Source organism: Boudabousia liubingyangii (assembly GCF_001907245.1).
Taxonomy (GTDB): domain Bacteria; phylum Actinomycetota; class Actinomycetes; order Actinomycetales; family Actinomycetaceae; genus Boudabousia; species Boudabousia liubingyangii.
The window spans coordinates 57,672-115,342 of sequence record NZ_MQSU01000003.1 but is presented as its reverse complement, the minus strand read 5'-3'; the positions used below and the strand labels follow the sequence as shown (position 1 = coordinate 115,342).

Annotated in this window: 49 protein-coding genes, 1 tRNA gene, 1 other RNA gene, 1 pseudogene and 1 riboswitch (1 of these 53 only partly in view); of the genes and pseudogenes, 21 read left to right on the top strand and 31 right to left on the bottom strand. The window is 56.8% G+C overall.

All coding sequences use genetic code 11. The features are described from left to right. From trpB to purD, 12 genes are all read right to left on the bottom strand, one after another. A protein-coding gene (gene trpB / locus BSR28_RS05175; RefSeq protein ID WP_073713544.1) for a tryptophan synthase subunit beta crosses the window boundary here: on the bottom strand, window positions 1–1,493 show its 5' portion. The gene continues 841 nt to the left of window position 1, outside the view; the window shows 1,493 of its 2,334 coding nt (coding positions 1–1,493); it begins with the start codon at window positions 1,491–1,493; its stop codon lies off the left edge, out of view. Between the two features lie 27 nt (window positions 1,494–1,520). Further along, window positions 1,521–2,546 carry an anthranilate phosphoribosyltransferase gene (gene trpD / locus BSR28_RS05170; protein ID WP_073709610.1) on the bottom strand — a complete coding sequence of 342 codons (1,026 nt, stop codon included), beginning with the start codon at window positions 2,544–2,546 and terminating at the stop codon, window positions 1,521–1,523. Beyond that, the gene (locus BSR28_RS05165; protein ID WP_073713543.1) at window positions 2,543–3,184 is read right to left on the bottom strand and encodes an anthranilate synthase component II; all 642 of its coding nucleotides are present in this window, start codon (window positions 3,182–3,184) and stop codon (window positions 2,543–2,545) included. Before BSR28_RS05165 ends, trpD begins: the two co-directional genes overlap by 4 nt. After that, window positions 3,181–4,827, bottom strand: coding sequence for an anthranilate synthase component 1 (locus BSR28_RS05160; RefSeq protein ID WP_073713542.1), 1,647 nt, complete (start codon window positions 4,825–4,827; stop codon window positions 3,181–3,183). The genes BSR28_RS05165 and BSR28_RS05160 overlap by 4 nt, the downstream gene beginning before the upstream one ends. 382 nt (window positions 4,828–5,209) lie before the next feature. Then, complete coding sequence (locus BSR28_RS05155) at window positions 5,210–5,809, bottom strand: hypothetical protein (RefSeq protein ID WP_073713541.1); 600 nt, start codon at window positions 5,807–5,809, stop codon at window positions 5,210–5,212. Continuing rightward, window positions 5,802–6,788: a hypothetical protein gene (locus BSR28_RS05150; protein ID WP_073709614.1), complete on the bottom strand. Its 987-nt coding sequence runs from the start codon at window positions 6,786–6,788 to the stop codon at window positions 5,802–5,804. Before BSR28_RS05150 ends, BSR28_RS05155 begins: the two co-directional genes overlap by 8 nt. 25 nt (window positions 6,789–6,813) lie before the next feature. After that, a complete protein-coding gene (gene purL / locus BSR28_RS05145) occupies window positions 6,814–9,207 on the bottom strand; it encodes a phosphoribosylformylglycinamidine synthase subunit PurL (protein ID WP_073713540.1) in 2,394 nt (797 codons plus the stop codon). Window positions 9,208–9,818: 611 nt separating this feature from the next. Beyond that, window positions 9,819–10,502, bottom strand: a complete 684-nt coding sequence (gene purQ, locus BSR28_RS05140) for a phosphoribosylformylglycinamidine synthase subunit PurQ (protein ID WP_073709616.1) — start codon at window positions 10,500–10,502, stop codon at window positions 9,819–9,821. A 6-nt stretch (window positions 10,503–10,508) separates the two neighbouring features. After that, window positions 10,509–10,760, bottom strand: coding sequence for a phosphoribosylformylglycinamidine synthase subunit PurS (purS, locus tag BSR28_RS05135; RefSeq protein WP_073709617.1), 252 nt, complete (start codon window positions 10,758–10,760; stop codon window positions 10,509–10,511). An 88-nt stretch (window positions 10,761–10,848) separates the two neighbouring features. Continuing rightward, window positions 10,849–11,769, bottom strand: a complete 921-nt coding sequence (locus tag BSR28_RS05130; RefSeq protein ID WP_073709618.1) for a phosphoribosylaminoimidazolesuccinocarboxamide synthase — start codon at window positions 11,767–11,769, stop codon at window positions 10,849–10,851. Between the two features lie 13 nt (window positions 11,770–11,782). Next, entirely contained in the window at window positions 11,783–12,721 is a 939-nt protein-coding gene (locus tag BSR28_RS05125) for a hypothetical protein (RefSeq protein WP_073713539.1), read from the bottom strand. A gap of 73 nt (window positions 12,722–12,794) precedes the next feature. Further along, window positions 12,795–14,057: a phosphoribosylamine--glycine ligase gene (purD, locus tag BSR28_RS05120; RefSeq protein WP_073709620.1), complete on the bottom strand. Its 1,263-nt coding sequence runs from the start codon at window positions 14,055–14,057 to the stop codon at window positions 12,795–12,797. A gap of 146 nt (window positions 14,058–14,203) precedes the next feature. Between purD and BSR28_RS05115 the strand changes: the two genes are divergently transcribed. Together BSR28_RS05115 and BSR28_RS05110 are read left to right on the top strand one after the other, a co-directional pair. Continuing rightward, window positions 14,204–14,755 carry a (deoxy)nucleoside triphosphate pyrophosphohydrolase gene (locus BSR28_RS05115; RefSeq protein WP_180372230.1) on the top strand — a complete coding sequence of 184 codons (552 nt, stop codon included), beginning with the start codon at window positions 14,204–14,206 and terminating at the stop codon, window positions 14,753–14,755. Window positions 14,756–14,909: 154 nt separating this feature from the next. Beyond that, window positions 14,910–15,611: a TetR/AcrR family transcriptional regulator gene (locus tag BSR28_RS05110; RefSeq protein WP_073709622.1), complete on the top strand. Its 702-nt coding sequence runs from the start codon at window positions 14,910–14,912 to the stop codon at window positions 15,609–15,611. Between the two features lie 86 nt (window positions 15,612–15,697). Here the strand turns inward: BSR28_RS05110 and BSR28_RS05105 are convergent, their stop codons facing one another. Together BSR28_RS05105 and trxA are read right to left on the bottom strand one after the other, a co-directional pair. Continuing rightward, a complete protein-coding gene (locus tag BSR28_RS05105) occupies window positions 15,698–16,477 on the bottom strand; it encodes a type I 3-dehydroquinate dehydratase (RefSeq protein WP_073713538.1) in 780 nt (259 codons plus the stop codon). Window positions 16,478–16,493: 16 nt separating this feature from the next. Further along, window positions 16,494–16,868, bottom strand: a pseudogene (trxA, locus tag BSR28_RS05100) (thioredoxin); the annotation flags it as partial. Between the two features lie 270 nt (window positions 16,869–17,138). On the opposite strand from trxA, the gene BSR28_RS05095 reads away from it, so the two are divergent. Together BSR28_RS05095 and BSR28_RS05090 are read left to right on the top strand one after the other, a co-directional pair. Beyond that, entirely contained in the window at window positions 17,139–18,041 is a 903-nt protein-coding gene (locus BSR28_RS05095) for an ABC transporter ATP-binding protein (RefSeq protein WP_073713537.1), read from the top strand. Next, entirely contained in the window at window positions 18,034–19,212 is a 1,179-nt protein-coding gene (locus BSR28_RS05090; RefSeq protein ID WP_073713536.1) for an ABC transporter permease, read from the top strand. Before BSR28_RS05095 ends, BSR28_RS05090 begins: the two co-directional genes overlap by 8 nt. Before the next feature lie 159 nt (window positions 19,213–19,371). Here BSR28_RS05090 and recR read toward each other — a convergent pair whose 3' ends face one another. The 5 genes from recR to ffs all read right to left on the bottom strand — a co-directional run bounded on the left by recR (window position 19,372) and on the right by ffs (window position 25,278). Next, window positions 19,372–19,974, bottom strand: a complete 603-nt coding sequence (gene recR / locus BSR28_RS05085; protein ID WP_073709627.1) for a recombination mediator RecR — start codon at window positions 19,972–19,974, stop codon at window positions 19,372–19,374. Then, complete coding sequence (locus tag BSR28_RS05080) at window positions 19,971–22,982, bottom strand: DNA polymerase III subunit gamma and tau (protein ID WP_073713535.1); 3,012 nt, start codon at window positions 22,980–22,982, stop codon at window positions 19,971–19,973. Before BSR28_RS05080 ends, recR begins: the two co-directional genes overlap by 4 nt. Before the next feature lie 9 nt (window positions 22,983–22,991). After that, window positions 22,992–23,600, bottom strand: a complete 609-nt coding sequence (locus tag BSR28_RS05075) for an SGNH/GDSL hydrolase family protein (protein ID WP_073713534.1) — start codon at window positions 23,598–23,600, stop codon at window positions 22,992–22,994. A 17-nt stretch (window positions 23,601–23,617) separates the two neighbouring features. Beyond that, entirely contained in the window at window positions 23,618–25,075 is a 1,458-nt protein-coding gene (locus BSR28_RS05070; protein WP_073713533.1) for an alanine/glycine:cation symporter family protein, read from the bottom strand. Window positions 25,076–25,182: 107 nt separating this feature from the next. Continuing rightward, window positions 25,183–25,278, bottom strand: an RNA gene (gene ffs / locus BSR28_RS05065) — signal recognition particle sRNA small type. Between the two features lie 192 nt (window positions 25,279–25,470). Here ffs and BSR28_RS05060 point away from each other — a divergent pair. Together BSR28_RS05060 and BSR28_RS05055 are read left to right on the top strand one after the other, a co-directional pair. After that, window positions 25,471–25,555, top strand: a tRNA-Ser gene (locus BSR28_RS05060). Between the two features lie 182 nt (window positions 25,556–25,737). Next, window positions 25,738–26,196 carry a hypothetical protein gene (locus BSR28_RS05055; RefSeq protein WP_073713532.1) on the top strand — a complete coding sequence of 153 codons (459 nt, stop codon included), beginning with the start codon at window positions 25,738–25,740 and terminating at the stop codon, window positions 26,194–26,196. A gap of 105 nt (window positions 26,197–26,301) precedes the next feature. On the opposite strand, the gene BSR28_RS05050 is transcribed toward BSR28_RS05055, so the two are convergent. The 7 genes from BSR28_RS05050 to BSR28_RS05020 all read right to left on the bottom strand — a co-directional run bounded on the left by BSR28_RS05050 (window position 26,302) and on the right by BSR28_RS05020 (window position 32,914). Further along, window positions 26,302–27,000: a hypothetical protein gene (locus BSR28_RS05050; RefSeq protein ID WP_073713531.1), complete on the bottom strand. Its 699-nt coding sequence runs from the start codon at window positions 26,998–27,000 to the stop codon at window positions 26,302–26,304. 208 nt (window positions 27,001–27,208) lie between these two features. Then, window positions 27,209–27,625: a hypothetical protein gene (locus BSR28_RS05045; RefSeq protein WP_073713530.1), complete on the bottom strand. Its 417-nt coding sequence runs from the start codon at window positions 27,623–27,625 to the stop codon at window positions 27,209–27,211. Between the two features lie 209 nt (window positions 27,626–27,834). After that, window positions 27,835–28,293, bottom strand: a complete 459-nt coding sequence (locus tag BSR28_RS05040) for a DUF4429 domain-containing protein (protein ID WP_073713529.1) — start codon at window positions 28,291–28,293, stop codon at window positions 27,835–27,837. 458 nt (window positions 28,294–28,751) lie between these two features. Next, window positions 28,752–29,201, bottom strand: coding sequence for a hypothetical protein (locus BSR28_RS05035; RefSeq protein ID WP_143237591.1), 450 nt, complete (start codon window positions 29,199–29,201; stop codon window positions 28,752–28,754). Window positions 29,202–29,505: 304 nt separating this feature from the next. After that, window positions 29,506–30,459 carry a homoserine kinase gene (gene thrB, locus BSR28_RS05030; protein ID WP_073713527.1) on the bottom strand — a complete coding sequence of 318 codons (954 nt, stop codon included), beginning with the start codon at window positions 30,457–30,459 and terminating at the stop codon, window positions 29,506–29,508. 388 nt (window positions 30,460–30,847) lie between these two features. Next, window positions 30,848–31,240, bottom strand: a complete 393-nt coding sequence (locus tag BSR28_RS05025) for a hypothetical protein (protein ID WP_073709634.1) — start codon at window positions 31,238–31,240, stop codon at window positions 30,848–30,850. Window positions 31,241–31,528: 288 nt separating this feature from the next. Beyond that, entirely contained in the window at window positions 31,529–32,914 is a 1,386-nt protein-coding gene (locus BSR28_RS05020) for a uracil-xanthine permease family protein (RefSeq protein WP_073709635.1), read from the bottom strand. Between the two features lie 315 nt (window positions 32,915–33,229). Here BSR28_RS05020 and BSR28_RS05015 point away from each other — a divergent pair, with 315 nt between their 5' ends. From BSR28_RS05015 to BSR28_RS05005, 3 genes are all read left to right on the top strand, one after another. Continuing rightward, entirely contained in the window at window positions 33,230–33,562 is a 333-nt protein-coding gene (locus BSR28_RS05015) for a YbjQ family protein (protein ID WP_073709636.1), read from the top strand. 147 nt (window positions 33,563–33,709) lie between these two features. After that, window positions 33,710–34,762 (top strand): ABC transporter permease, encoded by a 1,053-nt coding sequence (locus BSR28_RS05010; RefSeq protein ID WP_073713526.1) that lies wholly within the window; start codon window positions 33,710–33,712, stop codon window positions 34,760–34,762. A gap of 10 nt (window positions 34,763–34,772) precedes the next feature. Then, a complete protein-coding gene (locus tag BSR28_RS05005) occupies window positions 34,773–35,720 on the top strand; it encodes an ABC transporter ATP-binding protein (protein ID WP_331203661.1) in 948 nt (315 codons plus the stop codon). 99 nt (window positions 35,721–35,819) lie between these two features. Here BSR28_RS05005 and BSR28_RS05000 read toward each other — a convergent pair whose 3' ends face one another. Next, window positions 35,820–36,719 (bottom strand): Dyp-type peroxidase, encoded by a 900-nt coding sequence (locus BSR28_RS05000; protein WP_073709638.1) that lies wholly within the window; start codon window positions 36,717–36,719, stop codon window positions 35,820–35,822. 111 nt (window positions 36,720–36,830) lie between these two features. Between BSR28_RS05000 and BSR28_RS04995 the strand changes: the two genes are divergently transcribed. The 6 genes from BSR28_RS04995 (at window position 36,831) to BSR28_RS04970 (ending at window position 44,873) form a co-directional block, all read left to right on the top strand. Continuing rightward, the gene (locus BSR28_RS04995) at window positions 36,831–38,546 is read left to right on the top strand and encodes an ATP-binding cassette domain-containing protein (protein ID WP_158020326.1); all 1,716 of its coding nucleotides are present in this window, start codon (window positions 36,831–36,833) and stop codon (window positions 38,544–38,546) included. Window positions 38,547–38,934: 388 nt separating this feature from the next. Beyond that, on the top strand, window positions 38,935–40,317 hold the full coding sequence (locus BSR28_RS04990; protein WP_073709640.1) for an ATP-binding cassette domain-containing protein: 1,383 nt from the start codon (window positions 38,935–38,937) through the stop codon (window positions 40,315–40,317). Between the two features lie 130 nt (window positions 40,318–40,447). Continuing rightward, window positions 40,448–42,052, top strand: a complete 1,605-nt coding sequence (locus tag BSR28_RS04985) for an anchored repeat ABC transporter, substrate-binding protein (protein WP_143237589.1) — start codon at window positions 40,448–40,450, stop codon at window positions 42,050–42,052. A 52-nt stretch (window positions 42,053–42,104) separates the two neighbouring features. Continuing rightward, entirely contained in the window at window positions 42,105–43,232 is a 1,128-nt protein-coding gene (locus BSR28_RS04980; RefSeq protein WP_073713525.1) for a choice-of-anchor M domain-containing protein, read from the top strand. A 37-nt stretch (window positions 43,233–43,269) separates the two neighbouring features. Then, entirely contained in the window at window positions 43,270–44,025 is a 756-nt protein-coding gene (locus BSR28_RS04975) for an anchored repeat-type ABC transporter ATP-binding subunit (protein ID WP_073709642.1), read from the top strand. Continuing rightward, the gene (locus BSR28_RS04970; protein ID WP_073709643.1) at window positions 44,019–44,873 is read left to right on the top strand and encodes an anchored repeat-type ABC transporter permease subunit; all 855 of its coding nucleotides are present in this window, start codon (window positions 44,019–44,021) and stop codon (window positions 44,871–44,873) included. The genes BSR28_RS04975 and BSR28_RS04970 overlap by 7 nt, the downstream gene beginning before the upstream one ends. Here the strand turns inward: BSR28_RS04970 and BSR28_RS04965 are convergent. Genes BSR28_RS04965 through BSR28_RS04950 form a run of 4 tightly spaced genes read right to left on the bottom strand, consistent with a single transcriptional unit; the run spans window position 44,870 to window position 48,185 of the window. Beyond that, the gene (locus tag BSR28_RS04965) at window positions 44,870–45,610 is read right to left on the bottom strand and encodes a phosphatase PAP2 family protein (protein WP_073713524.1); all 741 of its coding nucleotides are present in this window, start codon (window positions 45,608–45,610) and stop codon (window positions 44,870–44,872) included. The two genes, BSR28_RS04970 and BSR28_RS04965, sit on opposite strands and share 4 nt — an antisense overlap. After that, a complete protein-coding gene (gene pheA / locus BSR28_RS08935; RefSeq protein ID WP_073709645.1) occupies window positions 45,607–46,566 on the bottom strand; it encodes a prephenate dehydratase in 960 nt (319 codons plus the stop codon). The genes BSR28_RS04965 and pheA overlap by 4 nt, the downstream gene beginning before the upstream one ends. Window positions 46,567–46,571: 5 nt before the next feature. Then, on the bottom strand, window positions 46,572–47,294 hold the full coding sequence (locus BSR28_RS08930; RefSeq protein WP_073709646.1) for a glycosyltransferase family 2 protein: 723 nt from the start codon (window positions 47,292–47,294) through the stop codon (window positions 46,572–46,574). A gap of 24 nt (window positions 47,295–47,318) precedes the next feature. After that, window positions 47,319–48,185 carry a DUF5926 family protein gene (locus tag BSR28_RS04950; protein ID WP_073713523.1) on the bottom strand — a complete coding sequence of 289 codons (867 nt, stop codon included), beginning with the start codon at window positions 48,183–48,185 and terminating at the stop codon, window positions 47,319–47,321. A 113-nt stretch (window positions 48,186–48,298) separates the two neighbouring features. On the opposite strand from BSR28_RS04950, the gene deoD reads away from it, so the two are divergent. The 6 genes from deoD (at window position 48,299) to metE (ending at window position 57,600) form a co-directional block, all read left to right on the top strand. Further along, entirely contained in the window at window positions 48,299–49,006 is a 708-nt protein-coding gene (gene deoD, locus BSR28_RS04945; RefSeq protein ID WP_073709647.1) for a purine-nucleoside phosphorylase, read from the top strand. Window positions 49,007–49,043: 37 nt separating this feature from the next. Continuing rightward, window positions 49,044–50,663, top strand: coding sequence for a murein biosynthesis integral membrane protein MurJ (murJ, locus tag BSR28_RS04940; protein ID WP_073713522.1), 1,620 nt, complete (start codon window positions 49,044–49,046; stop codon window positions 50,661–50,663). Window positions 50,664–50,668: 5 nt separating this feature from the next. Beyond that, window positions 50,669–52,105, top strand: coding sequence for a hypothetical protein (locus BSR28_RS04935; protein ID WP_073713521.1), 1,437 nt, complete (start codon window positions 50,669–50,671; stop codon window positions 52,103–52,105). A 149-nt stretch (window positions 52,106–52,254) separates the two neighbouring features. Further along, window positions 52,255–53,928, top strand: coding sequence for a phosphoglucomutase (alpha-D-glucose-1,6-bisphosphate-dependent) (pgm, locus tag BSR28_RS04930; RefSeq protein WP_073713520.1), 1,674 nt, complete (start codon window positions 52,255–52,257; stop codon window positions 53,926–53,928). Window positions 53,929–54,065: 137 nt separating this feature from the next. Beyond that, a riboswitch (SAM riboswitch) is annotated at window positions 54,066–54,156 on the top strand. Window positions 54,157–54,161: 5 nt separating this feature from the next. Then, window positions 54,162–55,205 carry a methylenetetrahydrofolate reductase gene (locus tag BSR28_RS04925; RefSeq protein WP_073713519.1) on the top strand — a complete coding sequence of 348 codons (1,044 nt, stop codon included), beginning with the start codon at window positions 54,162–54,164 and terminating at the stop codon, window positions 55,203–55,205. Window positions 55,206–55,275: 70 nt separating this feature from the next. Next, the gene (gene metE, locus BSR28_RS04920) at window positions 55,276–57,600 is read left to right on the top strand and encodes a 5-methyltetrahydropteroyltriglutamate--homocysteine S-methyltransferase (protein WP_073713518.1); all 2,325 of its coding nucleotides are present in this window, start codon (window positions 55,276–55,278) and stop codon (window positions 57,598–57,600) included. Window positions 57,601–57,671: the final 71 nt, after the last annotated feature.

The following is a 57,671-nucleotide window of genomic DNA, read 5'->3' as shown; positions in this document are numbered from 1 at the left end:
TTCGGAGCCTGACGGACAATGTCTTTCGCGCCCATGTAGATGGTGCAGTCCAGTCCCAGCAGCGCACAGACCATCGCGGTGGCGGTGCCGTGCTGTCCGGCTCCGGTTTCCGCAATAATGCGGGTCTTGCCCATGCGCTTGGCCAGTAGGGCCTGCCCCAGCACCTGGTTGCCCTTGTGGGCACCACCGTGGACTAGGTCCTCGCGCTTGAGCAGGATGCGGGCTCCCCCACCTAGCGGCAGGTTGCGGGTTTCCGTGACCGGCGTGGGTCGGCCTAGGTAGCGGTGCAGTAGTTCGCGGACTTCAGCAATGAATTCGGGGTCGTCGACGGCTTCTTTGAAGGCGGCTTCGAGCTGGTCGAGGGCGGGGATCAGTAGTTCAGGCACGTACTGGCCGCCGAATTCCCCGAAGTATGGGGGTAGCTGGGTGGGCGCGTCCGTTTCCGGGGCCGGGTTGGTTTCCGTCCCGGTTGCCGAGGATGCGCCTTCAGTTTCAGGCGAGGTCACCGGTTTTTCAGCAGCGTTTTCCCGCGGCCCGTGCCAGGTCGCACCCGGGTAGTTCTGCAGTTCCTGCCCGCTGAAGGGCTGCCATTCGGGGGTCAGGGCGGTTTCGGCTAACCACGCAGCACCACCGGTGGGCTGGTAGCCGGCTAGTTCGCGGGCGGCCGCGGCTGGGTCTTCTGAGCCGGAAAGTTGCGAACCAACCAGCAGCGCGTCGGTGAGCCCAGCTAGCCGGGCCACATCCTGCGGGTTCTTCACGCCGGATTCACCCACAATAATCACACCCTCAGGGATCTGCGGGGCCAGTTCCTCCGTGCGAGCCAAGTCCGTCTGCAGGGTGCGCAGGTCACGGTTATTAATGCCAATCACGCGGGCGCCTAGGGCTAGGGCGCGCTGTAGCTGGTCGGGAGTATCGACCTCGGTTAGGACGCTCATGCCCAGCTGGTGGGCTAGTGCCGTCAGGTACTGATACTGCTCATCGTCCAGGATGGACAACATCGCCAGGATCGCGTCGGCCCCGTTGGCCCGCGCGGCAATCACCTGGATGGGGTCGATGATGAAGTCTTTAGCCAGGACCGGCTGTTCTACGGCGGCGCGAACCTGCGCTAGGTGCTCGTAGGATCCCCCGAAACTATCCGGTTCGGTCAGCACGGAGATCGCGGCGGCGACGGGCGCGTAGGCGCGCGCCAACTGGGCGGGCTGGTAGCTGCCTCGGATCTCCCCCAGGGTGGGCGAGGCGGACTTGCACTCCATGATTAGTGCCGGTCGGCCTGCCCGTCCGGCCTGCCCGCGAGTGCGTAGAGCGTCCTCGAAAGCACGCTTCGAACGAGGCAGCGTGGCCGGGTTTAGGTGACCGTACTGGGCTTTTAGTTCCGGTAGCCGCAGGCGCCGCTGGGCCACTAGCTGGTCGAGGACGGTACCGCTTTCGCGGAGTTCCTCGGGGACCGGTTTGAAGCCGCGCAGTCCAGTTTGGGGTTCGGGGGTGGTGGTCATGGGGTTCCTTTGGGTTGGCTGGGCTGCTTATTTGGCGCCCTGAGGGCCGGAGACTAGGTCTTCTAGGTAGGACAGGGGTTTACCGGTGGCAAGCTGTTCTAGGGCCATCTGGGTACCTTCTGCGAGGGTTTCTGCCTTGCCGACGGTGAACAGTACGGCACCGGCGTTGACCGCAATGGCATCGCGGTGGGCGGGCTGGCCCTTACCGCCTAGTACTTCCTTGAGTAGTTCAGCGTTTTCGGCCCCGTCGCCACCGCGCAGGTCGGCTACGGTCCAGGTTTGGATGCCCAGTTCTTCGGGGGTGACTCGGTAGCTCTTGACCCCGTCGGGTGTGGCTTCGCGGACGTGCGTGGGGCCGTGGACGGCCAGCTCGTCTAGGCCATCGCCGTGTACGACCAGGGCGCGCTGGCGGCCTAGGCGGACCATGGCGGCCGCGACTAGGTCTAGGTAGTCGGGGTTGGCCACGCCCATGACCTGGTAGTCCAGTGGGGCGGGGTTAATGAGCGGTCCCACCAGGTTGAAAATGGTGGGGGCGGCCAGGGCCTTGCGTACCGGGGCGACGAAGCGCATGGCCGGGTGGTAGGCCTGGGCGAAGAGGAAGGTGAAGCCCTTTTCGGCTAGGGACTGGGAGGCCTCCTGCGGGGTGGCGTTCAGGTTTAGGCCTAGGGCTTCGAGGACGTCTGCGGCCCCGGATTTAGAGGAAACGGAGCGGTTGCCGTGCTTTGCGACGGGCACGCCTAGGGAGGCGGCGACTAGGCCGGCCGCGGTAGAAATGTTGATGGTCAGGGCTCCGTCACCGCCGGTGCCGACGACGTCGACCAGGCCGCGCTGCTGGGTGGGGAATTCGGTGGCCACGGCGCGGAAGGCTGCGGCGGCTCCGGCTAGTTCTTCGGCGCTTTCCCCGCGGGAGTGCAATCCGGCTAGGAGGGCGGCGGTTTGGATTTCGCTGAGCTCCCCGTTAGAGAGGGCGGCGAATAGTTCTTGGGCCTGCTCTTGGCTGAGTTCTTGGCCGTTGATGACCTGGCGGATGAGGGCGGTGACGTCGGTGCTCATTTTGCGTCCTTAGCGTGCTGGGTTTCGGTTTGGCTTAGTTCTTTAAGTAGGTTTTTGATTAGTTGCGGTCCGGCCGGGGTGAGGATCGATTCGGGGTGGAATTGCAGGCCAATCATGGGCTGCTGGTGATGTTTCGCGGCCATCACGATCCCCTCTTCGGTAGCGGCTAGGGAAACTAGCTGCGCGGGTAGCTCAGTAGTGCCCAAGGAGTGGTACCGCGCTACCTCGAAAGTATCATCTAGGTCGCCAAAGGACTCGTTCTGGCGGCCTTCTGTGGTGAGGTTTACGGCCGAGGCCTGCCCGTGTACGGGACCGACCCGGTCAATCACTCCCCCGCAGGATTCGACCATGGCTTGGAACCCAAGGCAGATACCCAGGGTGGGAATCCCGTCGGCTAGGGCTCGCTCCACTAGGTCCATTAGGCAGCCGGCTTCCCGAGGGTGCCCCGGCCCGGGCGACAGGCACAGTAGGGGGCGCTGCCCGGCGGCCTGCTCTTCCGCGGTGGGCTTCAGGGCCTGTAGAACAGTTTCTAGGGCGACGTTGTTTCGGTAGACCTCGATCTTGGCGCCCTGATAGGCGAATAGGTCCACTAGGTTGTAGACGAAAGAATCGCGGTTATCTAGTAGTACGACCCTCATGCTTGAACCTCCTGGGCAAGTGCGGTCTTGGGATTCTGGGCGATTTCTAGTTTCGCGTTCTGGGCGGCCGCGAGGGCGTGCAGGACGGCACTGGCTTTGTGGGTGGTTTCCGCGGCCTCTGACTGGGGGTTCGAGTGCCCCACCACGCCCGCGCCCGCTTGGACTAGAGCCTGCCCGTCCTTCACGAAGGCCGAGCGGATCACGATGCAGGTGTCGAACTCGCCGTCCCCACGCAGGTAGCCGACCGCTCCCCCGTAGGAGCCGCGCCGAACGCCCTCGACCTCCCGGATCAGTTCGGCCGCCCGTAGTTTCGGAGCGCCCGTCAACGTACCCATGGTCATGGATGCGCGGAAGGCATCCAGGGCGTCAAGGTCCGGGGCCAGTTCCCCACTGACCTCGGAGACTAGATGCATGACGCGCGAGTAGCGGTCCACGCGCAAAAGGTTGGTCACCTGCCGGGTTCCCGGGACAGACACGCGCGCCACGTCGTTACGCGCTAGGTCCACCAGCATGAGGTGCTCCGCCAGTTCCTTTTCATCCTTGCGCAGTTGCAGTTCTAGACGAATATCCAGTTCGTGGTCGATGCTGCCATCAGCACGCAAACCACGAGGGCGCGTGCCCGCGATCGGGCGAATCGCCACCTGCCCGGTCTTCACCGAATACAGCAGGGAAGATTCCGGAGAGGCCCCAAAGATCTGGAAATCTTCCGTGGCCAGGTAGAACATGTACGGGCTGGGGTTAGCCGCGCGCAGTACCCGGTAGGCGGCCAGCGCGTCCGGGCACTCCATGGTGTAACCGCGGCTGGGGACCACCTGGAAAATATCGCCCGCCTTAATGTGCTCTTGCAGGTCACGGACGGTCTGCGCGAAGTCTTCATCCGAGGTCGTCGGGTAGGCCGTTAAGGTAGCAGCACCTTCAGGGGTGGCTGCGGGAGTACCTGAGGGCGCGCCCTCGTCCGCGGAAATCTGGTTAATCGCGGCTTCCAGTTCATCCAAACGCGCCTTTATCCCCGCATGATCATAAGAGGCCCCCACCAGCGTGGTGCTCTGATTTTGATGGTCGGTAACTAGGATCGTCGCCGCATCATAAAAAACATAATCAGGGCAGGTATTTGGGCCTTCAGGGACGGCCGGCAGGTCCTCAAAACTGTCTAGGTAATCGAAGGCAAAGGCGCCCGCCAGCAGCGGCAAGTGCGGGTGCGGGACAGGCGCACTTGCCAAAACCCGTAGGGCCGCCGCCGAAGACGTGGCCTTCAGGCGTTCGCGTTCCTCGGTAATACTTTGGTCAACGGGGATATCCAGCTCAAGGTGGCCGGGAGCTACGTCCGTAACGTACTGGGAAAGTTCATTTTGGAGACGAGTAATGGAGCCTTCACTGTCCGGGCCAGAACGGAGTGCGTCAACGGTGACGGTAGTGCCGCGGCAGGTGAGTTTCACGGTCGCATCAAGGATGGCAATGGAGGTCAGTTGGGCTTTGGAGGCGATATCTGCCGAATCTAGCAGGATACAGTCTTTGGGCAGGCCGGCAGCTGATACCGGCAGTAGGCCTTTGCTGGTTAGTTGACGCAGAATCGCGCCGCCGTCAGCCTGATAGTTGACTTGGCGGGTTAGCACCTGCGGGGGTGCGGGTAGTTCTTTACTCATCTGGTCTTCTCCGTTTCTGCTTGGGCACTTGCGGCTGACCAGGTATAAGAAAAGGCCCGCCGTAGCGAGCCTGCGAATGGTATGACTTTTATCGGCTCGCCATTAAGGGAGCCACCACCAGCCATTCCGATTGCTTTGCATGTAAAAAATAATAGTCCACGGTGGTAGCTCACGCAAAACCACCTGACCATTATGACCAGCAGTTTCAGACAGTTTTAACCTGAATTAACTAAATCCCGGACCGGCTTGTCCAACTTGTGAACCAGCGGGCCCGGGAGATAGCTTTCAGATTTAGGGTTTCCCGTACCAGGACCTTAGATGATGACCTTTGCAGATCACCTTAACTGACGACTTTAGATCGTCAGCTCATCTAAAGACGGCATTAAATCATGTGGAAGGATTCGCTAGCTGCCACGGCCACGATCGAGTTCAACAACATCATGTAGGTACGACCCTCGGGCATGATGAGCTGAGCTTTAGTGTCCGATAGGCGACGGTATTCGCACACCAAAAGGGATTGACCGAAGGGAGCCTGACGGAAGATACGGGCACCCTTACTGGTTAGGCTCATGGCATCCCAACCGGGGGTAGAAGGACGCAGGTAGGAAACTAGGCTAATCGGGCCTAGGACTCGCGCCCAGGCAGCCATTTGGGCGTGGTCCCCATTTTGCACAGTGAAAATATGGGTACCACCGACGTGCGATTCTAGGGTTCCCTTCAGCATGAGGGTGAACTCTTCACTGTTACCTTTACGGTCAGGGCTGAAAATTTCCCAGGTAACCAAGGGTTTATGACATGAGAAATTATTGTCCGAAGCAACCTCGGGGTGGTATTGCACTCGCAGGTTGGTCCCATTGGGGAAAGTTACCGTGGAAAGGTTACCCGCTGCTAAGCGCTGACAGATTAGGGTCTCTCGCATGTCGTAATCGGGCCATGCGAAGTCGGAACCATTGGTCAGGAATCTTACGGCATTCTCAAACAAGTTCGGTCTCCTGCAAACATCCTAGTTCGTCAAGGTAAGCCGCTAGCAGCTCACGGAAACGATCTTTACGACTAATAGCCTTCTCAAGTGCTTCATAGTCATCTACATCGCGACGACAGTGAAGGTGGTTAGTAAGCAGCTGTTCGTGCCAAGTGGGTGAAACTAGCAACCAGCCGGGTTCATATTCACCGAAGCATCCCACGTCTTTGGAGAAGCCCAGGAACTCGCCATCTTCCCAGATGCACACGATCTTAAAGGGCACTAGCAGACGGGTTTCTTCCGCGATTTCAAGGAAGTCACGGGGATTGTAGTTAACAATGTGCACGCCCTTGTCCGGGATCGCCGGCGGCGTGATTCGGCCGGCGTCATAATCCTTGCGGCGTTTAGCTAGCAAGCGCATGCATTCATCAGCGACTAGCAGCAGCAGGAAGTTTAGGCGTTGGGGGGTGATGTTATCAGTGCTAACTTCCAGCAGGCCGCCGGTCTCATCGTGAGTGTAACGAGCAAACCAAAGCGTGTCAGCAAAGGGGGCTGCGAACTCTGCCCAAGTGGTGCCATCGAAGTTAATGAAATCAACGACAGACTTGTCGCGAACGGGGTGCACGCTCCAATAGTCTTCATCCTTGTGGATGCAAGAGTGCAGTACCACGTCGCTTTCAGAATGCAGGGCAGAGACCTGTAGATAAATCGGATAGGTTCCGCCATGTAGAAGCTCGGGAACCCACACGCAGTGAGCCTTTAGCAGGGTGGGGTCTTCTGGCTGTTGACCCGGGAAGCGGAAATCGACCTTAATGTCCCCAGAGGTGACCACGAAAGAGATTTTGGTACCGTCAGTGGCTGTCATGACACAACCATCTTCAGTGTCGGTGCGCTCGAAGCGAAGCTGGTCCTCCAGCATGCCACAAGCCCACTGGTTATATTCCTCTTCCGTTCGTTCGACTGCTGCTTCGTCAAGATAGCGTCGTAATAGATGGTCCATAGGAATTCCCTTTGGCGTTTTATATTTAAAAATGCTTCGGCAAAGTTGCTTGGGTCGCTTCTTGCAGTGTCTCAAGATCCAAAGTAATCAGGTCACCCTCTACTTCGGTTTCAGACTCTGGGTCGAAACGATCCGCACCAACAATGGTTAGTAGGTCCCCACCGGTGGTTCCCAGACGATAGAAAGGCACTTCTTCTGCGTTCGCAGCTGCTTCTACTGCCGGGACTAAACCTTCAGGTACCGCAACAATGCATCTTGCTCCTGATTCAGAGAATAGCACTTCTGCGGTCTGTAAGTTATCTGTTCGGGCTACCGAAGAAAGATCAATGGAAGCACCGACGCCGTAGCGTAGGCAAGAGTCCACTAGGGTCTGAGCTAGACCGCCAGTAGAAAGGTCGTGTGCTGCCTTCAGCAGGGAGCCTTCCTCACTGTTCGAGAGGGCCTGCAAGACTCGACCTAGAGCCATTTCTGCCTGCAGATCAACACGCGGCGGCTGACCACCTAGATGCTGGTGGACTTCCCAAGCCCAAGCGGAGCCGTCGAGTTCAGATTCTGTCTTCCCTAGTAGCAAGACCGCTAGGCCTTCTTCCTTCCAGCCGGAGGGGTTGGCGCGGGTGACGTCATCCATGACACCTAGGACACCAACCACCGGGGTGGGGTTGATGGAAGAATCGGGGCGTCCCTTTTCAGTGCCGGAGGAGTTGTAGAGGGAAACGTTACCGCCGGTGACGGGCACCTTCATTTCCTCACAGGCTTCCGCTAGACCTTCAATGGCCTGCACCAGCTGCCACATGGCATCGGGGTCTTCAGGGGAACCGAAGTTTAGGCAGTCAGTCACGGCTAGGGGCTTGGCCCCGACCGTGCAGACGTTTCGGTAGGATTCAGCCAGTGCCTGCTGGGCTCCGGTGAAGGGGTCCAGCTTGGTGAAACGGCCGTTAGCATCGGTAGAGAGTGCCACGCCGCGACCGGTTTCGGGTACTACGCGAATAACACCGGCATCATCAGGCTGAGCTAGCGCGGTATTACCTTGAACGTAGCGGTCGTACTGGTCGGTAACCCAGTTCTTGGCTGCCTGGTTGGGGCTGGTCACCATCTTTAGCAGGTCACGTTCGATCTCTTCTGCACTTAGGGGCAGAGGTAGGTCGGCAGTGGTGTTGGCATTTAGTTCATCCTGCCAAGCGGGGCGGGCGTAGGGACGATCGTATTCCGGACCCTCATGGGCGACGGTCTTAGGATCGACGTCTACAATGCGGTGGCCGTTATGGTCAATGGTTAGGCGTCCGGTTCCGGTGACCTCACCGATGACGGAGTATTCCACGTCCCACTTTTCCACGATCTGCTTGAATGCTTCAAGGTTTTCGGGGGTGACCACACACATCATGCGTTCCTGGGATTCACTCATTAGGATTTCGCCGGCGGTTAGGGTGGGGTCACGTAGTAGTACGGTTTCTAGGTCGACGTGCATACCGCCGTCACCGTTAGAGGCAAGTTCACTGGTGGCACAGGAGATACCGGCAGCGCCGAGGTCCTGGATGCCTTCAACTACGCCAGAGTGGAATAGTTCGAGGCAGCATTCGATTAGGACCTTTTCCATGAAGGGGTCGCCTACCTGGACGGAGGGTCGCTTGGTGGGCATACCGTCAGTGAAGGTTTCTGAAGCTAGGATCGAGGCACCACCAATGCCATCACCACCGGTGCGGGCACCGAAGAGGATGACATGGTTGCCTGCGCCAGAGGCGTTGGCTAGGTGGATATCTTCATGCTTTAGGACGCCGATGCAGAGGGCGTTAACTAGCGGGTTGCCCTGGTAGGAAGCGTCAAATTCGGTTTCGCCACCGATATTCGGTAGGCCTAGGCAGTTGCCGTAGCCACCCACGCCAGAGACCACACCGTGGACCACGCGAGCTGTATCTGAATGTTCCACATCGCCGAAGCGTAGCTGGTCCATGACTGCTACTGGGCGAGCACCCATTGACATAATGTCGCGAACGATACCACCCACGCCGGTGGCGGCACCCTGGTAGGGCTCTACGAAAGAGGGGTGGTTGTGGGATTCAACCTTGAAGGTAACGGCGTAGCCATCACCAATGTCAACGACGCCAGCATTTTCACCCATGCCAACTAGTAGGTGTTCACGCATTTCATCGGTGGTGTGTTGACCGAACTTACGTAGGTGTTTCTTAGAAGATTTGTAGGAGCAGTGTTCTGACCACATGACGGAATACATGGCCAGTTCCGCATTGGTGGGGCGACGACCAAGAAGATTTTTAATCTCTAAATATTCATCTTCTTTGAGCCCTAGCTCTGCATAGGGCATGGGCTGATCTGCGGTAGCGGCAGCATCAGCAATCGTGTCATAGTTTTCGGCGGAATTTTCCGCTTCGGTGCGGGAGGTGTTTTCTTCAGACCGCTGGGTCATGGTTACTCCATGTTTTGGCCCCAAATGGGGTGTCCTACTATGAATAGCTCCAAGTTTTCAACTGGTCTAGCCAGATACGTTTGAAAGCCTAGTGCCCATTATGTTTTGGACAAGAGTCCGCTACGAGGCTAACTCTACCAGTTTCTTGGAGACTGTGGGAAAAAGGTGGATAGATTAATGCTCACAGTGCTTATCACGTGTTAAAAAAGCAGGTTTTTCACAGGGTTTATCCACAGTTTTCCCCAGGCAATGTGGATATCAACATTTCGAGTGTGCATTTCCGGTCTTTTTTCGCATTAAAGCTGCGCACTTTTTGTCACTTCCGGTCACACAAAGGCCTCAACCCGCTTTTATCGTTGAAATTTCAACATTTAAACCATGTCAACCAGATTTTAAAAGCTCAACTAAACCTCAAGTTAAGGTTGAGGTGATCCGACTTTTCGGCTCTATTTCCCAAAAAAGCACGCGACCTACGCCACTTTTTCATAATTGCTCTCAATAGCACCCACAGTTATACACAAAGAAATCCACAGCCCTTTCCACTACTTCCCCAACCCGGGAATGCAACTGTGAATAGAACTGTGGATAACTATGTAGTTTTTAGTGACTAATCAGCCTAGTAATGACTCCAAGACAGACTTGAACAGGCCTAGACCATCAGTACCAGAACCGGACTCTGGCCCGAAGACATCCTCAACGGCATGTTCCGGGTGCGGCATCAAGCCAACGACGTTACCGGCCTCGTTACACAAACCAGCAATCTGGTTCATGGAACCATTGGGGTCGAAGTCTAGGTAGCGGAAGACAACCTGACCTTCGCCCTCAATCCGTTCTAGCTGTTCGGGGGTAGCCTGGAAGTTACCCTCACCGTTCTTTAGCGGAATCACAATCCGCTGACCCTTCTCAAAGGCGCCGGTCCAGGCAGTCTCGGTACGAACTACCTCTAGGGCCTGGTCACGACAGATGAACTTTTGGTGGTGGTTACGGATCAAGGCACCGGGTAGGAGGTGCGATTCGCAAAGAATCTGGAAACCATTGCAAATACCCAGTACGGGAAGGCCCTTCTTAGCGCCCTCGATGACCGCGCCCATTACCGGGCTCTGGGCCGAAATAGCGCCACAGCGCAGGTAGTCACCATAAGAAAACCCACCGGGTAGCACAACCGCGTCAACACCCTTGACGTCAGAGTCCTTGTGCCAGAGTTCTACCGGTTCAGCACCGGCAATTCGCACCGCACGGGCAGCATCACGGTCATCTAGCGTACCCGGGAAGGTTACAATCCCGATCTTGCTCATAGCAGCTCAGTCCTCCAGGGCGCGCACGGAGACGACGTTTTCAATAATGGGGTTAGAAAGCAGTTCTTCTGCAGCTTTCCGAGCCTGTTCCAGGTGTGCTTCGGTAACTGCACCGTCAACGGTCAGTTCGAAACGCTTACCCTGGCGAACACCTACGAAATCAGTGAAACCTAGACGAGGGAAAGCACCCAAAATGGCTTTACCCTGGGGGTCCAAGATTTCCGGCTTCGGCATAACTTCAACAATGATGACACCCATTTATATCTCCTTGAGGGTTTTAGCTGTACGCAATCGACGGGCTTTAATTGCTCTAGCAGGTCTAACAGTAGCGGGTTTTAGGGGGTTTCTACCATTCAAGTGACTGACCAGTTAATTTCTGGTAGGCCTCAAGGTAGCGTTGGCGGGTCGCCTCAACGACCTCGGCAGGTAGTTCCGGCGGGGTCTGGCCGCTGGCTGAATCCCAGTTACTTTCAGGGGATTTCAGCCAGTCACGCACGAACTGCTTATCGTACGAGGGAGTCGGCTTGCCTTCTTCCCATTCCTCGGCAGACCAGAAACGTGAGGAATCAGGCGTTAAGACTTCGTCGGCTAGGACCAGTGCCGGGGAGGGCTGGACCGCTCCCGGCTGGTCTTCTACCTGCCCGAATTCGAACTTGGTGTCCGCCAGAATAATTCCCCGGGCGGCAGCCAGTTCGCGGGCCGCCGAGTAGATAGCCAATGATTGATCGCGCAGGGCGGCAGCGGTTTCTTCACCAACCATGGCACAAACCTTACGGAAGGAAACGTTCTCATCGTGCTCACCCAGTTCCGCCTTCGCGGCGGGAGTGAAGATCGGTTCGGGCAGTGGGGAAGCTTCCACTAGGCCCTCGGGCAGTTTCACGCCGCAGACCTCGCCGGTACGCTGGTAATCCTTCAGGCCGGTCCCGGTGAGGTAGCCGCGCACGACGCATTCAACCGGCAACATGTGCAACTGTTGGCAAACCATAGCTCGTCCGGCTACGGCCTCGGGCACGTCCAAAGAGACTAGGTGATTGGGGCCCAAGTGAGCTAATTTTTCAAACCACCACAGGGTCAGGGCGGTTAGGACACGACCCTTATCAGGAATCAGGGTGGGCAGGATATGGTCAAAAGCGCTGATTCGGTCTGAGGCCACCACCAGCACGTGACGTGCGGGATCGAAATCCCCACCCGGTAACGGCACATAGAGGTCTCTGACTTTTCCGGAATAAACGTGCTGCCAACCTGGCAGGGTGGGGGCTTCGGACATGGTGGCTTCCTTTCTAGGCGCTCAGCGATTCCCACATGGCGGCCGAGGCCGGGGCCCCGTCCAACCAGGCGATCTTCACCGGTAATCTGCGATATTCATGGACTTCAGGGGCTTCCCAAACATGATGTAAGGTCAGCACATCAACGGGGACATCATAGGGTTTACGGGCTAGCCAATCGATGCACTCACCGTAGGGGCGACGGGCATCCCAAGGGGCCCAAGTCATGTGTTCAGGTAGGGCCGCCAGTAGTTTCTGGGCGGCACGATGATGAGCCTCTACCGGGGAGTCAATGATGACTACCACTAGGGCTGCTTCAGGGTGAGCCTCACGGTACTTGGTGAAGTCAGCGCCGGAACGTAACCGTTCACCCTCGCCCGGAAGGACGGTTTTTGCGCCACCTAGCAGGACGGCAGCTTCCCGGCCCGCGTTCTGGGTGCGGGCCACTAGGCGTTCGGCCATGTCGAGGGCGGCGGTGGCTTCCGGGATTTGCGCTAGGCACAGGACCACCTGGCCGGGGGCCGGCAGGATTGCCGGATCAAAAGCATCGGGATCTAAGGGATCAGTTTCCGATTTTTCTGACTGCGCGTGCCCAGACTTCAGGTCAGCAATAGCCTGGCCTTCCCCAGTTGGCTCACCGCTGCCCGCGGTGACCGAGCGGGGGGTCGAGGTAGCGCCGCCAGAAGCTGCCAAGGTACCAGAAACCGAAAGACCTGCCGGGGCATCCTCGGGCTCTAGGGTCGGCCGAGTGATCTGGGTGGGCTGATACGTGCCGGGCGCTACCGGAGTGTGGGGACGTAGGGGCGCGAAAAGGGAATCACTATTGTCACGAATACTGCGCGCCAGCTGGGTGCCATGCTTAAGCTGCTGGCGGGTAGCCTCAAGCAGCTGCGCTAACTCCTCATCGGTGGGGGCGTTTAGCGGTTCGGAAGCGGCCGAATCAGCTGAAGTCATCAGGTGGATATCCTTTTACAGTGCGCGACGTAGTTGGTTACTCAAAGCCTCTACAGTTTAAGCGAAAACTCTGCTAGTTTTGCCCCACTGCTTCAGCCGCAATATCAGTGCGGTGATGCGAACCGGCCAAGTGAATCTGTTCGACGGCCTGGTAGGCACGTTCGCGGGCCTGGGCTAGGTCTTCACCGACCGCGGTTACGGAAAGCACGCGGCCCCCGTTAGAGACCAACTGTCCCTCTTCATCTAGGGCGGTGCCGGCGTGGATCACGTGCACCCCGGGGATCGCATGGGCGGCATCGAGGCCGGTAATGGGGTCACCCTTCGTGGGGGTGCCGGGGTATCCGGCTGCCGAGATTACGACGGTGACGCTAGCGCCCGGTTCCCATTCAAGGGGGCCGAAGTCGGCTAGTTTGCCGCGGGCGCAAGCATCCAATACCTGGGCTAGCGGGGACTTCAGGAGGCTTAGCACGACCTGGGTTTCCGGGTCGCCGAAGCGGGCGTTAAACTCGACAACGCGCACGCCGTTAGAGGTCAGGGCTAGGCCGCAGTAGAGCAGGCCCACGAAGGGCATCTCGCGCTTAGCTAGTTCGGTAACGACCGGCTGGGCGACGCTCTGAACTACCTGGGCGGGTAGGTCAGCCGGGATCCACGGCAGCGGACTGTAAGCACCCATGCCACCGGTATTGGGGCCTTCACCCTGGTCGTAGATTCGTTTAAAGTCTTGAGCCGGCTGTAGCGGGACCACCGTCTGCCCGTCAGAGAGGCAGAAGAGGGAAACTTCGGGACCGTCTAGATATTCCTCAATGAGGACCTGTCCCCCACCTTCTAGGCAGGCCAGGGCGTGTTCTACCGCGGCGTCACGGTCAGAGGTAACAACTACACCCTTGCCGGCGGCTAGGCCATCGGCCTTAACCACGTAGGGTGCGCCGAACTTATCAAGGGCGGCCTGCACGGCGGCCTCGTCAGTGCAGGTGGCGGCATCGGCGGTGGCTACTTCAGCGGCGGCCATGATTTCTTTGGCAAAAGCCTTGGAGCCCTCCAGCTGGGCGGCAGCCTGGTTGGGGCCGAAGACGGCAATACCAGCTTCACGCAGGACGTCAGCGACACCGGCAACCAGTGGCGCTTCGGGGCCGACGACAACCAGATCAGCGTGTTCACGCTGCGCCAGTTCTAGGACCTGTTGGGGGTCATTGGCGTCGATCGCAACATTGTCGCCTAGTTCTTCAGTGCCCGGATTTCCGGGGGCAACTAGCAGACGAGTAACGGACGGGTCAGCTTTTAGGGCGCGGGCCAGAGCGTGCTCTCGGCCTCCGGATCCAAGGAGTAGAACAATCACGGGACAAGCCTACCCTGTTTGGGGGCTAAATAGCTAGCGTTTAGCAGGCAGCTTTAACTTTTTGTGGGCGCTTTGGTGACGGATTTCGGTGTGGGGGAAGCGACCTCGGCAGGTATTTCGGCAGAGAAGGTTTTATGGTGGTGAGCATGAGCAAACTGGTAGTAGCGGCAGCAATCGTTGACGAACTAAGTAATCCGCAGGTTTTATTGTGTGCACAGCGGTCCTATCCGGCAGAGCTGGCGGGCCGTTGGGAGCTGCCGGGCGGGAAGGTTGAACCGGGCGAGGATCCGGCTGCGGCCCTACACCGGGAGTTAGCCGAAGAGCTGGGCGTGCGCGTGGATTTGGGCCAGGTAGTGCCGGCGCGGATTGCGCAGTTGGATGAGGCGACTCGGCAGGCTTGGCGGGAGCTTTATGCGCAGGGTGGCCGCTACCAGGATCAGGTGGATGGTGATTTTTCTGCGAATCGTCCGCAGGATGCGCAGGAGGCCCGGGATTGGCCGCTGGTTGGCGAGTTGCGGATGCGGGTTTGGCCGGCGCAGTTGATTCCGGCGGGGACGCCTGAGTTGGTTCCGGGTGAGGGCCATCAGGAGCTGCGTTGGGTGCCTTGGGATCAGGTTTTTGACTTGGATTGGTTGCCGGCGGACCTGCCGATTATTGCGGCGATTAGGGATACTTTGCGCCCGGATTTAGCGGACTAAGTACCTTCTTCTGGGCTTTCGTTGACGTTTTTTGCCGAGGGCGCAGGTGAGCTTCGTCTTTTTAGTACCCATAACCTGATTTTTGGGTTTATTATGACACCATATTGTCATTTACATTATGACACTGTGTTGTCAACAAGCTTGGAGGGCGACCGTGCCTAAGATTATCGGTTCCAATCTGGAAGAACACCGCGCGCAAACTCGTAATAAACTCTTCGACGCGCTGGCTCAGCTTCTAGATGAGAAGGGTTTCGAAGCGATCACCATGTCAGAGATTGCCGCCACCGCCCAGATTGGCCGGACCGCGATCTACAATCACTTTGCTGACAAGGAATCCCTACTCTTGGGTTACATCACTGAGGTGACCCGCCAGTACGCAAAGCAGATCTCTGAGGCTCTGGCCCCGATCGAGGACCCGATCGAGCGGATTCGCATGTACGTCGAATCGCAGCTGCGCCTAAACGCCACCACCCACCTGACTACCGGTACTTCGCTCCGTTCGGCAGTGACCCCGGAAACCGCCATGGAGCTTTCTGCGCACGCCACCATTGTGGAAGATATGCTGCGCAGTATTTTGCGTGACGCCATGCGTCAGGGCGTGATTGCGGAGGGCCGCACTGAGACCTTGGTTCGCCTAGTGCACGCCACGTTGACTGCCGGGATTGTCAGCCGTGAACCGCACGATTACGCGGGCACCATCATTGAGACTGAAGAGTTTATTCTGCGCGCTCTAGGTGCAGAAGTTCCGCCTACGGATCGGGCACGCTACCAGGCTTTGGTCGAGGCCGCGAAGCAGGACTTGGAGCAGGCTCGCCCGCAGGCGCGGACTTCTTCGATCTGCCCGGTTGTCCACTAGGTTTTAGTTCCTCAGATACGTTTGACCCCCACTTTTTAGTGGGGGTCTTCGTTTTGCCTTAACAGGGCTTAGCTTTAAGCGTGCAACTAGGCGGGTGGGATCAGACCGGCAAGGGAGTCGAGGACGCCCGCTAGTCTTTCCGCGGGCAGTTGCCCGGGGGCGGATCCTTCAGTTCCCGGTAGGGCCGCGAAGGTGGCGCAGTTGCCGAATAGGTGTCCCACTGCGCGACTGACACTGCCTAGGGGACCCATGGCGATCGCTAGGGTTTCCATGGGGCCATTTTGGTTTCGTGCCAGCACCTGTAGGAGCTGCGCGACCTGGGGCAGGTTGTCCGGCATCACCGCGATCTTGGCAATGTTGACGCCGTTGATGCGGGCTTTGTTGAAGAAGCTGTCCACGTCAGCCATGGGCGGCATTTCTTCCCAGTGGTGCACTGAGAGGATGACGGCCGCTCCCCCGTTTTGGATGGCGGTGATCAGGCCTTGCAGGATGGGTTCGGGCATTTCCGAGTCCCATTCTAGGTCCACGAATTCGCAGTACTTGGCTAGTTCCGCGACGGCTTCTGCGTAATCCCAGAAGTCTAGTTCGCAGTTTCCGCCTTGGCCGGCAGTGCGGATGGTCCCGATGATTGGGGTACTGGCTGCTTCCCGGATTTGGTTGAGCCAGGCGAAGTCACCGTTTTTGATGAGTTCGGGTAGTTCCGCTAGTTGGTCTAGGCGTACTTCGACGGCATCGGCTAGGCCGCGCGCTTGGGCGGCTTGGCTTTGTAGTCCGGCACGGTCGGGGGCGTTGAGGGGAATTAGTAGAGCGCACCCGCGCGGGTTTAGTTCCCGCAGGGTGCGCTCTGAATGTCTTTGATCAGCCATTTAGCTTCGACTGGGCTCAGTTATCCTGAGCTTCGATCTGGGCGCGGACTTCGTCCATGTTTAGGTTCTTGACCTGCTCTAGGACGTCCTTTAGGGCGGCTGCCGGTAGGGCACCGGATTGACGGAAGACCGGGATCTGCTCGCGGAAGACCATCACGGTGGGGATGGAGGAGATGCCGGCGGCAGCGGCGATCTGCTGTTCTTCATCAGTGTTGATCTTGCCGAAGACGACGCCTTCTACCTCGTTAGAGGTGGCTTCGAAGATGGGGCCGAACTGACGGCAAGGACCACACCAGGGTGCCCAGAAGTCGAGGATGACAATGTCGTTTTCGGATAGGGTCTGGTCTAGGTTCTGTTCGTTTAGTTCAACGATGGCCATGAGGGTTCCTCCGTATTGTTTATTTCGGTCATCGGGCCTTTCGGCCGATTAGATCTGATACTAAGGTTAACAGGTTCAGGTGGGACTTTATTCCCCATTGACGTTTTCCCGGTGCTTTTCGGGTCGATTCCGGCAAATTTTGGCGAACCGGACGCGATTTTTAGGAAAGATCAGGACGAATTTTGGGGTTAATCATCCACGCGGGTAAATAGTCGTGGTTTTTCTTGGGGAAAACTATCCATGCCACTATTTTCGTGATTATTAGTCTGCTAGGGTTTACCCATGAGTATTAAAGCCCAAGGTTTAACCCGTTCTTTCGGGGAGGTGCGTGCCCTTAACGGAGTCAATTTAGATTTAGCTCCGGGACGGGTCTACGGCCTGGTCGGACCTAATGGTTCCGGTAAGACCACCCTTCTTCTGATTCTGGCGGGACTATTAGCACCCGATTCAGGTTCGGCCCAGATTAATGGCCATGACATCATGACCGATTCAGCCAATGCCCGCGCGCAGCTAGGTTGGATGCCCGATGACTTCGGCATGTGGGACTCCTTGACCTGCACTGAGATTCTAGAAACTTTTGCGCGTTTCTATCACTTGCCTGAGGCGGTTATCCCCCAGCGGGTTCATGAGCTGCTTGAGATGGCGGGCCTGTTAGAGAAGGCCACAATGCCGGTTTCTTCCCTTTCTAGGGGGCAGAAGCAGCGTCTGGGTTTTGCGCGCGTGATTATTCAGAATCCGGCAGTGCTGCTACTTGATGAGCCCACTAACGGGATGGATCCGCGTTCGCGGATGCGTTTGCGTGACCAGCTTCGGGCTTATGCGCGGGCTGGGGCTACCGTGGTGGTTTCCTCTCACGTGCTCTCTGAGTTGGAGGGCATGATTGATGAGCCCGTCATGATTAATCAGGGTCGGAATGTGGATCTGCCTCAGTCGACTGGGGTGCGTTGGATGGTTCGGGCTTCTAACCCGCAGCAGCTAGCCCAGTGGGCACAGAGCATTGGCTTGGCTTTTGAGTTCCAAATGCACAATGGCCGCGAGTATTTCCTCTGCACTTTGCGTTCAGAAGAGGACGCCCCTAGGTTGCTTCAGGATCTAGCTCAGGCCGGCATTTCGGTACTGGAGTTCCAGGCAGCTACTAACCAGCTTGAGGCTGCATTCTTGAACTTGGAGGGTTCCGATGACTGATATTTGGCTAGTTACTAAGCTGGATCTACGCCAGCGTTTTAGGACCACGAAGTTCAAGTGGGTACTGGGCATTTCCCTAGGTCTAGTGGCCTTTATTTCCCTATTCCCGATCATCACCAGCCCGCAGTATTCCCTAAGCGATGATTTCTTTGGCATCACCATTGGGGCAATCTTCGATACGTCCTACTTCATCTCAGTTGGTATGGCCTCACTTTTGGCTGCGATTTGGGGTGCTTCAGCGATTAACGGTGACCGTAATAACCGCACCCTAGCGGTATTGCAGATTACCCCGATTTCTTCTTCGGCCATTATTTGGGGCAAGATTTTCAGCTCTTGGATCGCCGCCATGATGGTCCCGGCGGTTTCTTTGGTCATCATGTTGCCAACCTTATTTTTGGCGAATTTTGGTTTGATCATTCCGCGAATCACAATGCTGCTGGTCAGTTCGATTGTGGTTTTGACGATCTCAGGCCTAGCCGTTTATACCTCTAGTGTTGCTAAACGAACAGCTGGTTCGCTGGGTATTACCTTTGCGGTCCTATTTGGCTTAATGATCGGCCCGTTGATCATTTCGGCCTACGCAACTTTCATGTCACCGCGCTCTGGGGCCGTCATTGAAACCAGCACCTTGAAGCCTGAATACCGTAGGGCTCTGGACGATCCGGCGAATTCCTCGCTTTCTGAGTCTGAAATGCAGGCACTAAAGCAAGGGGCTCCCTACCCCCGGGAATTCTGTAGGTTTGAAGAGCGTCATTCAGTGGCTCCCTCGATTAACCTCTGGTGGTTGAACGGCATTAACCCGATCCTGCTGTCGGTTGGCCCCTTGGGTATCCCCGTTGAGACTGGTAAAGCTTCCTTGGAGCACATTAACCTTAAGGGTTTTTCTTCGCTGCAGATAATGAACACTACCTACCGCTACTCCACTGCTTTCACCAATAACAGCGACCGAATTTCTTCGGGCGTTTACCCTCATGATTGTGGTGGTGATGGCGTTAAGACGCTTGAGGATCTACAGCCGGCCGGCTTCGTGGTCACCGGAAATCTAATCACTTATGACTGGATCGTTGCCTTGTTCATCTATGTGGGCATGCTTTGGGTCTTTGTCTGGCGTGGTAGTGCCCGGTTGAAGCTGCCTTATAAGAAGCTCCAGCCTGGTGTGCGTATCGCCTGACAGTGACGGTGTCACGGCAAGGCTTACCAGCTAGCTGCTAAGGCGTGGAAAACCGCGCTTTAGTAGAGCGGGTACAGCCCCGAAAGCACACAGAGTCGAATTAGATGTGGGGACTACCGGTTTGGTAGTCCCCACATTGCTTTTAGCTGCAGTATCTCCCTACATGATCCGGCGGCCTTCGAAGGCCCGGGAGAGGGTGATTTCGTCCGCGTATTCTAGGTCCCCGCCGACGGGTAGGCCTAGGGCTAGGCGGCTGGTGGGGATGTTCATGGTTTCCAGCATGCGTGCCAGGTAGGTGGCGGTGGCTTCGCCCTCGATATTGGGGTCGGTGGCGATGACGATTTCTTTGACTTCTGAGTTTTGCAGTCGGGCCAGCAACTGGCGGATGCGTAGCTGTTCGGGGCCGATCCCGCGGATGGGGTCAATGGCTCCGCCTAGGACGTGGTACAGGCCGCGGTAGGCGTGGGTGCGTTCGATGGCTTGTACGTCGGGGGCTTGTTCGATGACGCAGATGGTGCTTTGGTCGCGTCGGGGGTCTAGGCAGATGCTGCACTGTTCCCCTTCGGCTAGGTTGCCGCAGGTTTCGCAGTGTTTGACGCGGGTTTTGACGGCGGCTAGGGCGGCGCGGAGTCGTTCTACGTCCTCGGTTTCGGCTTCCATAATGTGGAAGGCGATGCGTTGGGCGGATTTGGGTCCGACTCCGGGTAGTTGGCCTAGTTCGTCGATTAGGTCTTGGATGGCGCCTTCGTACACGCTATTTATCCCTCAATGCTTTCTTTGATCACCGTTGCCCCTAGGACTTCGGCAACTACTTTGACTCCGGCCAGTTCGGTTTCACCGGTGTATTCTTCGTCGAACTCTGAAGGCATGTCAGCGTCGTCGAAGGTGAAGTCTTGGGCTTCTTGCTGTTGGTGAATGGTTTCGATTTGGCGGGCGGTCTGTTCGATCCGTTCCTTCCAGGACAGTTCACTGCCCGCGCTGCCGCTTAGGCTGGCGACGGTCCCGAAGGCGGGGGCGGCAGTGTTGGTGGCGGCCGGGTTGGTAGTGCCTAGGCTGCCCGGGCTGCTGGGTGCCGCCGAGGTGGCGGGTTCGGGGGTTAGCGGTTCTTCGTCCTCGTCATCGTCGAAGTCGCAGTAGGCGTCGGCGTCCTGGGGTTCTTCCGGGTCAGCGGGTTCAGTTCCCGGGGTGGCTGCGGCGGGCGCGACCGCTTCCCAGGCTGTTTCCGAGGCAGTGTCCTGGTTGGCAGCCTTAATAGTTTCGGCTTCTTGTTCGGGTTCCGCTGCTGGGCCGGACTGGGCTTCCGCCGTGGTTTCCGCCGCGGCTGGGCCCTGGCTTTCAGCCTGGTTCTGGGCCGGGGTTTCCGCTTGGTTTTGTGCGGGTTCCGGGTTGGCGTGTAGGCCTTGTCCGGGTACGGCTACGGGTCCCCAACCGTCTAGGAAGGGGTCGTCCTCGGGGATTTCAGGCTGCGGGGGTGTTACGGGCGCAGCGGGTTCTGGGGTGGCTGCGCGAGTTTCGGGGGCCGCGAGCCCCTCAGCTTTTTTTGGTGCTTCGGGGGCTGAAGCCTGGGGTCCCCCTGCCGGAGCAGCAGGTTCCGGGGTGGCTACTTTCGGGGTGGCTGCTTCTGGGGCGGCCATGGCGTCAGAGACTAGCTGGGCGACCTGGTTTTCAGTGGCGACGCGGATCTTGACGGGGTGCTGCAGTTGGTTTTCGATAATCGGCACTAGGTCCGGCAGGTAGCGACGGTTGGCCATCTCGATCTGACCTTCGCTCTGGATGATCAGGTACTGGAAACCGTCGCCGGCTAGCGGGCCGGGGCGTAGGCACTGGTCAATGAACTGCAGTAGTAAGCGGCTCTTGTTTTCGGCGGTGGCGCGGATCTGGTCCCAGGCGGCAGCTAGCTCCTTGCGGCGATCTGCGGGCGTGGGCGGGACCGCCGGGGCGGCGGGCTCTGGCGTTGCCGGGCTGGCAGCCGGCTCATTGCCCTGTTCGGCAGGTTGCTCCGGGGTTTCCGAGGGTGCCGGGCTGGCCGGGGACTCAGCCGAAACGGGGGCCTCAGGGGCGGCAGTGGCAGACGGAGCTTCCACCTCGGGTTCTTCCTGCGCGTCCTTCACGTCGGCCGGGCCGGCGGGGTTCGCTTCAGGGTCAGATTCTAGGGTGACCGGTTCCGCGGCGGTTTCAGATTCGGCCTGCTCTTCCACGATCTCTTCCGGAGTGGCCACGGTGGATTCCTTGGTGGCCTGAGCAATGGCTTCTACCTGCGGGCTGGACGGGGTTTCCTCAGGTTCTTCGATCTTAGTTTCGGAAACCTGCGGGGCCGCACTTTCGGAAGGTTTAGCTTCGGTTGCCGGTTCCTGAGCCGGCGCCGGTGCGGGGGCAGCCGCCTCCGTTTCCTTAGCGGTCTGTTCCTTAGGGGCTTCCTGGGCGCTCATCCGGCCGGTCATGGCCAGTACTTGGTGCATGGCAGAGTTCCCGCCAGTGGCTCCAGCTCCACCAGCCGCGGGGGCAGCTGCAGCCGCATTACCGGGGGCCGAGGTTGCGCCGGCACCCATACCAGCACCACCGGCCGCACTTGGCGCTGACTCACCCGACACCGGAGCACCCACTACCGGAGCCTCAGCAGTACCTGCCGCTTCCCCCTGTCCTAGCTGCACGGCCGGCGAGGGGCTAGCCCCCGTAGCCATAAGAATGCGGGCCAACAGTAGTTCCAACAGCAAGCGAGGGCTGGTAGCCCCGTTCATGGTGGTAAAAGCTTCCGCGGTCAGATCGGCAGCACGGGATAGGCGAGCCCCACCAAAAGCAGCAGCCTGACGCTTCATTAGTTCCAGCTGGTCAGAGGGCAGCGCCGCGAAGATACTGTCAGCACGCTCCCCCGCGACCGCCAGGATCACCAGGTCGCGTAGTCGCTGCAGTAGGTCTTCCACGAATCGACGCGGGTCATGCCCGGAACCAACCAGGGACTCAACGGCCTGGAAAGCCTGCGGTCCGTTACGTTCAGCTAGGGCGTTAATGGTGGCCTCCATGAGGCCCTCGTCGGTGAAACCAAGTAGGGAAACGGCCCGCTGGTAGGTGACGGTACCTTCCTCGGCCCCGGCCATGAGCTGGTCTAGGACGGAGAGGGAGTCACGGACGGACCCGCCACCGGCACGCATAACTAGGGGCAGCACGCCATCCTCGACGTGAATATTTTCAGACTCGCACAGCTGGTTCAGGTACTTGCCCATGGTGTCGGGCGGAACCAGGCGGAAGGGATAGTGGTGGGTACGCGAACGGATGGTCCCCAGGACCTTATCGGGTTCGGTGGTCGCGAAGACGAACTTAATGTGCGGCGGGGGTTCTTCCACCAGTTTCAGTAGGGCGTTGAAGCCCTGCGGGGTGACCATGTGGGCCTCGTCCAGGATGAACACCTTGTAGCGGTCGCGGACGGGCGCGAAGCTGGCGCGTTCACGTAGGTCACGAGCATCATCGACACCATTGTGGCTGGCGGCGTCGATTTCGACGACGTCTAGGGAGCCAGGTCCGCCGGTCGCTAGTTCCACACAAGAGGGGCACTTACCGCAAGGGGTGTCGGTGGGGCCTTCAACGCAGTTTAGGCAGCGGGCCAGGATTCGAGCCGAGGTGGTTTTGCCGCACCCGCGCGGGCCGGAGAACAGGTACGCGTGGTTGATTCGCCCGGATTTTAGGGCGGCCTGGAGGGGCTGCGTTACGTGTTCTTGCCCGATTACTTCTTCGAAGGTTTGGGGCCGGTAGCGTCGGTATAGTGCGGTACTCATGGGATAACTTTAACGGTCTTCAGTGGTGCCTTGCAGGGCGGGCACGTGAAGTTCGCGCACTGCGGCCAAAGCTGCTTGGGCTAGCAGGGCGTGACCGGCTGGGTTGGGGTGGATCCGATCATTGTGGTGGAACTGGGGTAGCCCACCGGTGGCCCCAATTAGGGCCCGGGTGAAGGTCAGTCCTAGTTCTTGGCACTGCTGTTCTAGGTAGTCCACTAGGGCTAGGGATCGCTCCCCTAGTTGGGTTCCCGGGTAGTACATGCTGATCAGGGTGGGCTGGCCGTTTCGGGCCTCAGCGATCTGCGTGAGTTGCTCGTGGACGGCCGCGAAGACCTGCGGGGCGTAATCCCGCATGAGGGGGACGTCGTTGACGCCTAGGCAGACCATCAGCAGGTCCGCTTTGGGGGCCTGTTTGAGCATGTTTTGTTGAATCAGCTCGATGGTGTCAGGCCCGACCGGGGGCTGCGCTAGGTAGCCTAGGCCGTCAATGGCGTAGTTGAGTTCTTGCGCGCCCAGCAGGTTCGCCAGGATGCTACTGAAGCGGGTATCGGGGCTGCCGCCGCGTAGGTAACCGCTAACTATAGAGTCTCCGTAGAAAACTATCTGGGGCTGCGTCATTGGACTCCTTGGGGTTTTTATTCCCAGACACCCGCGGGGATTTCACCGCGAGTATTGGGACGCTGAATAGCGTGGTAGATCGGGTCTTTACCAGCCTTGGACTGGCCGTAGAAGTCCTTGAGGGCATCTAGTACCCAGGGGACTAGGACCACGATTACGACCAGGTTGATGATCGCCCCAATACCTAGGGCCACGTCCGCTAGGGACCAGACGAAGGGTAGCGGGAAGACGGTACCGGTGAAGGTGGCGATGGTGACGACCACGGCAAAGAGGCGACGGGCCACTAGGTGCTGGTCGGCTTTACCGCCGGCCTGTTCGACTAGGTAGTCGACGTTTACTTGGCCGTATGAGTAGCAGCCTAGGACGGTAGAGAACACTAGGACTAGCAGCAGGATTTCCATGGGCCAGCCGGTCCAGGTGCCTAGGTGTTCCGCTAGGGCACTCTGGGTTAGGGAGGCACCCTGTTCGCTTAGGTCCACGCCGGGCTGGTAGGTGTTGGTGGCCATGATGATCAGGAAGCCGGTGGCGGAACAGACCAGGATGGTGTCCACGAAAACGCCGAAGGCTTGAATGTAGCCCTGACGGACGGGATGGGCGACGGTGGCGGTACCGGCGGCGTTGGGGACGGAACCTAGACCGGCCTCGTTAGAGAAGACCCCACGGCGGGTACCATTCAGGATGGCAGCCAGAATGCCGCCACCGATTCCGGCCATGGCCTGGTTGGTACCGAAGGCACCACCGATGATCTGAGAAAAGACGGTGGGGATTTCGCGGTAGTTGAGCACTAGGACCACGATCGCGGCGGCCACGTAAACCAGGGCCATGATGGGTGCCAGCCAAGAGGTCACTTTGGCGACGGACTTGAGGCCGCCGATGACGACCGGCGCGGTTAGTAGGGCCAGGATTAGGCCGGTAACCCAGTGCGGGACCTGGTGGGAGCTGGCCACCATGTCGGCGACGGTATTGGACTGGACCATGACCACGCAGATACCTACGGAGAACAGGATAAGGACGGCGAAGAAGGCGCCTAGTTTGGGTAGGCGTAGGCCGTTTTTGATGTAGTAGGCGGGGCCGCCTCGGAAGGTGCCGTCAGCGTCTTTTTCTTTGAAGATCTGGGCTAGGGTGGATTCGACGAAGCTGGAGGCCATGCCCACTAGGGCGACGATCCACATCCAGAATAGGGAGCCGGGGCCGCCGGCGACTAGTGCCAGGGCCACGCCGGAGATATTACCTACGCCCACGCGGGAGGCTAGGCCTACGGTGAAGGCTTGGAAGGATGAGATGCCGTCGATTTTTTCGTTGGCGGCTTCGGGGTTGTCTTTATTTCCGGAGCGGACTACGGACTGCCAGAGCAGCTTGGGGTGCATGAATTGCACGCCTTTGGTGACGACAGTCAGGATTAGTCCGACGCCTACTAGCAGGGCAACTAGGATGTAGAGGTACATCCAGTAGTTAATCAGGTCGATGATCCCCATTTAGAGTCTCCCGTGGCACTGTGTTGACGCAGTCCGTTCAGATTGCGCTGGTGATGGGCAGTGCATGTGTTCTGGACGCTGGTGGTGGCAGCGTATGCGGTTCTGGATACTAAGAATCCCCGCGTACCCGGCAGAGCGCCCTTATCCTTGCTGCATTTCTGCCCTGGGGAGGTTCGTGCGATACCGTCACGCGAGGATCCGCGCACTATTATACATAGGATCTGCCCGTTCTGAGGTCGTTTTGTTCCTTTCCCCCGCCGAGGGTGCGCTATTTTTTGGGCTTTTTCGCTTAGGTACTAGGTTTTTGGTTTTCTTCCTTGCCAGTAATGCGGCCAATTTAACTATCTGTGATTAGACGTGAGGAAAATCTTCCGGTATAGTCTTTCTTTGTCTTAGGAGGATTCGCCTAGTGGCCTATGGCGCACGCTTGGAAAGCGTGTTGGGTGCAAGCCCTCGGGGGTTCGAATCCCCCATCCTCCGCAGATAACCCCGGTATTCGTTGGAATACCGGGGTTTTTATTATTTCCACGCAAGATATATTTGCTTTTATAAAAGCCAATACACTATAGAATTTGCATCGTTAATTTGAAACTAAACATTGAGTTTTTAACACGGTTCCCTTTCTGTTGGAAAGATAATCACAGCTAAACTATCCTAAAAATATGAATTTGAAGATTCGTTCATTCGCACTTGCTACTATTGCAATTTCTCTTTCATTAGCTGGATGCGGGGCCGACAAAGATAATGGAACAAATAGTCCTAGAGCAACCACTCAACTAAGCGACGGCGACCAAAGAGCATGCAATCTAGTCACCACTGTAATTAAGGGTTCGCAAGAGATCCAGACACTCGCTCAAAAAGCCATTGATGGTACCGATCGGGACATGAATAACTTAATGGGCAAGTTAGACAGCATGCGTACAAGCGCAACAAATGCCAGCAAGTACGCCACAGATTCAATCTTGTCAACAGACACCGGCAATACCGCGGAGGCTTTAACTGGAATTATTGAATCAATAACTGACTCACACGGTTCGTATCTCTTTGAAAAGTATAGTCAAGAATTCCGTAGCTCGATTCAAAGTGCCAATGATCGTTGCGGTCAACTGCGCAATAAATGAAATTAGCTACGTTCGCAAAGACCTAGGCAGCATGCATTAGAATCATTAACCTTTCCAAACTCATGGCTTATTCATTAAATAATTGGAAAGACCATGCAGTTACCCCTACGGAATTAAGGATTCTATCGTTCCAGCCAATATTTCACCCACTGCCGATGCGCTAACATCTGCTCCCCATGCCACGCACTGTCTAGCGAACCGTTTCCAAAGATTAAATAGCCCTTCTCGCTTTGCTGAATCTTCCTGCTGCTCGGATAAAAGCATGAGTAACATTGTAAAAATTCCCATAACTTTAAATAACACTTCATGAAGAGCTATATAATTTAATGATTCTGGCTCAATATCGACAACGAGCTCAAGTCCTCTTTTTACCTCGATATTTAGAATTCGGAAGAGATAATTAGAATACTTTTCTAGTCCATCCGCTAAAACAAGAAGTTCCTCAAAGGAAGCACGTAAGTCATCGATTTCCTCCCTACTCAAATAATGAGGAAGCGGAATAATCCTACCTAAATTTTCTTCAGCAGCTTCGACAGATCTCAAAACATATCGGTCAAATTTGAATGTAGTTCGTCCAAAAAAGCGCGGTAAGTAATCTTTGAGTAAATCCTTGCAGATTGTTAAATCAGTTTCACAGTTATCAGCGCCCTCTAGTTCTCGAACAGCATCACTAACCTGCAGAGCAAACGACGTGGCATAACTTTGTACTTCGTCAATACAGTTGCTACTGTCAACACCCGTAAACTCTACAAACGAATTCCATTCTCGCATTAGACTTAAAAGCTTTGTAACAGAGTTAACCATTAAAACCCTCATCCCTTCCAGGCAAAACCTGAGCTAAAACTAAATTAAAAATGGCTTAGATATAACTAGGTTTTCTTCACTACTCATACTAGAGGCAGAATTCAAACAGTGATCAACACCCATCCTACGTACTTTGTTAGTATCACTATGTTTTATTGCACCCTACTGTTTCAGAATCTATAAGCAAAAGAAAATCGGAGCAGCTAGGTTAAGAAATGCTGTCAAGATCAAAGAGCAGCATTAGAACCACTTCGATTACCACCACATAAACAGCGGCGTAGAGGGATTGCATGCCGGGCAGGATAAAGGCATAAGCCAACTGGAAGATCAGAACCCCCAGAATAAAGTCAACGACCACCGCTAGGGCTTTACGCTGGACATACATTTCGACCATTCGGTCTAAGAAATCTGACACCCCCACCTGAAGCAGGAAGCCAATAATGGTGGATGCAAAGAAGATTACCCCAAACCCAAAGGTCAGATTAAGCCCATGGAATTGCCACAGCACCCAAAGGGCCACCGCGGAAAGTGCCAGCGGCAAGACCAGCATCAGGGCAATACTGATCGCAATCCCTAGGGCATCAGTTGCGCCCTTTAAAAAATTCTTCCGAAGATTTTCAAACATAATGAATTCGACCGTCTAATTCATGAACAAGTTAAAATTCCCTAGCCTACATCATGTGCCTTACCATGAGCGCATAAACAGGACACAACCTACGCCACACTCATAGCCTGTGGTGACCACATTTATATATCGATCGCACTACACTATTAAAACTGAACACCACGACGCGGCGAAGAATTAACCTAAAAGTAGTCGGAGCGGCTCGAGATTTAGAGCCCTAGCGCTTTTGCTTTAGCAGCGGCAAACTCTTCATCGGTAAGGATACCCTGCGAGTGTAATTCAGCAAGCTTCTCAATATCAGTTCCTGCAGAACTTCCCTCGCCTGTGGGCTGATGTTGGGCAGCGAGAGCATCATTAATAGCATCAACCAATGCTTCAGCTTCTTCCTTATGCTTATGCCATAGGATTACAGCGTTTTCATCCTGCGCTGCAGCTTTAGTACGCTGCCCTTTAAGAGCTACCTTTTCAGACAATTCACCAGAAACACTAAACTGAATAAAACCATTCACTAAGCGCGACGGCGGCTTGTACTGTACCGCTGCAATCTGGTGCAAGTGTAGGACTTTACTAGACCGACCCTGGGAAGCACGAGCCATGAAACCCTCACGAGTAATAGTTACTTTCTGGCCATCAAAATCGATCTGACCATTAACTCCTTTAAAGAACATTTAAACTCCTCTATCCTTCGTTGTTTTTCAGAAACCCTTCGTGCAGCTTGAACACTACTCAGAGTCATATCAAGTGCGGCTGCGATCGTGCCGGGGACGCCTTCGCAGATAATCCCAGCATAGGCGTATTCGACTCGGGCAAGAAATAGACCTGCCGCAATTTCGTCAGCTTTAGTCTCGATTTTCCTGTATCGAGTACCATCATTCACGGCATAACCTAGCTCGCGTGCGAGCCTGCACCGATACAGGTATTTCCACCTCTATTCATTCAGGCAGACAGTATGATGCATAATTCCATTCTCGCCAAGATGCTATTGTCAGATTCTTGGCAAAGCACTCCGGGCACTGAACAGCTATCACTTTCGCGTAGATTCCAGAAGAATAATTGAGATAAATAATCATACCCTTGGAACATTCGTATTATTTATTCTTCACTACCCCGAAGAGGCAATTGGTTATCAATCTCCAACTACAGGTAGAGATACAGCGACAGTAAGGGGTTTCTTCAAGCCCTTGCAAGAAACCAAAAGCCGACTCGGATATAGCATTCTAGATCTTAAATCTACTTTGGGTGTCCACTCTCCATACTTTCCCATCCCGAATGTTAAAAACTCCCCTGGATAAAGATCAGTTGGCTCATTGGGAAAACGCTCGATCGGATATTCCCAGCCCTCGGGGAAAAATCCGGGGGACAAGAAAATCTCGATTCCAATTGCGGGTTTACTACCAGTATTCTTTAGAATCCATGTTTTCTCAGGAAAAACCGCTTTCTTGGCTTGATAAATTTCAAACGCATATTTCGGTTTTGCAGAGTTCTTCGAATTTTTCCAGTTCCAATAAAAATTTCCTCCGCCGGAAAGAACTGCGACGATTAAAGCCCACCAAGCATGATCTGTGTACCAACTCATACGCAAATAATATATCCAATAGAGCCGCACACCGAGTATTCCTACCGAAAAACATACACCCGTTCTGGAAAAGTTAGGACACAATAAAAGATTCTTAGTTGAACCCTTGCTTCTGACGACACATCGAGATTATCGAACGCGTGCAAGCAAATAGGCTCAACTAAGTAAGTCCTATTACTGAATAGCTTTTCAAATGTGACCCAAAGTGGATGTCGTAACTATTACTAAAGTGTCCACATAGTTCAAAAACTCTTCTTCGTAACCCCTCGAAATCGCTCAGGCTACGTCCGAAGTACGTTTAAACTTACAGGTCACCCAGGGGGTCTACGAAAGGGCCGCCCATGTGCACGGGCAGATCCTTAGCGGTCCAAGTGGCAGTCAAACCATCCAAGGGTAGGTCTTTAGCTTCGGGGACTTCGCGCTCCCCGGCCGCATCCCAAACCACCAGCAAGGTCGAACCCGAACCCGAAATGGTCACGCCCAGAGCGCCCTGACCCAGAATGCGGGCGCGGATCTCTGCTAGGTCCGAAATTAGGCGCCCTCGGTAAGGCTCATGGATCCGGTCAGAAAGGGCGGCGGACACGACCTCGGCATCGCCGGCCCCAAAAGCGTGGGATAGGACCACGGCGCGGGACAGACTGTAGACCGCATCCGGGATGGGTAGGCGCTCTGGTAGGACCGCGCGACTCTGGTCCGGGATGACCGTAAAGTCCGGGATCAGGGCAGTGAAGAAGAAGCGGCGGTCTAGGTCCAGCTGGTAGGCGTAAACGTCAGTGCCCTCGCGGAAACTGGCGGTCATGCCACCGAAGAGGGCCGGGGCCACGTTATCTGGGTGCCCCTCTAGGGTCGCGCAGATTTCGAAGAGTTCCTGCGGGGTAAGCGGGTTACCGGCCATGTGGTTCGCGGCGGTTGCCCCACCAACGAAGAGCGCGGCGGAAGAACCCAGGCCGCGGCCGTTGGGGATTTCCGCGTCGAACTTGACCTGTAGCTGGCCGGGGTCCGGTAGTCCGCGTTCGATAATGACTTCGCGGGTGGCGTTGAAGGCTCGCCAGAATAGGTTATCGGGGCCGGCGTAGGTGCGTTCCACCCCGGTGATTTCAAAGTTTTGGGCGGGAGTGCAGTCGAAACGGTTGTATAGACCCAGGGCGATGCCTAGGCAGTCAAAGCCGGGTCCTAGGTTGGCGCTGGTGGCCGGGACCGTCACCCGGAATGGTTCAACCTGTGGGCGGTCAGTGGTTTCCACTAGCTGCTGGGACATCGAATCACTCCTATTTATGTTTTCTTTTCCAGCTATCTTAAGGTTTCAGCTGCCTTAGCTGCGTTACACGGTGGGCAAGTTTTCTGCTTTCGAGTATCGTGCCTAAGCCCTAGTCACGTCAAGGCCGCCGATGTGCTGGAGCCACTCCCCTGCTACTGAAAATCTGCCCAGTCAATAAAGAAACTGGTCACATAGGACTGGATACCCAATTCTTTTTTCACCCAAATGGGATAGCATCTACCGCAGTCACCAAAGACTTCCCTAGTTAAGGGGATCCAATGAACAGTTAAGGCGCCAGCCCCAAAGGGTAGGCGCCTTAACTAATAAACCTAGTGAACCATTATCTGACCAGCAGGACTCAACTCTGCGTGGCGACCAGCGCCCCGGTTCAGTGCGGGTGGGTTAGCTCTTCGAGCAGTCCCTTAATTTCCCAGCGTAGCTCTTCCAACATCTGACGGATCTGCGGGATATCCCGGCCATCGGTTGTGGCCATCTCCCAGTGATAAGTGGGCTTGTCGCTTTCCACGTTAGTGCTTAGGTTAATGATGTGGGTGGCGTACTTGGTTAGGTCGTCCCCCAAAAATAGGGGCGTAACCTCGGTCAGGTCTAGGCCATCCTCGGCCAGAATGGTGGCGACGGTACCGTCTAGTTCGTTTAGTTGCGGGTCAGTGTAGGCCGCGAAAGCTTCTACGCCTTCCTTATTGGCAGCGCGCACAAACAGTGCCGCAATGGCCGCATTCGTGCCGCCCTTAGAGATGAAAAGCAGAGTCTTAGTGTCCATGTACTGATTCTACCGGACAGCGCGCCGATTTTATAGCCTCCACCACAGGGGTCGAGCACTTCCTGCTTTAAGGGACTTGCCGCCAAGGGCTCCAAGTTTCCGGGTAAACCTTACCCAGTTCATCCACCTTGATTTCCTGCAGTTTAGCCTGCGTTGAACCGCCTCCACAAAGTCAGCACACGCAAAGGCAAATAAAGGACGAGGAGGCCCCCGCACTTTGCACGCAAGCACCCGGAAAGGTGCCGGCGCGTCTTGGTGGGAGGCGTCCTCGGGAAAAAGAATCTACGCTCAGGCGTGACGGTTACGGTAAGCCTCAGAGTCGAGGTCCGCACCAGCCGGGGCGGAAGCCGGGCTAGCGGCCTCTAGGCGAGTGCCACGAACCTTAGATACCCAACGCATGACGTGGTAGATGACAATCGCGCAGGCAGAACCAATGGCGATACCTTCGAACTTTGCGCCCCCAATGGTGAGGGAGTAGTTCGCGATGGCCACAATCATGGAAACCGCGGCGGTGTTTAGGTTTACCGGGTCAGCGAAGTCCACGCGGTTCTGAACCCAGATGCGGACGCCCAGCATGCCGATCATGCCGTAGAGGACGGTCGCGGCCCCACCCAGCACGCCGGCGGGGATGGTCGCGATGATGGCACCGAACTTGGGGAACATGGATAGGCCCAGGGCGGTAATCGCAGCCACCACGTAAGCAGCGGTGGAGTAAACGCGGGTAGCGGCCATAACGCCAATGTTTTCCGCGTAGGTGGTGGTACCGGAACCGCCACCGGTACCGGCTAGGACGGTGGATAGACCGTCGGCGAATAGTGCGCGGCCGGTGACGTCGTCTAGGTTTTCGCCGGTCATGGCGGACACGGACTTAACGTGGCCGACGTTTTCTGCGATTAGGACTAGGACGACGGGGATGAACAGACCCAGGGTGGAGGGGTCGAAGGCCGGGGCGTGGAAAGCCGGGAGGCCCACGATCGGGGCGTTGCTGATCGCTTCGAAGTTAACTTCGCCCTGGATCATGGCGGCCACGTAACCGATGAGCACGCCGATCAGGATGGACAGGCGGCCAATGATGCCCTTGAACAGGACGGTGATCAGCAGGATGGAGACGATGGTGATAACCGCGGTGACGGGGGCTTTCTGGACGGAACCCCAGGCGGCGGGGGCCAGGTTGAAGCCGATTAGGGCCACGATCGCGCCGGTCACTACCGGGGGCATGAGCTTGTCGATCCAGCCGGCTCCGGCGAAGTGCACGATGATGCCGATGACCGCTAGGGTCAGGCCGACGGAGATAATGCCACCCTGGGCTAGGGCCTGCTTGTGGGAGTCTAACGGGACGCCGCCGTCAATGACGTAGCCGGTGACGGCCCCGATGGGGGCTAGTAGCGCGAAGCTGGAGCCTAGGTATGAGGGTAGGCGCCCGGCGGTGATCAGGATGAACAGGAGGGTGCCCACGCCGGTGAAGAATAGGGTGGTGGACGGGTCGAAGCCGGTCAGTAGGGGCACTAGGAAGGTGGCGCCGAACATGGCGATCACGTGCTGTAGGCCAATACCGATGGTGAGCGGCCAGGCTAGGCGCTCTGAGGGAAGTACTACTTCGCCGGGGCCGATTTTGCGGCCATCGCCGTGTAGGTTCCAAGAGAAGGGGTGTGAGGGTTTAGGGGAGGCGGCCATTGGATTCCTTTCCGATAAGGGCTGCATCGCCCCCGGGATCCGGCTCTTTATGGGGACTTACCGGGCGACCTCGTCATTCCCGAGGGCGCGGGCAGGCTGTCCCAAGTTGGCGCCTTTTCTAAGGGCGACACGTCACTGCATGTCATTAACCTCAGGAAGCATTGTAGCGGCCTGCGGGTCAATACACTAATCGCAGCAGTGTGGATTTAGGCAAATGTGCTTTGGTGGGCATAAAATGCCTCTTAAGGACAGTGATGTCGCTGTTCGTTACTGTATTCGCGGCCCGTTTTGGCCCCAGAGTTAAAGGACTCCCCCATGATTGCAACTACTACCGACCATGTTGAAGGCCAGGTTATTACTCGGTACCTAGGTTTGGTTTCTGGCGAGGTCGTTTCCGGCATTAACGCGCTGCGTGACCTGGGCGCGGGCATGCGTAATATTTTTGGTGGTCGTTCGGCTGGCTATGAGGATGAGGTCATCCAGGCTCGCGAGTCCGCGATTGGTGAGATGGTGGAGCGCGCCCAGCAGGTGGGTGCGAACGCGATTGTGGGCGTGAGGATTGACTACACGGGTTTGAGCAATGGCACGATGATCATGGTCAACGTGACTGGTACTGCCGTGCAGACTATGCCCGCTTCCGCTCAGTAAGAGTCGGCCAAAACACTTATTTTTCGCCTTTTATTGCCTATCTAACATACAAGGTGCCCGATCACACAGGGGTTTAGTGAGCCTTGCCCTTGCAATATTTTATGACACATTGTCACAATAGTTGTGTTATTAAATATTGGAGGCAAAATGTTCCTGGCGTTACGCGAAATTAAGCGCAACAAAAAACACTTCGGCCTAATCACGGCCGTTATTACCCTAGTAGGAATCCTAGTATTCTTCCTTACCGGCCTAGCCGTCGGTCTGATGACCATCATGTCCCAGGGCATTAGCGCTTGGGATGCTGACCATATCGCGCTGGCTGAAAACTCTAACGACTCCGTTCAGGCTTCAATCATCCCCATCACCGACGCCCGCAAAGTTACCGCGGACAAGGTTTCCTTGATTGGCCTTTCCCCTTTAACTCTAGAAAAGTCTTCCGACGAGCAGGTCACCACCTTCGCTTTCGGTATGGCTCCTGATTCTTTCACCGCCCCAAAGGTTACTGAGGGCCGCATGTACGCCGACCCACACGAGGTTGTCGCAAACGACTCCCTCAAGCAGGACGGTTACGAACTGGGCTCCACCATTAAGACCACCCAGTCTGACGAGGACCTGAAGATCGTGGGCTTCACCCACAATATGACCTACAGTTCCTACCCGATCGTTTACATGGACATTCCCGATTGGCAGACCACCGGCATTCAGTACAAGAACGCCGTTTCCGCAATCGCCACTAAGGGCACCCCGGACCAGAACGGTCTAGATGGCGCGAAGGTGAAGGCTGAAACCAGCAAGGAATTCATTGACAATATCCCCGGCGTGAAGGCTCAGAACCTAACCTTCGCACTAATGGTGGGCGCTTTGATTGTGGTTTCTGCCGTCATTTTGGGCGTCTTCGTTTACGTCCTTACCCTGCAAAAGCGTCGCCTGTTTGGCGTCATGAAGGCGCAGGGTATTGGCAATGGCACGATCGGCATGTCCGTTATGTGGCAGACCGCGATCCTTTCGATTTTCGGTTCCGTCTTGGCCGTCGCCATTACTTTGGGTACCGCCGCCGCTATGCCCGAGGGCGTACCTTTCTCTGTCCCGTGGATGCTGTTCGGCATTATTGGGGCCGTCATGGTGGTCTTCAGCCTGATTGGCGCTGCCTTCTCTGTCATCTCTGCTACCCGTATCGATCCGCTAATCGCGCTGAAGTGAGGTTATTAAAATGAATATCGATCCTAACCACATTCCTTCCCGTCGCGAACTACGGGTCCAAGAGGAAGCCGAAAAGGCCCGTGCAGAAGCACAAGCCACTACCGAAAACCAGGTAGAGGAAAGCCCTGCAGAAGCCACCCAGGAAGCTCCGGTAGCAGAAGCTACGGAAACTGAAACTGCCCCCTTGGCAGAAAAAGAAGCGGAAGCGGCCTCGGCAGAAGAAAGCGCCCCAGAAGCCGCCGAAAAGGACTCTGAGGACAGCTCTGAAAAGGGCGAAATCATCGTGGAAATGAAGGGCATTTACAAGGACTTCACCCAGGGTGACGAAACCATTCACGCCCTAAAGCCCACTGATTTCACCGCCCGCAAGGGTGAGTTCATTGCGTTGATCGGCCCGTCCGGTTCTGGCAAGTCCACCATGCTGACCATCATTGGCGGTCTACAGACCCCCACCGGTGGCACCATCAAGGTGGGTGGCCGCGACCTGAGCGAACTAAGCGATAAGCAGCGCGCGAAGGCTCGTCTGGATGAGATTGGCTTCATCCTGCAGTCCGCTAACCTGGTCCCCTTCTTGACCGTGAACGAACAGCTTGACCTGTACGATCGCGTCGCAAAGACCAAGAACCAGCCCGGTCACACTCAGAAGGACCGCGACGAACTGTTTGAATCCTTGGGCATCTTGAAGCTCAAGAACAAGTACAAGTCGGACCTGTCCGGTGGTGAAAAGCAGCGTGCCGCGATTGCTCGCGCCCTGTACGCCACCCCCAGCGTGATCCTCGCGGACGAACCGACCGCCGCCCTTGACTCCAAGAAGGCCTTCGCGGTCGCTGAGCTACTACGTGAACAGGCGAAGGTACACGATACCTGCATCATCATGGTGACCCACGATGAGCGCCTAATCGACCACGTGGACGCGGTCTACCGCATGGAAGACGGCGAACTAACCAAGGCTAAGTAAGCGGTTTACTAATAAGTACAGCGCGCTAACTAGGCTGCACAGCAAAGGGCTCCAACCAGAACGGTTGGAGCCCTTAAGCTATTTGCGACCTAACAGGCCTCAGTCTTCGTCTTCCTCGTCCTCAGGGACGATGATTTCGGTGACGGGCGGTAGGTAGTAGTAGGCGCCGGTGTCAGCGTGGGAGAAGCGGGTGAGCGCGTCACGCGGGCCCCCGTCCAGGCCGGCCATGCGTTCGAGCATGGTCTGCATGATTTCCTTCTTCGCGGCCACACCAATAAACATGGTGCCGTGTTCTTTAGCGCCACCGAAAGCGGTGTTGCGACGCAGGATGTCGCCCACGTCTTCCTGGTCGTTACGGGCTACGTGGGAGTTTTCCGGACGGTCCTCTAGTTCAACGTCAGTGTCCTTGGTGCGGCCCATGACCGCTTCCTGCTCTTCCTGGCTTAGGCCTTCCCAGGCTTCAACCTCGTGCGGCCACTTCTGAACTAGCAAGACTGAACCGCCAGTTTCCGGATCCTGAATGATTTCGGGGATCTGGGCGGGGGCCGGGTTTTCGGTGCCATCAACGAAACCGGTTAGGTCACGGTTGTGCTGGTAGACCCAGCCGTCGGTGGAGTCAACTAGCTCAAAGTATTCGGCAACGGCATTGGATAGGTCGCGGGAAACATCGAAGACGGAATCCTGCTGCGCGCCCTGTACCCACAGGATCAGGTCGTGCTGGGTGGCGGGCATGGTGAAGCCGTCGGGACCAACGATGTCCTGATTGTAGCCGGTTAGGCCCTTAATGGCGGGGCGGCCTAGGCGGGCCCACAGTTCGGGGCGGAAACCAATAACGACCTGCGCACCGGCAATGGGGGTAGTGCCACCCACGGCTTCGAGGGCGGTCATGACGGCGCTTAGGCGGTCTTTTTTGCCCGCTTCAGTGAGGTCGTATTCAAGGTAAGAATTTCGCGGGGTGCCAATAGCTAGGACACCGGATTGTACAGCTTGGTAACTCATAAAATCCATTGTAGATTAACGTGCATTCATAGACTAGAATGTTAGTTATGAGATACCTCCTCATAGATGCGGAGCCATCAGAATCAAACCAAGCACTCTTGCCACCATATTATGTTTGAATATGACTTTCGCCGGACCGGTCGAGCACTGCGCTCTGCTTTACCTAAAAGGTTTTCGGTCTTAATATTCTTGATAATTCTTAGTGCTCTTAGCTATGTAATAAGAGCAAAAGGGCTAGCGGCTTTTGGAGCTAACCCACGATTAGATACTTGGCCACTTTATTTTGGTGCAGCTTTCTTAATCATAGAAGCTCTAGTAGATTTCCTGATTAGGGATCAGATGCTAGTTTTCACCAACCAATACACCCAGTATCTATATCAACGTTTACAGTCTCAACACGCTAAGCCTGGACACGGAGATCATGCTGAACAACTAGTATACAAATTCCAGAACTGGCAAGTTTCGGGGATACCTGAGACCTATATATCATTACTGCAGGGCACAATTGTAGGTAGCTTAGTGCTGGTTAGCGTTATCGTATTTGACCCGATTATTGGAATCCTTATCGCTACAGCGATAGCTTCACGCGCACTACTCACTAAAAGCACAAAACCAGAAGAAACAACACTATCTTCAGTCGAAGACTTGCCGCCCGCATCTCTTAGAACTCTAATTCTAGATCCGCAAAACAGTGCTTCTATACGAACCGATGGGGTTAGCAGCTGGCTGCTGCAAAGATACAAGAATGCGCACCGTAAAGAAATCGAGCGGCTTGAAAAAACTGAAAAACGCTGGCGAAAACGAGAGCTCAAACGGTTTCCAATAATATTCCTGCCCAGCATTATCATCATCGCAGGAATTATCTTCCGACACCAAGATCCGAATATTACCTCACTAGCCTTATTCGAACTCCAGGCACTACCAGCATTTCAGGGGATTTTCGTGCTGCCAGGCGGCGTATTAGCAGCTTGTCACGTTCACAATCAGTGCCTAGACGAAATGCCTATTCCTGTCACTCAGGGATCCTCAAATAGGAAAGCCCTCAAGATGGGTCTAGAAATACGTCATATTAGTAGCCCTTCAGAATACTTACCGTCTGTATGGGCAGAACAACTTGAATATACCTATCCCGGAAGTAACACCCCAGCCTTAAAGGTAACCGAACTTGAAATCTCGGGAGTTAGTAGTATTGCGATCGTAGGCGAAAACGGTGCTGGGAAAAGCACCCTTGCCAATCTGCTAGCTGGCACTATTACCCCTACTAAAGGCAAAATCCAAGGACTAGATAATCTCCAAACCACCATGCTCAGTCAGGATTTTTTCAAACTTCCACTAACTCTTATTGAAAACATCACCCTCAATAACGAAGCCAATACTGATCCAGTACTGCTTGAAAAAGCAATCATTTGGGCAGATTTGAAACCCCTTCTAGCGACTCTTCCTAACGGAATCAAGACATGTCTAAATCCCGGACTTAGCGACCTAGAAGCTCCCCAGCTTTCCGGTGGACAATGGCAACGCATCGCCCTAGCCCGCACCTACTATCATGCGCGAAAAAACAAAGCGGATCTAATAATCCTCGACGAACCCACTTCCTCACTCGATGCAGAAATAGCCGCAAAGTTTCCCGAAAAAATCAGTGAACTTACCACACCTACAATCATTCTTACGCACCGCATGAATTTAGCCACCCAATGTCAACACGTTATCGCCCTCCACGAAGGCAAAATAGTTGAACAGGGCTCACCCAAAGATCTCCTAGCTAACCCTAACGGATACGTGAGAACACTCCACGATACACAAGCCCGGAGCTACCATGTCCGTTAGATCCCTACAGCTAAGCAGCTTAGTTAGCCATCCGGTAAATCAGATACGCCTGTACCTAAAATTCATGGCTTCGGCAGTCCGTTTATTTCCAAAACTAACCCTACTCACTTTATTTAGCTCTTGCGGATATCTTTTCCAAGCTTTAGTTCCTGCCCTAGTCCCCCTGCTTCTTAAAGAAATTGGCCAAGGAATCTCCCCCTCGCTTGTTGCGTATGCCCTGGTGCTCGCCATAGCAAGTAGTGGGACTTGGTTCTTCTTTATCTTTGGAATCAGTGCCAAATACCGACTCCGTGTTCGACTAGGGTCTAGGTGGGATTACGAGGTTGCGGACCTGATAAATAAGCAACCTCGGCTAGACTTCCAAAATCACCCAGAGTATCAAAAAACCATGGCGCAATTAAGAGTCAAAGAAGGTGAAATATCAACCATTTGGGCAAGCAGTATTCGACTGCTTGAAAGCCTAATTGTTCCTTTTGGATCACTACTTGCCACACTCGCCTTTACCCCCTCCGCCTGGTATCTTTTCCTACCCGCCACCTTGTGCGTGCTGACCGGCCTCTCGGATCTGCACTGGACTCAACAAGAAATACTTCAAGCCGCTAGTCCTGGCGCGCAACTCCGAGCCAGCCAAATTCTTTGGGCGAACGACTCTAACCGCAAACAATTACAACTACTTGGCGCCACCCAATGGTTCGAAGAGACACTGAAAAAACAAGCATCTGAACTTACCTTGCCTGCACGACGCTACGGAATCTACAGCAATCTAACTTTTGTTGTTACCCAGTTACTTTACCTAGGAACTCTAATTCTCCTACTAATAAACGAAACTGGACGTGCAAACCCTACCGCGGGAATCAGCGCTCTGCTCATGGCTTCAGGGATAATCTTCGGATCAATGCTGGGGCTACGTGAAAACCTTAGTGAAGTCGCCCGCGTAACCACCTTAGTTGGTCTCTACACCAACCTCTTCAAGTGCCTCCACCAAAACCAAACAGAACCAGCACACCAGCTACAACCGCCTTTAGAAAAACTCGAATTAAAGAACCTTTCCTACCAATACCCGGGGCATGAAGTCCCGGCCCTTAATGACTTAAGCTTTACAATCGAGGCTGGTGAAACGATCGCCCTCGTCGGCGAAAATGGCAGCGGAAAAACCACTCTTTTAAAGATTCTGCTTGGACTTTACCAACCTACCAGCGGTCGTCTTCTGGCCCATTATTCAGGCGGAACTTTGGCAGAAAACCCTGCCGCTAATGATCAAGCAACCGGCACTCACCAAGGCTCACCGTACTATCGGGTCAGTCTCCTAGAAGAAATCCAAGCAGGTGCGGGCTCTATTGAAGGACAGCTAAAAGGCAGTTATGAAACTGCCAAACAAGCTGCCGTCCAATACGGACTAGATTGCGAACTCAGAAAGCGCGGAACACAAAAGCTAGGAGGCCATTCGCAGCTATCTGGTGGGCAAAAACAAAAACTTGCCCTAGCCCGAGCGGATCTAGGACTACCCGCTCCCATTATTTTCTTCGATGAACCCGGAGCGGCCCTAGATCCATTAGCTGAGACGGAAGTAATGAATCATACGTTAACCATGGCCAAAGCATCACAGGATATTGCCATATTCGTAACTCACCGCCTCTCATACGCACTGCAAGCAGATCGAGTATTCATCCTAGAAAAAGGTAAGTTAGTAGAGCAAGGTACCCCTCCAGATCTCTTAGAGAGTTCTGGACGTTTCGCACACCTATACGCCTTGCAGAGCAAAGGCTATTGAAAACTTTCCCAACTTCGAGGCGAAAATCAAATAAGTATCCACCTAGGGTCCTAACAAACCTAAATTTGCTATCACAGAATGATAATAGTTATCATTTATTGGTTGATAATCATTCTCATGGGGGACAAACGTGAATCGCAAAGCTACCGGCCACCTGCGTACCTCACGCTCCCTACCAATTCTTCTTGTCAGCATCATCGTGATCTTTCTGGCACTACTTTTGATCCCCTTTTCCAGCTCAGAAAGTCACGCCAAAACCAAACCACAAATTGTCACTTCCACCAGCATCATTGCTGATATTGCAAAGAATATTGCCGGTGACCGCGCCAAAGTCGTGGCTTTAGTCCCCCCGGGCGCCGACCCTCACAGTTACGAACCGACCCTGCGCGATATTCGCGAAGTCGCCTACGCGGACGCGGCCTTCACCAACTACATGATGCTCGAAGAGCACGCCCTGATTAAGGCCATCGACACGAACCTTCCCCCGGGAGCCCCCAATATCGCCCTAGCCGAGGACGCCGCCAAATACTCCGCCGAAATCATCCCCCTAGTCGAGGACGCCTCCCTAGACACCGTCTGGCTGGGCTTACGTGTCCGCGGGGAAGGTAAGGCTTTTGGTGCTAACCGCAGTTCTGAGGCCACCATTACGGCCACCAAAATTACCGGCCCCGGGGAGCTGAGCGGCTACCTGACCGGCACCTTCGGCCAGCCCCAAATCTACTTCCAAAGCGCTGACGGCGTGGACGCCAAAGACACCGCCACCCTGCCGCTAGATGCACACACCCACATGTCCTGGGCCTTTAGCAAACCGGGCATTTACACGGTAGATTTCGCGGCCGCCCTACACGTTAAACCCGGTAGCGGTAACCAGAACCCCACCGCCGGGGAAGCACCCGCCGGCACCGCGACCGTCACCTTCGTAGTGGGTACCGACCCGGCCAAAATGACCCAGTTTAAAGGCAAAACCGTGATCGATGGTGGTCACGTGGATATTACTGCCGACGTTGATAAGAACCGCCTGACCCTGTTCAGCGACCCCAAGGGCGGCGGCGAGTACACCCAAAAGGATCTAGACCCGGCCCAAGCAGTGATTTATGTGCCCACCAAGGCGCTGCAGACCATCCCGGGTGATCCTTCCTTCCGCTTCCTAGGCCGCCCCGGCACTGAGATCTACCTGCTAGCACAGGCGGTCCTAGGCAAACACGTTCACGGTGAGATCGATCCGCACCTCTGGCACGACGTCCGCAATGCGAAAGCCTACGCGAAGTCCATCCGTGACACCCTCATCCAGGTGGACCCCGCCGGGGCCGCCACCTATTCGGCAAATACCGAAAAGTACCTGCAGCAGTTGGACCAGATCGACCAGTACGTGCGCACCCAAATCAATATGATCCCCCCGGGCCGCCGCACCCTGGTCACTACCCACGACGCCTACGGGTACCTGGCCCACGCCTACGGCCTGAAGATCGCCGGTTTCGTCACCCAGAACCCGGGCACAGAGCCCTCAGTCGCGGACCGGGTTCGTTTGGCCCGCACCATGCGGGACGAGGGCGTGCCCGCCGTCTTCCTAGAACCCTACCTGGCCTCCCGCAATACCGAACTAATGCAGGTCGCGCAGGATGCCGGCGCTAAGGTGTGCCCCATCTACTCAGACACCCTGGACGAAAAAGTCCCCACCTACCTTGACCTGATGCGTTTTAACGCTGACTCCCTTCGACGCTGCCTAGGGTCATAGCCCCCACCCAGCCAGCACCCCTGTTTTGCCGCCCTGGAAAGGAAAAGAACGAATGAAACGACTGAACTTTAAGCGAGCGATCACCGCCGTCGCCGGTACGCTCCTGCTGCTCACTCCCCTGACCAGCGCTCCCCTAGCCTTGGCGGAACCGGGCGACGACCCCCTCAAGCAGACCGTTAACGAGGACGAAGCCTACAGCACGGACCCCGTCACCATCACCCAGGGTCACATGGATATTGGCCCGCGCGTCATCGACGGCAAGTTCCAGCTGGCGGTCCGGGACGACAGTAAAGAAACCCCCGTTTGGCGTGACCCGTCCTCGGTAGTCCTAGAACTGGGCCAGGCCGCCCACCTCACCGTCCCCGAAAACGGCCAGTATGACTTCACCGGCGCTAAGGGTGGCCAGAAAGTCTACGTGGTTCCCCAATCCCAGATCGCCCAGGTCCCGTGGCTGGGCTGGAACACCCAGTCCCCAGAGGTCACCAAGCTGCTAAACCGGGGCGTGAACCTGACCTTCCTAGGTGCCCAGGGACCGGGCAATGTCAATGTTTACCTAGAGTCCGGGAACTTCTCAAAGCCGGTCCAACTGTGGGATAAGCGTGACCCCAAGCCGCAGAGCATCTGGGTGGACCTCAATACTCACACGCACGCCAACTGGGTCTTTACCGAACCGGGCGTCTACCAGCTGGCCCTAGGGATTGCCGGCACCGATACCGCCGGAAAGGTCTACCAGGCCTCCACAGTCCTCAAGTTCGCGGTGGGTGTGCCCGCAGATCAGGCCCGTAATGCGAAATGGGAGGGCGAAGTGCCAGCAGTGCCTGCCCCCTCGGCGGCGCTAGCAAGTAGCGGCAGTAACCAGCCCGCCCCGCAGGCAGAAGCCAGCGCCGAAGGTAACGGCCCGGCCGGAAGCAATCAGGCCGGCGCGAGTGCGGAAAAGCCCGCCCAGCCAGCCGCCACTCCCGCAGCCAACCAAAACCAGGGCGGACAAGCCAACCCGGCTCAGCCTCAGCCAGCTGAAAGCGGCTCAGGCCTGAACTGGCTGCTAATCGGATTCGCCGGGGCCGGGGCCCTAGTCCTGATTGCCGGCGTACTGGTCTACACCTCCAAGTCCAAGTCTGCACGGGAAGCCGCAAAGGCAGAGGTAGAAGCTGAAGCCGGCTCCGGCAGCGCAGAAAAATAGCCACCAAAGTACCCCGCTAGCGGGATAGGGAAAAGTTTTGAAAGACACCGTATTAGAAATCCAAGACCTGTCGGTTAACCTCTCTAACCGGCAGATCCTCAAGGGCGTGAACCTGCAGTGCCAGCAAGGTGAACTGCTGGGCCTACTGGGGCCCAACGGGGCCGGTAAAACCACCCTGCTGCGCACCATGATGGGACTGATTCCAGCTGCCGCCGGCCAGATCAGCGTGCTGGGGAAAACCGGCAATAAAGCCGCGGACCTAATCGGTTACGTCCCGCAGCGGCAGGATGTGGCCTGGGATTTCCCGATTAACGTCGGTGGGCTGGTCATGCAGGGGCTGACTCGTCAGCTGGGCTGGCTGCGCACTCCCGGCACGAAGCACTGGAAGGCCGTCTACCGGGCACTAGAGCGCGTGAAAATGCGGGAGTTTGCTGAACGCCCCATCCAGGAGCTCTCTGGTGGTCAGCGTCAGCGCATCCTGATTGCGCGCGCCCTGGTTACCGACCCGGCACTACTGGTTCTAGATGAGCCTTTTACCGGCTTGGATATGCCCACGCAGGAACTCTTAACGGTCCTTTTTGGGGAACTCACTAATGGGGGCACTAGCCTACTGATGACCACGCACGACCTGAACCATGCCCTGGTCACCTGTGACCGGGTGGCCCTGCTGCGTGGGACCGTGATCGCCGAAGGTACCCCCAGCCAGTTGACCGACCCGCAGCCGTGGATGGAAACCTTTGAGGTTTCTGCTCAGAGCCCCCTGATTAAGCAGTTGGGAATGGTGCTATGTTAAGTCCTTACGATTTCATTCAAGACCTTTTCAACCCGATCCTGTCCTTCCTACCCAGGGCACTGATCGTCGCGATCCTAGCGGCCATTATTTGCGGTGTGATTGGCACGCACGTGGTGCTGCGCGGCATGGCCTTCATTGGGGACGCGGTGGCGCACTCGGTCTTCCCGGGGCTAGCAGTGGCTTTCGTCCTGCAGGGTTCTCTGATTGTAGGCGGACTAGTAGCGGGCACGATTACCGCAATCTTGGTGGCTTTCTTCTCTCAGAATCGACGCATTAAAGAAGACACCGTAATCGGTATTTTCTTTGCCGCGGCCTTCGCTTTGGGCCTAGTGGTTATGTCCCTAGCACCCGGCTATTCCGGTTCCCTACAGTCCTTCCTGTTTGGCTCGATTACGGGTGTGTCCCGCTCAGATATTGTCACTGTGAGTGTGGCCGGGGTGCTGGTAATTGCCCTGACCCTACTGTTCAACAAGGAACTAGTGGCAGTGTCACTGGATCGGGAAATGGCCCGCGTCTTGCGCCTGCCAGTCCTGGCCCTAGATATTCTGCTGTACTTCATGGTCACCATTGCGGTGGTCATGTCGATCCACACGATCGGCAATATCTTGGTCCTGGCACTGCTGGTGACCCCGGCGGCCACGGCCCGCCTGCTAACTGACCGGCTGGGCGTGATGATGACTATGGCCGCAGGGATCGGGGCACTTTCTGCCCTACTGGGTGTCTACCTGTCTTGGTCGCTGAATATTCCTACGGGTGCCACCATTGTGCTGGTGGCTACCGTGATCTTCCTATTCGCGTGGATCTTTGCGCCGAAGCACGGCCTACTAGGTAAGGGACAGGCCGCCTAAAGCGGCAGCTTCGATGATCTACTAAAGGCGGCTGCCATCATCAGGGCGCTGCCTAGGCCAATACTGATTCCGCCGACCACGTCAGCGAACCAGTGCACCCCTAGGTAAAGCCGTGAAAAAGCAATCAGGCCAACTATTACAGCCGCCAGTGCCCAGGTCCATAAGACCGCAGTTTTCCTTAGCAGCACATGTACCGTCAGGACCACTGCCACACTAAAAATCAGGGCCGCCACGGCACTGGAATGCCCGGAAGGGTACGAATAGTTGCGCGCTTTGACTAGCTGATGCGCTAACGGGGGACGCGCTAACTCTACGGCCCCCTTCAAAAAATGGGTCATGGCCGCCGCCAGCAGGCAGGTTGCCACCACGTAAAGGGCATCAATCCAGCGTTTGGACAGATACCACGCCAAGCCGGCCCCCAAAGCGGTAATCAGCACCGCCCACCAGGGGTTAAACAGGGTGGTAAGAATAGTCAGGATGAAGGTGTAGCCGGGGGTGCGGCGGTCAATCAGGCTGGCCCAGATTTCCTCATTCGAGGCCTGCACCGGGTGCCACTGCACCAGTTCCCCAAGGCCAATCGCAAAGGCCCACAGCACGACCCCCGCTGCTAGGTAAGCCCAGCTCCAGCGGCGGTATGCAGCTAGTTTCTGCTTCCTGCGCGCCTGGGCCAGCTGCAGTTCAATCTGATCGCTAGGATCAGTGCCCATTTCCGTCATGTCAGAAGTCTGCCCGGTCATTGGACCTCAGTGAGCGAAGCAATCCAATCATTAGCAGCTTCAAAAGCCTGATCGCTGGTGCCCGGCAGAACCTTCACCTCATGCCCAGAAGCAGACTCATAAGAGCCCAAGAACTTCACCTGCGGGCAAGTGCGGTGCAGGCCCACTAGGGCAGCCTGAACGCGCTGCTCAAGGATGTGGCCCTCAATGTCAAGGCTGAACTCGTAGGCACCCAGCGGGCCGCCAGCGGGACGGGATTCAATGCGGGAGAGGTTCACGCCGCGGGCAGAGAACTGCTCCAGCATGCTCAGTAGCGCACCGGCCTCGTTATCGGGGAGGCGCACCTGCAGGGTGGTCTTATCGGCACCGGTCACCGCGGGCAGCACGCCCGGCTTAGCGACCATGACGAAACGGGTGACCGCCTGGGAGTTATCGGCAATCCCGGAAGCTAGGGTTTCTAGCCCTTCCGAGGCCGCCGCGACCCGGTTACACAGGGCTGCCTCGAACCCGGGGTAACGGTCCCCGGTTAGTAGTTCCGCGGCAGCAGCGGTAGAAGTGGCCGGCACGTGAGAGGCGCCGGGGAAGTTTTCAGCTACCCAGTTACGACACTGAGCCCACGCGTGCGGGTGCGTACCGACGCGCTTGACCTGTTCGGCCTTCACGCCCTTACGGACCACTAGGCAAAAGTCGATCGGGATCACGGTTTCGGCAATAATCCGCAGGTTTCCGGTGCGAGCCAGCGCATCAAGGGAGGCGTTAACGCCACCTTCGACCGAGTTCTCAATCGGAATGACCGCCCGGTCAGCTTCCCCACTGGCTACCTTCTTGAGCGCGGTCGGGACGTCTAGGCAGGGTAGGCCTTCGGCGTCCAGTTCGAACTTCTTGGCTAGGTCGCGCAGGGCCAGTTCCGTAAAGGTGCCCTGTGGTCCTAGATAGGCGATCTTCACGGACTGGGATGATTGAGCTTCGGTAGTCATGGATTCTAGTTTTCTGTGTTGGGGGTGATTTTGCGGCTATAGCGCCACATAGCCCAGACCACGTCACGGTATTGCGCTAGGCGGTGACGCCAGCCGGGGAATTCGTCATTGTAGTGCTGAACCTGGCAGGGGATTTCTTCGACCGTAAAGCCGGCCTTGAGCAGTTTGATGGTCATACCCACCTCAACGCCCCAGCCGTAGGCAACCGGCAGGACCTGCGCGGCGGCCTCGGGGGAAAGACAGCGCTGCCCAGAGAGGGGCTGCTGGAATTTCTTCCCCGTGGCGCGGTAGATGGAGCGGGCCGCCATGCGGGTGACGAAGCCTCGTCCCCCACTGGTGGCCTCTCCCGGGGAGTCCGCAATGGCCATTCCCAGCCCGTCCTTAACGGCGGTGATAAGGGGAATTAGTTCCAGGGCGGACTCGCCAAGGTCAGCGTCAAGGAAAAGCAGCATGCGTCCTCGGCCCTGTTCCGGGTCGCGCATCTGGGCGACCTTAATCCCGGTTTCTAGGGCCGAGTGCTTTCCGCGGTTAACGGGGTGGCGAACCACGACAGCACCGGCCGCGCGGGCCACTTCCTGAGTGTCGTCTTGGGAACCGTCATCAATCACGATTACCAGATCGGCATTGGGGAAGACTCGGCACGCGCGCACGGTCGAGCCAATCACGTCCGCCTCGTTCAAGGCGGGAATAATGATGGCTACCTGCTGTGAATAATCCTGTTCCTCCAAGGTTCAGGTCCGCTTTGCCGGTTTCTAGCGCAGGGAAATCTGGCGGGAAACCAAGCCAGCGCGGGCGCGACGCTCTTCGTCAGTGAGGGATTCGCTGACCTTCAGAGCAGCCTGGAGGCGCTTTTCGAACTCGGCGGCACCCTTTTCAAGGTCGGCTGCTTCGGTGCGTTCTTCCATTTCGAAGACCGGCACTAGCAGACCGCAGGTGCGGAAGGCGCCAATGAAGCGGGTGCCTTCACCGAGGTTGGCTTCGTCCTTGACCTTTAGGCGGGCTAGGGCGTCAAAGACCTTGTTTTCGTCTTCGAGGCGGACCCAGCGGACGAAGTCGTGGTTCATGCGGCACCAGAAGGCGCTTTCAGTGCCGGGGACCTGGACGGAGGGGATGGCTTCTTCAGCGGCACGCTTGAGGGCGTCCTGAACTTCGGGGTCCTCTAGTTTTTCGGGTTCGACCCAGAAATCGAAGCTTTCCGTGATGGCGAATTCTGCGTCGGTGGTTTCGATCACTTCTTGCAGTTTCGGGCCGGCTTCACGGATGTCGAAGTTCTCTAGCGGCTGGCCGGGCTCTAGTTCTAGTAGGGCCTTGAGGACCGATCCGGCGTCGTGTGAGTAGTCACCGGTGTTGGCGTTGGAGCGTAGTGCCACCAGCGGGACACCGTCGGCGCGACGGAAACCTAGAGAGCCTTCCGGAAGGTAGGAAACTAGCAGAGCTTCAACGTTTCCGTACTCTTTAGTGGTCTTAACTTTTAGATAACCTGAGGGGATGAAATCCCGTAGGGCCACCAGTTGAGCTTCGAAGGGAAGTCCTTCGAAGGGGCGGGCCACGAAGGGGATCGGGGCGCGCTTTACTTTGGCGGCTTTTTTGGCGATGTTTTTACGACTTGCTTTACCCATGGCACTAAGAATACACATTCGCGGCTAGTCCGCAGGGCTTAATCGGGGCTTTTCAGGTAGTGTGTCAGATAGTAAAAATACTGTCCCGTCCCTTACAGGAAGGTTTTTTAGTTATGGCTACCCCTCATATTGCTGCTGAAAAGGGCGATTTCGCGCCTGCCGTTTTGATGCCGGGTGACCCGTTGCGCGCCAAGCGCATTGCGGAACTGCTCATGCCCGATGCTAAGCAGGTTAACTCTGTCCGCGGCATGCTAGGTTTCACCGGTACCGTTAACGGTCAGCCCCTGTCCGTGATGGGTTCTGGTATGGGCCAGCCCTCCATCACCATTTACGCTACTGAACTATTCAGCCAGTTTGGTGTTGAGCGCATTATCCGCGTGGGTACCGCTGGTGGTATTGCCCCGCAGGTTCAGGTTGGTGACGCGATCGTCGCCATGGGTTCTCACACTGACTCGGCCATGAACACTCACCGCATCCCCGGCGTGCACTTCAGCGCCGTTGCTGACTTCGGTCTAACCCGCGCGGCAGTTGACGCCGCTCCGGCTGATCAGAAGGTTCACGTGGGTACCGTGATTTCTCGTGACCACTTCTACCTAACCCCGGAAGGCCAGGTTGAAAACCTAGCCAAGTACGGCGTCCTCGGCGTGGAAATGGAATCTGCCGCCCTATACGGTGTCGCTGCCGAATTCGGTAAGCAGGCGCTAACCGTGCTGACCGTTTCCGATCACCTGTTGGATCACTCCAAGGACATGAGCGCTGAGGATCGTGAAACCAAGTTCCACACCGCTCTACAGATGGCTGTGGCTGCTGCTCTGAGCTGACCCTATGGCCGAAAAGGTGAATGTCCTGCGGTCGTCCATGACGATCGCAGCTGGAACCATGACTTCCCGAGTCTTGGGTTTTATTCGGGGAGCCTTGTTCATTGCGGTCCTGGGTGCCGTTGGCGTCCAGGACTCCTTCCAGGTAGCTAATAACCTACCGAACCTCATGTATGGCCTGTTGGCCGGTTCGGTAATCTCTGCGGTCCTACTGCCGGAAATCGTGCGCGCCTTTAAGCGCAGTGATGGCGGTAAAGACTATGTGGACCGGCTACTGACCTTCACCTTCGTGACCCTGCTGGCTATCACCGTCGTTTTGACGCTGGCTGCCAATGTGGTCGTTTATGCCACCAGCCCCATGCTGTCACCGGCAGTTAAGGGCCTGGCAATTACCTGGTCTTACTGGTTCATGCCGCAGATTTTCTTCTACGGCATGCAATCAGTCCTGGGTCAGGTTTTAAATGCTCGCGGGCATTTCTGGGAGGCCGCCTGGTCCCCCGTTTTGAACAATGTGGTGTCCATTCTGGGCCTGTTCTACTACGTGTGGTTATTCGGTTGGGCCCCGAAGGGCTACTACGATCCGGCTGATTTCACCTACACGCAGATGATGGTGATCGCCATCCCCACCACCCTGGGGATTGTGCTGCAGGGCGTGTCTTTGATTTGGCCGTTGAAGAAGGCTGGCTACACGTGGAACTTCAAGTGGGGTTTCCGCGGTTATGGTCTGGGACGGGCTTTCCGGATTGCCATGTGGACCATGTTCTCTGCGATCACTTTCATGCTTTCCACCATCGTGGTACAGATTCTGGCCTCAGGAGCGGAAGCTTACGGTCACGCACATGAGGTGATTGTGGCCGGCCCGGCAGCCCGCGCGAATGCGACCACCATCTTCATGCTGCCGCACTCGGTGATTACCGCTTCGGTGGCCACGGCCCTCTTTGCGCAGATCGCCACCTACGCCGCCGCTGGCGAGGGCAGCAAGGTACGAGAAGTACTAGAAATCTACCTGCACAAGATCGCGCAGATTACCGTTTTCTTTGCCATCTGCATGGTGGTCTTCGCCGTCCCGATCATGCAGGCTTACGCCGCTAGCCGTGGTTCTGCAGAAATCGCCTCTTATGCGGCGGTCCTGCGGGCTTTTGCCCCGCGCCTAGTGTTCATGGCGCTGTTCATTGTGGAAGTTGACGTCCTACTTTCCTATGGCCGAGCCAAGCAGGCCTTCTACGGTTACCTGATTAAAGCCCTGGCCCTGGTCTTCATCTGCGGTTCGGTGGCCCTGTTTGCTTCCGCCGCTAACTGGGTGGTTTACTCGGCCGCCGCCGAATCCGCCTCCTTCCTGGTGGGCGCAGCAGTCCTCTATTACGAGGTCGACAAGATCCTTCCGGGGAAGACCACCGACTTGGTTGTGCGCAACCTCTTGGGCACCCTGATTGCTGCCGTCCCGGCCGCCCTGGTGGGTTCGATTTTCATGTACTTTGCCGGCGAGTTCACCGTTGGTCGTACCGGTTACGTCCTACTCTTTGCCCTGATTAAGGGTGCGATTGGTGGCCTGCTGGTACTACTCACCTTCCTGGGTGGCCTGTGGATTATTGGTGACCGGGAAGCTTTTGCGAACCTCAAGAAGTTGGGGGCTCGTTTCGGTTTGGTTAAGAGAGGCTAAGTCCAGTGACTAACCGCCGTGTTGGCCGCCGCCGGGAATCCCGCTCCCGTCTTTCAACCCTCGTGCTAACTGGTTTGCTACTAGGTTCCCTGTCCCTGGGTGCCTGCTCTGTCCTACCCACTAAGCCCGGCACCAAGGCGGGTAATTCGGCTCAGCCTACGTCCGCCCCCTCGGCCACGGGAAGTGCGGAAGGGACCCCAGAGGACGCGAAGTTCCTGCAGTGGACGGAAGCGAATGACACTGCCGGGCAGCTGGGCGGTGACCTGACGGTTAACACCCCGTATATCAACGAAAAAACCATCAACGCTCCCCTAAAAACCGGGGGGATCATTTACCCCGAGGGCTGGCAGCCCATGGTCATGGCCCCCACGGTGATGGTGCTGCTTTCTTCTGATTCGACCCACCTCTTGGGGGTTTCCCTGGAGGACGGTTCCGAACTGTGGCGGTACGACACGAAGGCTAGCTGGCCGATTCGGGAAGTGACCGTTTTTGACGGCAAGGTGGTGACCTCAACCGGTCACGTGGTGGACCTAAATACCGGTGAGCCGGCCAGCCTGCCAGGAATTACCTTCCCGCCGGACACTGAGGTGCACCTGCATACCTCCCGTGATCAAAAGTCCCTGTTTGTTTCGATCCCCTTGGAAAAGGGCTTCCAGAACTATGTGCTGCGCGTAGCCATGCCCAAGCCGGTACTGGAGTTTAAATCTGACGAGTACCGCTACCTGCAGTTGCCTTCTTCGCAGATTTACATTGGTGGCGTAGTTTATGACCCCAAGACGAACCGGGTGGCGCGCGTCCCTAAGTTCGCGGGGGTGAGCGTGAATCTGGAAGCGACCGCGGATGGCGTGATTAAGATTGATGACGCCCCGACGGTTCAGACCACGCATGAGAATCTGCTCTACCCGTGGACGGACCTGCAGGCTCCCGCGGAAGAGGCTAAGCCTTCTAAGATTGAGACCCGAGGGCGCTGCCTCCTAGCCCAGTTAGACCCCACCCCCAGCATGCAGGCTTTTATGGATTTTTGTGGCCCGAAGGCCACGATTCCGGCCATGGAGAATAAAGAGGTGCATGCCTTGAAGGGCATTGCCGGGGCCTCTGGCCGCATGTGGTCTTTCTCTGAGGGGCAGGCTCCGCGCGCGACCACCCGTTTGACCGCAGATTTGAAGCTGCCGGGCGGCATGGTGATTGACAATTTTGAGCTCATTGGGCCGGATATGATCATGGCGACCCGCACCCATAAGGGCCCGGATAAGCCCTTAGGGATGTCGATCATTATTTTGAATACGGGCGGGAAGATCCTGGACCTGTATGCGATTGAGCAGGACTACCGGGTGCTAGTTAAGGGTGCCCTAGGGGAACAGCGGTACCTGTGCACTACGAAGCTCGATAAAGAGGGCGGCGGGGTAACCGGCGGCGGTAACTGTTTCAAGCTACCTCGTTAAGGAAAGTGACAAACTGTTCAGGCCGTGTGGGACTGAAGGTATAAATAAAGCCCAGAGTCTTGATTTGGTGGCATTTTTGGGGTCTATCCCGCTGGCGAAAATTCCTCTAGCCTGTTGAGTAACCTAAGGCACAGTGGCAAAATGGGGGTATGTTTGAGCGCGCTGGCCAGCAGGCCCTTCCAGAAGATTTGATCGATGTCGATGCGGTAGTTTCCGCCTACTATGAGCTAGAACCAGATCCCGATAATCCTGCCCAGCAGGTAGTTTTCGGTACCTCTGGTCACCGTGGTTCCTCCCTTGATGGGGCCTTCAACCAGGCTCATATTGCGGCTACCACCCTGGCGATTGTGGAATACCGCCGGGCTCAGGGTACCGACGGTCCCCTATTTATTGGTCGCGATACCCACGCCCTGTCAGAGCCGGCTTGGCGGACCGCCCTTGAGGTGCTGGCTGCCGCTGGCGTTGAGACCCGCATTGATGCTCGTGATTCCTACACCCCCACCCCCGCGGTTTCTCACGCAATCCTGCGTGCGAACGGGGCCGGTACTTCCGGCGGGGTCCGCGTGGAAGGCCCGGGTCGGGCAGACGGCATCGTCGTCACCCCCAGCCACAACCCGCCCCGCGATGGTGGTTTCAAGTACAACCCGCCGACCGGTGGCCCGGCTGGTTCGGATGCGACCTCTTGGATCGCGAACCGCGCCAATGAGCTACTACACAAGGGTTGGAAGAACATCCCCCGGGATGAAAACCCGCTAGAGAACCCCTGTGTTTCTAAGACTGACTTCATGACCGCCTACGTGGATGACCTTGCTGACGTGATCGACATGGATGCGATCCGTGACGCGGGTGTCCGCATTGGTGCCGACCCGCTGGGTGGCGCTTCGGTCCACTACTGGCAGCTGATTGCCGAACGTTACGGTCTGAACCTGACCGTGGTTAACCCTGAGGTTGATCCGGCTTGGCCGTTTATGACCTTGGACTGGGATGGCAAGATCCGCATGGACTGCTCTAGCCCGTACGCGATGGCTTCCCTGCGTCGTCTAATGACCCCGGACGCGGAAGGCAAGACCCCCTTTGATGTGGCTACCGGTAATGACGCGGACTCTGACCGTCACGGCATTGTCACCCCGGATGGTTTGATGAACCCGAACCACTTCTTGGCCGTCGCGATTGAATACCTGTTCACTCACCGTCCCGGTTGGGGCCAGGATGCGGGCGTTGGTAAGACCCTAGTGTCCTCTGCCCTGATTGACCGGGTAGTTGAAGCTCTGGGTCGCAAGCTGGTTGAGGTCCCTGTGGGCTTCAAGTACTTTGTGCCCGGCCTGGTTGATGGTTCCTTGGGCTTCGGTGGTGAAGAGTCCGCTGGTGCTTCCTTCCTACGTAAGGATGGCACGGTTTGGACCACCGATAAGGATGGCATTCTACTGTGCTTGCTAGCTGCGGAAATCATTGCCGTCACCGGCAAGACCCCCTCCCAGCTGCACGCCGAGCAGGTTGAGCGCTTTGGCGCTTCTGCTTACGCCCGGATTGACGCCCCGGCGACGAAGGCTCAGAAGGCTAAGTTGGCGGCCCTGTCCCCGCAGGACGTAACCGCCACTGAGTTGGCTGGTGAGCCGATTGTGGCCAAGTTGGTCAACGCTCCCGGTAATGACGCCCCGATTGGTGGCTTGAAGGTCGTGACCAAGAATGCTTGGTTCGCCGCTCGTCCTTCCGGGACCGAGGACGTGTACAAGATTTACGCGGAATCCTTCCTTGGCGAGGATCACCTGAAGCAGGTCCAGGAGGCAGCTAAAGAGGTTGTCGCCGCGGCTCTAGGTGAATAATCCAACAGAGTTTCACGCAAACTTTTAGTGCGGTACCCAGTTTTTTGGCTGGGTACCGCACTTTTCTGTAAGACGTTCAATAAAATCTTTAAAACTATTCAGTTTGCACAAATCTTTTTGATACTTTAGTCTTTTTTCAACCATCTAGAGCGGCTCAGAGATCTGGCTCGATAACGCCGCAGCAACCCGGTTAGATTCCACGGGTGCTTCCGCCAGAACCGATGGGAGAGACCATGAGCATCGCCGGACTATACTCGCCGCCCCAGGCCGCGCAGTCCGCCACGCCCAGCGCCACCAAAACTAATGGCAGCAGCCGCTCACAGGTCTACTCTGCCCCACTAAACCGACCCATCCCGGTCTCTTTTGAACTCTTTCCACCCCGCCAACCGGCCCTGGACTCCCCCATCTGGGCGGGCGTAGAACGCCTCATCCAGGCGAACCCCGCCTACGTCTCAGTGACCTTCGGGGCCAACGGCAAATCCCAGGACGCCTCCCTCGAAGCCCTTTCCCGCCTACGCACCTACCAGGTGCCCACCCTGGCGCACCTGACCTGCGTGGAACGCTCCCGCACCCAACTGGCGGACCTAATCAAACGCATCTTTGACCTAGGAGTGCGCGATATTCTGGCCCTGCGTGGCGACCCACCTAAGGGACAGTCCCGCTGGCAGGCACCGGAAGGTGGACTGAACTATGCCAGCGAACTAGTGCACCTGATCCGGGAAACTGCTGCCAGCCACCTCGACAATGATGAAAGTGTCGATATTGGGGTGGCCGCCTACCCGGCGGGCGGGATCCAAAGTCGCCTTGACGCGCTCAGCGCCCTGGCCCAGAAGGAAGCCGCCGGTGCAGATTATGCGATCACCCAGGTATTCTTTGACGCCCGCGACTATCAGAGCCTGCTAGAAGCCACGGTCGTAAACGGCATTAGCCTGCCAATCGTGCCGGGCATTATCCCCTTCACGGACCTGCCCCGACTGCAGCGACTACAGCAGTTGACGGGCGTGCCCGTGCCGGCGCGTCTGCAGGAGCTACTCAGTGAGCCGGATGCTCGCCTGCGATTCCGTCAGGGCGTTAAAGAAACCATGACTTTCATTGATCAGGTGGTGGCTGCGGGGGCCCCGGGCTTGCACCTGTACACCTTTAACCGGACCAGGCCCGCCTTGGACATTTTGAAGTTCCTGCGGCTGGCCGGGTCGATCCCGCGGGATCCGCAGACGGCCGAGCAGCAGGTTGAGCTTTTGGCCGAGGCCGCCCACCGAATCACCTTGACCCACTAGTTTTGTCCCAACAGTTTTTGTCCCATCAGTTTTTTGAAGTAGCCTACGGGCTCAAGTAAAGGAGTTCCTAATGAGCACCACTTCCCTTCCCGCCGCCACTATCCTGGGCTATCCTCGAATTGGGGCTAATCGGGAACTTAAACGCGCCCTCGAACAGTACTGGGCTGGTAAGACCACCCGCGAGGATCTGGTGCAGGCAGCTGCTCAGGTGCGTGCCGCGAACCGTCAGCGCCTGAACGAACTGGGCCTGACTGAGGCTTACACACAACCGGCGGACCACACCCTGTACGACCAGGTCCTGTCCGTCATTGCGCACTTGGGTGCGGTGCCGGCTCGTTTCCGCGACCTGCTGGATGAGAACGGCGGCTTGGACCTGGATGGTTACTTTACTTTGGCTCGGGGCGAGGGCGACCGCCCGGCCCTGGAGATGACGAAGTGGTTCGATTCGAACTACCACTACTTGGTTCCGGAAATCGGCCCGGATACTCCGATTGATTACGTGGAGTACGCACTGGCCGACCAGTTCCGTGAGGCCCTAGAGCAGGGCGTGGAGGCCCGCCCCGTGCTGGTGGGCCCGGTGACTTTCCTACTGTTGGCTAAGGCCACTGATGATGCCCCGGAGGGCTTCCACCCGCTGGATCGCCTAAACGATGTGCTGCACGCTTATGGTCACTGGCTGATGGACCTGCAGAATGTGGGTGCGAAGTGGGTGCAGCTAGATGAGCCGGCCCTGGTTTCGGACTCTTGGGATGTGCCGCGTGAGCGCATTTTGAAGACCGTTAAGGATGCTTACACCTGGTTGGGTGCATCGGTGGATCGCCCGCAGATTTTGGTGGCGGGCACCTACGGTAACCTGGGTGATGCCCTGCCGGTTCTGGGTGAGACTGATGTCGAGGGCGTGGCGCTAGATTTGGTGGCCGGCCAGGTTCCCGCGGCGGAAGATTTGGCGGCTTTGGCCGGTAAGTCCGTGGTGGCGGGCGTGGTTTCGGGCCGCAATATTTGGCGCACGAACATGGATGAGGCTCTGGCTACCCTACGTGACCTGCAGGCTAAGTTGCCGCAGGGTACCCCGGTGACGGTCGCGACCTCGACCTCTTTGCAGCATGTGCCGCACGATAAGGAGCGTGAGACTTCGCTTCCGCAGGACCTGCGTTCCTGGTTGGCGTTTGCGGATCAGAAGGTGCAGGAAGTGCAGGTTTTGGCTCGCGGTCTAGCACAGGGTGATGAGGCGATTGCCGCCGAGTTGGCTGAGGACCGGGCCGCCCGTGAGTCCCGTCAGAATCACCCCGGCACCCGCGTCGCAGCCGTTCGTGAGACGGTTGCCGCAGTAACTGAGGCGGATCGTAACCGTAGCGCCTATGAGGTGCGTTTGGCCGCGCAGGAGTCCTTGGGCCTGCCGCTGTTGCCGACCACCACGATTGGTTCTTTCCCGCAGACCGCGGATATCCGTAAGGCTCGTGCCGCTTACCGTAAGGGTGAGCTGTCTGAAGAGCAGTACGCGCAGGCGATGCGTGATGAGATCGCCCATGTGGTGAAGCTGCAGGAAGAACTGGGTCTGGACGTGCTGGTTCACGGTGAGGCTGAGCGTAACGACATGGTGCAGTACTTTGCGGAGCTCCTAGAGGGCTTTGCCGCAACTGAGCACGGTTGGGTGCAGTCTTATGGTTCGCGTTGTACGCGCCCGTCGATCCTGTGGGGCGACGTGACTCGCCCGGCCCCGATGACCGTGGAGTGGAGCGCTTACGCCCAATCCTTGACTGAGAAGCCCATGAAGGGCATGCTGACCGGCCCAGTGACCATTATGGCTTGGTCTTTTGTGCGCGATGACGTGCCACGTAAGCAGGTGGCGGACCAGTTGGGTCTGGTTTTGCGCGATGAAATTGCCGATTTGGAGCAGGCTGGGATTCGGGTCGTGCAGGTGGATGAGCCGGCGATCCGTGAGCTGCTGCCCCTGCAGTCAAAGGACCGCGCCGAGTACCTAGATTGGTCGGTTGGTTCTTTCCGTTTGGCTACCGGCCAGGCGCAGGATGGCACCCAGGTGCACACGCACCTGTGCTACTCCGAGTTCAACGTGGTGGTCGATGCGATTGACCATTTGGATGCGGACGTGACCTCCATTGAGGCTAGCCGTTCAAAGATGGATATTCTGCCGGCCGTGGCCGAGCATGGCTTTAGCCGCCAGTTGGGCCCCGGCATTTGGGATATTCACAGCCCCCGCGTTCCTTCCGAGGAAGAACAGACCGCGCTACTGCAGGCGGCAGTTGACGCCTTGCCGGCTAAGCAAGTTTGGGTTAACCCCGACTGTGGTCTGAAGACCCGCGGTTACGCCGAGGTAGAACCCACCTTGCGCAACTTGGTGGCGGCGGCCCGTAACGTCCGGGAGCGCCTAGCCTGAGGTTTTAGTTTTAGCTTCTGAGTCGATTGCTGCGGCAGTCAAGGGATCCTTTCTTTGGATTTCTTTGGCTG

Bases quoted from the DNA above. Each gene is read 5' to 3' on its own strand.
- deoD (WP_073709647.1), top strand. From the start codon at position 48,299: ATGGCTACCCCTCATATTGCTGCTGAAAAGGGCGATTTCGCGCCTGCC.
- BSR28_RS05020 (WP_073709635.1), bottom strand. From the start codon at position 32,914: ATGGCCGCCTCCCCTAAACCCTCACACCCCTTCTCTTGGAACCTACAC.
- BSR28_RS05090 (WP_073713536.1), top strand. From the start codon at position 18,034: ATGACTGATATTTGGCTAGTTACTAAGCTGGATCTACGCCAGCGTTTT.
- BSR28_RS05075 (WP_073713534.1), bottom strand. From the start codon at position 23,600: ATGACGCAGCCCCAGATAGTTTTCTACGGAGACTCTATAGTTAGCGGT.
- BSR28_RS04970 (WP_073709643.1), top strand. From the start codon at position 44,019: ATGTTAAGTCCTTACGATTTCATTCAAGACCTTTTCAACCCGATCCTG.
- thrB (WP_073713527.1), bottom strand. From the start codon at position 30,459: ATGTCCCAGCAGCTAGTGGAAACCACTGACCGCCCACAGGTTGAACCA.
- purL (WP_073713540.1), bottom strand. From the start codon at position 9,207: ATGACCCAGCGGTCTGAAGAAAACACCTCCCGCACCGAAGCGGAAAAT.
- BSR28_RS05005 (WP_331203661.1), top strand. From the start codon at position 34,773: ATGAATATCGATCCTAACCACATTCCTTCCCGTCGCGAACTACGGGTC.
- murJ (WP_073713522.1), top strand. From the start codon at position 49,044: ATGACGATCGCAGCTGGAACCATGACTTCCCGAGTCTTGGGTTTTATT.
- BSR28_RS04995 (WP_158020326.1), top strand. From the start codon at position 36,831: ATGTTTGAATATGACTTTCGCCGGACCGGTCGAGCACTGCGCTCTGCT.
- BSR28_RS05040 (WP_073713529.1), bottom strand. From the start codon at position 28,293: ATGTTCTTTAAAGGAGTTAATGGTCAGATCGATTTTGATGGCCAGAAA.
- BSR28_RS05025 (WP_073709634.1), bottom strand. From the start codon at position 31,240: ATGGACACTAAGACTCTGCTTTTCATCTCTAAGGGCGGCACGAATGCG.
- BSR28_RS04990 (WP_073709640.1), top strand. From the start codon at position 38,935: ATGGCGCAATTAAGAGTCAAAGAAGGTGAAATATCAACCATTTGGGCA.
- BSR28_RS05010 (WP_073713526.1), top strand. From the start codon at position 33,710: ATGTTCCTGGCGTTACGCGAAATTAAGCGCAACAAAAAACACTTCGGC.
- trpD (WP_073709610.1), bottom strand. From the start codon at position 2,546: ATGAGCACCGACGTCACCGCCCTCATCCGCCAGGTCATCAACGGCCAA.
- purQ (WP_073709616.1), bottom strand. From the start codon at position 10,502: ATGAGCAAGATCGGGATTGTAACCTTCCCGGGTACGCTAGATGACCGT.
- BSR28_RS05105 (WP_073713538.1), bottom strand. From the start codon at position 16,477: ATGGCTGATCAAAGACATTCAGAGCGCACCCTGCGGGAACTAAACCCG.
- BSR28_RS05050 (WP_073713531.1), bottom strand. From the start codon at position 27,000: ATGGTTAACTCTGTTACAAAGCTTTTAAGTCTAATGCGAGAATGGAAT.
- BSR28_RS05160 (WP_073713542.1), bottom strand. From the start codon at position 4,827: ATGAGTAAAGAACTACCCGCACCCCCGCAGGTGCTAACCCGCCAAGTC.
- BSR28_RS04925 (WP_073713519.1), top strand. From the start codon at position 54,162: ATGAGCATCGCCGGACTATACTCGCCGCCCCAGGCCGCGCAGTCCGCC.
- BSR28_RS05055 (WP_073713532.1), top strand. From the start codon at position 25,738: ATGAATTTGAAGATTCGTTCATTCGCACTTGCTACTATTGCAATTTCT.
- BSR28_RS05095 (WP_073713537.1), top strand. From the start codon at position 17,139: ATGAGTATTAAAGCCCAAGGTTTAACCCGTTCTTTCGGGGAGGTGCGT.
- BSR28_RS04980 (WP_073713525.1), top strand. From the start codon at position 42,105: ATGAAACGACTGAACTTTAAGCGAGCGATCACCGCCGTCGCCGGTACG.
- BSR28_RS05070 (WP_073713533.1), bottom strand. From the start codon at position 25,075: ATGGGGATCATCGACCTGATTAACTACTGGATGTACCTCTACATCCTA.
- pheA (WP_073709645.1), bottom strand. From the start codon at position 46,566: ATGACTACCGAAGCTCAATCATCCCAGTCCGTGAAGATCGCCTATCTA.
- purS (WP_073709617.1), bottom strand. From the start codon at position 10,760: ATGGGTGTCATCATTGTTGAAGTTATGCCGAAGCCGGAAATCTTGGAC.
- BSR28_RS05045 (WP_073713530.1), bottom strand. From the start codon at position 27,625: ATGTTTGAAAATCTTCGGAAGAATTTTTTAAAGGGCGCAACTGATGCC.
- BSR28_RS05115 (WP_180372230.1), top strand. From the start codon at position 14,204: ATGAGCAAACTGGTAGTAGCGGCAGCAATCGTTGACGAACTAAGTAAT.
- BSR28_RS05150 (WP_073709614.1), bottom strand. From the start codon at position 6,788: ATGGACCATCTATTACGACGCTATCTTGACGAAGCAGCAGTCGAACGA.
- BSR28_RS05035 (WP_143237591.1), bottom strand. From the start codon at position 29,201: ATGAGTTGGTACACAGATCATGCTTGGTGGGCTTTAATCGTCGCAGTT.
- BSR28_RS05000 (WP_073709638.1), bottom strand. From the start codon at position 36,719: ATGAGTTACCAAGCTGTACAATCCGGTGTCCTAGCTATTGGCACCCCG.
- BSR28_RS05125 (WP_073713539.1), bottom strand. From the start codon at position 12,721: ATGACTTCAGCTGATTCGGCCGCTTCCGAACCGCTAAACGCCCCCACC.
- BSR28_RS05165 (WP_073713543.1), bottom strand. From the start codon at position 3,184: ATGAGGGTCGTACTACTAGATAACCGCGATTCTTTCGTCTACAACCTA.
- metE (WP_073713518.1), top strand. From the start codon at position 55,276: ATGAGCACCACTTCCCTTCCCGCCGCCACTATCCTGGGCTATCCTCGA.
- BSR28_RS04950 (WP_073713523.1), bottom strand. From the start codon at position 48,185: ATGGGTAAAGCAAGTCGTAAAAACATCGCCAAAAAAGCCGCCAAAGTA.
- BSR28_RS05130 (WP_073709618.1), bottom strand. From the start codon at position 11,769: ATGTCCGAAGCCCCCACCCTGCCAGGTTGGCAGCACGTTTATTCCGGA.
- pgm (WP_073713520.1), top strand. From the start codon at position 52,255: ATGTTTGAGCGCGCTGGCCAGCAGGCCCTTCCAGAAGATTTGATCGAT.
- BSR28_RS04965 (WP_073713524.1), bottom strand. From the start codon at position 45,610: ATGACCGGGCAGACTTCTGACATGACGGAAATGGGCACTGATCCTAGC.
- BSR28_RS05080 (WP_073713535.1), bottom strand. From the start codon at position 22,982: ATGAGTACCGCACTATACCGACGCTACCGGCCCCAAACCTTCGAAGAA.
- BSR28_RS05015 (WP_073709636.1), top strand. From the start codon at position 33,230: ATGATTGCAACTACTACCGACCATGTTGAAGGCCAGGTTATTACTCGG.